The sequence below is a fragment of the Alistipes sp. AF48-12 genome, from assembly GCF_003477565.1.
Taxonomy (GTDB): domain Bacteria; phylum Bacteroidota; class Bacteroidia; order Bacteroidales; family Rikenellaceae; genus Alistipes_A; species Alistipes_A hominis.
This window is the reverse complement of the sequence record NZ_QUDJ01000016.1, coordinates 1-57,341: the sequence shown is the minus strand read 5'-3', so window position 1 is coordinate 57,341 and position 57,341 is coordinate 1. Positions and strand designations below refer to the sequence as shown.

The 57,341-nt window shown below is 53.8% G+C and carries 52 protein-coding genes, 1 tRNA gene, 3 pseudogenes and 1 riboswitch (1 of these 57 running past the window's edge); of the genes and pseudogenes, 26 read left to right on the top strand and 30 right to left on the bottom strand.

Annotated features, from left to right (window positions below; all coding sequences use genetic code 11):
- The 7 genes from lon to DW082_RS14325 all read left to right on the top strand — a co-directional run.
- Positions 1-513 carry the 3' end of an endopeptidase La gene (lon, locus tag DW082_RS10785; RefSeq protein WP_055203245.1) on the top strand. The gene continues 1,911 nt to the left of window position 1, outside the view, so 513 of the gene's 2,424 nt are visible here — the last part of the coding sequence; its start codon lies beyond the left edge, outside the window; it ends in the stop codon at positions 511-513.
- Complete coding sequence (mnmA, locus tag DW082_RS10780) at positions 513-1,685, top strand: tRNA 2-thiouridine(34) synthase MnmA (RefSeq protein ID WP_153498204.1); 1,173 nt, start codon at positions 513-515, stop codon at positions 1,683-1,685. Before lon ends, mnmA begins: the two co-directional genes overlap by 1 nt.
- Positions 1,686-1,972: 287 nt before the next feature.
- On the top strand, positions 1,973-3,370 hold the full coding sequence (gene asnS / locus DW082_RS10775; protein ID WP_118458579.1) for an asparagine--tRNA ligase: 1,398 nt from the start codon (positions 1,973-1,975) through the stop codon (positions 3,368-3,370).
- Between the two features lie 171 nt (positions 3,371-3,541).
- Positions 3,542-4,966, top strand: coding sequence for an RNA polymerase factor sigma-54 (gene rpoN / locus DW082_RS10770; protein WP_055203250.1), 1,425 nt, complete (start codon positions 3,542-3,544; stop codon positions 4,964-4,966).
- A 99-nt stretch (positions 4,967-5,065) separates the two neighbouring features.
- Positions 5,066-5,686 (top strand): hypothetical protein, encoded by a 621-nt coding sequence (locus DW082_RS10765; protein WP_147387018.1) that lies wholly within the window; start codon positions 5,066-5,068, stop codon positions 5,684-5,686.
- A 99-nt stretch (positions 5,687-5,785) separates the two neighbouring features.
- Positions 5,786-7,600, top strand: coding sequence for a glycoside hydrolase family 2 protein (locus tag DW082_RS10760; protein ID WP_118458575.1), 1,815 nt, complete (start codon positions 5,786-5,788; stop codon positions 7,598-7,600).
- 106 nt (positions 7,601-7,706) lie between these two features.
- Positions 7,707-7,997: a hypothetical protein gene (locus DW082_RS14325; protein WP_147387016.1), complete on the top strand. Its 291-nt coding sequence runs from the start codon at positions 7,707-7,709 to the stop codon at positions 7,995-7,997.
- A 264-nt stretch (positions 7,998-8,261) separates the two neighbouring features.
- On the opposite strand, the gene DW082_RS10755 is transcribed toward DW082_RS14325, so the two are convergent.
- From DW082_RS10755 to DW082_RS10745, 3 genes are all read right to left on the bottom strand, one after another.
- Entirely contained in the window at positions 8,262-10,880 is a 2,619-nt protein-coding gene (locus DW082_RS10755; RefSeq protein ID WP_118458573.1) for a fibronectin type III domain-containing protein, read from the bottom strand.
- A gap of 239 nt (positions 10,881-11,119) precedes the next feature.
- A complete protein-coding gene (locus DW082_RS10750; RefSeq protein ID WP_101573722.1) occupies positions 11,120-12,754 on the bottom strand; it encodes an AarF/ABC1/UbiB kinase family protein in 1,635 nt (544 codons plus the stop codon).
- Positions 12,751-13,068: a hypothetical protein gene (locus DW082_RS10745; protein WP_055203261.1), complete on the bottom strand. Its 318-nt coding sequence runs from the start codon at positions 13,066-13,068 to the stop codon at positions 12,751-12,753. The genes DW082_RS10750 and DW082_RS10745 overlap by 4 nt, the downstream gene beginning before the upstream one ends.
- Positions 13,069-13,332: 264 nt before the next feature.
- Between DW082_RS10745 and DW082_RS10740 the strand changes: the two genes are divergently transcribed.
- Positions 13,333-13,884, top strand: coding sequence for a DUF4251 domain-containing protein (locus DW082_RS10740; protein WP_118458571.1), 552 nt, complete (start codon positions 13,333-13,335; stop codon positions 13,882-13,884).
- Between the two features lie 82 nt (positions 13,885-13,966).
- Here DW082_RS10740 and DW082_RS10735 read toward each other — a convergent pair whose 3' ends face one another.
- From DW082_RS10735 to ruvX, 5 genes are all read right to left on the bottom strand, one after another.
- Positions 13,967-14,599 carry an anaerobic ribonucleoside-triphosphate reductase activating protein gene (locus tag DW082_RS10735; protein ID WP_118458569.1) on the bottom strand — a complete coding sequence of 211 codons (633 nt, stop codon included), beginning with the start codon at positions 14,597-14,599 and terminating at the stop codon, positions 13,967-13,969.
- A 1-nt stretch (position 14,600) separates the two neighbouring features.
- Positions 14,601-16,733, bottom strand: a complete 2,133-nt coding sequence (locus DW082_RS10730) for a ribonucleoside triphosphate reductase (RefSeq protein WP_118458567.1) — start codon at positions 16,731-16,733, stop codon at positions 14,601-14,603.
- A gap of 114 nt (positions 16,734-16,847) precedes the next feature.
- Positions 16,848-17,055, bottom strand: a riboswitch (cobalamin riboswitch).
- Between the two features lie 177 nt (positions 17,056-17,232).
- Complete coding sequence (gene def, locus DW082_RS10725; RefSeq protein ID WP_055203269.1) at positions 17,233-17,790, bottom strand: peptide deformylase; 558 nt, start codon at positions 17,788-17,790, stop codon at positions 17,233-17,235.
- Between the two features lie 27 nt (positions 17,791-17,817).
- Positions 17,818-18,714 carry a diaminopimelate dehydrogenase gene (locus tag DW082_RS10720; RefSeq protein WP_055203271.1) on the bottom strand — a complete coding sequence of 299 codons (897 nt, stop codon included), beginning with the start codon at positions 18,712-18,714 and terminating at the stop codon, positions 17,818-17,820.
- Between the two features lie 15 nt (positions 18,715-18,729).
- A complete protein-coding gene (ruvX, locus tag DW082_RS10715) occupies positions 18,730-19,164 on the bottom strand; it encodes a Holliday junction resolvase RuvX (RefSeq protein WP_055203273.1) in 435 nt (144 codons plus the stop codon).
- A gap of 334 nt (positions 19,165-19,498) precedes the next feature.
- Between ruvX and DW082_RS10710 the strand changes: the two genes are divergently transcribed.
- From DW082_RS10710 to DW082_RS10660, 11 genes and pseudogenes are all read left to right on the top strand, one after another.
- The gene (locus tag DW082_RS10710; protein WP_101573732.1) at positions 19,499-19,855 is read left to right on the top strand and encodes a hypothetical protein; all 357 of its coding nucleotides are present in this window, start codon (positions 19,499-19,501) and stop codon (positions 19,853-19,855) included.
- A gap of 201 nt (positions 19,856-20,056) precedes the next feature.
- On the top strand, positions 20,057-21,010 hold the full coding sequence (locus DW082_RS10705) for a glycoside hydrolase family 43 protein (RefSeq protein WP_118458565.1): 954 nt from the start codon (positions 20,057-20,059) through the stop codon (positions 21,008-21,010).
- A 29-nt stretch (positions 21,011-21,039) separates the two neighbouring features.
- Positions 21,040-22,752, top strand: coding sequence for a glycine--tRNA ligase (locus DW082_RS10700; protein ID WP_259335600.1), 1,713 nt, complete (start codon positions 21,040-21,042; stop codon positions 22,750-22,752).
- Entirely contained in the window at positions 22,697-23,167 is a 471-nt protein-coding gene (coaD, locus tag DW082_RS10695) for a pantetheine-phosphate adenylyltransferase (RefSeq protein ID WP_055203279.1), read from the top strand. The genes DW082_RS10700 and coaD overlap by 56 nt, the downstream gene beginning before the upstream one ends.
- A 29-nt stretch (positions 23,168-23,196) precedes the next feature.
- A pseudogene (gene lpxD / locus DW082_RS10690) lies at positions 23,197-24,244 on the top strand (UDP-3-O-(3-hydroxymyristoyl)glucosamine N-acyltransferase).
- 35 nt (positions 24,245-24,279) lie between these two features.
- Positions 24,280-24,849 (top strand): crossover junction endodeoxyribonuclease RuvC, encoded by a 570-nt coding sequence (ruvC, locus tag DW082_RS10685; protein ID WP_055203606.1) that lies wholly within the window; start codon positions 24,280-24,282, stop codon positions 24,847-24,849.
- 28 nt (positions 24,850-24,877) lie between these two features.
- The gene (locus DW082_RS10680) at positions 24,878-25,456 is read left to right on the top strand and encodes a DUF4369 domain-containing protein (RefSeq protein ID WP_118458562.1); all 579 of its coding nucleotides are present in this window, start codon (positions 24,878-24,880) and stop codon (positions 25,454-25,456) included.
- On the top strand, positions 25,417-25,998 hold the full coding sequence (locus DW082_RS10675) for a TlpA disulfide reductase family protein (RefSeq protein ID WP_118458560.1): 582 nt from the start codon (positions 25,417-25,419) through the stop codon (positions 25,996-25,998). Before DW082_RS10680 ends, DW082_RS10675 begins: the two co-directional genes overlap by 40 nt.
- A 123-nt stretch (positions 25,999-26,121) precedes the next feature.
- Positions 26,122-26,195, top strand: a tRNA-Arg gene (locus DW082_RS10670).
- 241 nt (positions 26,196-26,436) lie between these two features.
- A complete protein-coding gene (locus DW082_RS10665; protein ID WP_259335599.1) occupies positions 26,437-27,288 on the top strand; it encodes a tyrosine-type recombinase/integrase in 852 nt (283 codons plus the stop codon).
- Positions 27,289-27,311: 23 nt separating this feature from the next.
- Positions 27,312-27,812 (top strand): DUF6642 family protein, encoded by a 501-nt coding sequence (locus DW082_RS10660; RefSeq protein WP_118458556.1) that lies wholly within the window; start codon positions 27,312-27,314, stop codon positions 27,810-27,812.
- A gap of 201 nt (positions 27,813-28,013) precedes the next feature.
- On the opposite strand, the gene DW082_RS10655 is transcribed toward DW082_RS10660, so the two are convergent.
- The 8 genes and pseudogenes from DW082_RS10655 to DW082_RS15500 form a co-directional block, all read right to left on the bottom strand.
- Entirely contained in the window at positions 28,014-29,039 is a 1,026-nt protein-coding gene (locus DW082_RS10655) for a hypothetical protein (protein WP_147387014.1), read from the bottom strand.
- Positions 29,040-29,295: 256 nt separating this feature from the next.
- Positions 29,296-30,885 (bottom strand): IPT/TIG domain-containing protein, encoded by a 1,590-nt coding sequence (locus DW082_RS10650; protein WP_118458552.1) that lies wholly within the window; start codon positions 30,883-30,885, stop codon positions 29,296-29,298.
- 25 nt (positions 30,886-30,910) lie between these two features.
- Positions 30,911-31,498, bottom strand: coding sequence for a hypothetical protein (locus tag DW082_RS10645; protein ID WP_118458550.1), 588 nt, complete (start codon positions 31,496-31,498; stop codon positions 30,911-30,913).
- Complete coding sequence (locus DW082_RS10640; RefSeq protein ID WP_118458548.1) at positions 31,491-32,339, bottom strand: PD-(D/E)XK nuclease family protein; 849 nt, start codon at positions 32,337-32,339, stop codon at positions 31,491-31,493. Before DW082_RS10640 ends, DW082_RS10645 begins: the two co-directional genes overlap by 8 nt.
- Before the next feature lie 962 nt (positions 32,340-33,301).
- Entirely contained in the window at positions 33,302-33,589 is a 288-nt protein-coding gene (locus DW082_RS10635) for a helix-turn-helix domain-containing protein (RefSeq protein ID WP_118458546.1), read from the bottom strand.
- Complete coding sequence (locus DW082_RS10630) at positions 33,565-34,215, bottom strand: site-specific integrase (protein ID WP_182424152.1); 651 nt, start codon at positions 34,213-34,215, stop codon at positions 33,565-33,567. Before DW082_RS10630 ends, DW082_RS10635 begins: the two co-directional genes overlap by 25 nt.
- 60 nt (positions 34,216-34,275) lie before the next feature.
- A pseudogene (locus DW082_RS15340) lies at positions 34,276-34,473 on the bottom strand (phage integrase SAM-like domain-containing protein); the annotation flags it as partial.
- Positions 34,424-34,831, bottom strand: a complete 408-nt coding sequence (locus tag DW082_RS15500; protein ID WP_118458543.1) for an Arm DNA-binding domain-containing protein — start codon at positions 34,829-34,831, stop codon at positions 34,424-34,426. The pseudogene DW082_RS15340 and the gene DW082_RS15500, both read right to left, overlap by 50 nt.
- A 319-nt stretch (positions 34,832-35,150) precedes the next feature.
- Between DW082_RS15500 and DW082_RS15495 the strand changes: the two genes are divergently transcribed.
- Positions 35,151-35,258, top strand: a complete 108-nt coding sequence (locus DW082_RS15495; protein WP_366465293.1) for an Arm DNA-binding domain-containing protein — start codon at positions 35,151-35,153, stop codon at positions 35,256-35,258.
- A 165-nt stretch (positions 35,259-35,423) separates the two neighbouring features.
- On the opposite strand, the gene DW082_RS10610 is transcribed toward DW082_RS15495, so the two are convergent.
- Both DW082_RS10610 and DW082_RS10605 read right to left on the bottom strand, forming a co-directional pair.
- A complete protein-coding gene (locus DW082_RS10610; RefSeq protein WP_147387012.1) occupies positions 35,424-36,656 on the bottom strand; it encodes a hypothetical protein in 1,233 nt (410 codons plus the stop codon).
- Between the two features lie 349 nt (positions 36,657-37,005).
- A complete protein-coding gene (locus tag DW082_RS10605; protein ID WP_118458537.1) occupies positions 37,006-38,127 on the bottom strand; it encodes a metallophosphoesterase in 1,122 nt (373 codons plus the stop codon).
- Between the two features lie 276 nt (positions 38,128-38,403).
- On the opposite strand from DW082_RS10605, the gene DW082_RS10600 reads away from it, so the two are divergent.
- The 3 genes from DW082_RS10600 (at position 38,404) to DW082_RS10595 (ending at position 40,208) form a co-directional block, all read left to right on the top strand.
- Positions 38,404-38,973 carry a zeta toxin family protein gene (locus DW082_RS10600; RefSeq protein WP_055203288.1) on the top strand — a complete coding sequence of 190 codons (570 nt, stop codon included), beginning with the start codon at positions 38,404-38,406 and terminating at the stop codon, positions 38,971-38,973.
- Complete coding sequence (locus DW082_RS14560) at positions 38,966-39,127, top strand: hypothetical protein (RefSeq protein ID WP_172970774.1); 162 nt, start codon at positions 38,966-38,968, stop codon at positions 39,125-39,127. Before DW082_RS10600 ends, DW082_RS14560 begins: the two co-directional genes overlap by 8 nt.
- A 130-nt stretch (positions 39,128-39,257) precedes the next feature.
- Positions 39,258-40,208, top strand: coding sequence for a DMT family transporter (locus DW082_RS10595; protein WP_118458535.1), 951 nt, complete (start codon positions 39,258-39,260; stop codon positions 40,206-40,208).
- An 89-nt stretch (positions 40,209-40,297) separates the two neighbouring features.
- Here DW082_RS10595 and DW082_RS10590 read toward each other — a convergent pair whose 3' ends face one another.
- From DW082_RS10590 to DW082_RS10570, 4 genes and pseudogenes are all read right to left on the bottom strand, one after another.
- A complete protein-coding gene (locus DW082_RS10590; RefSeq protein WP_055203293.1) occupies positions 40,298-41,569 on the bottom strand; it encodes a hypothetical protein in 1,272 nt (423 codons plus the stop codon).
- A gap of 454 nt (positions 41,570-42,023) precedes the next feature.
- Positions 42,024-42,943, bottom strand: a pseudogene (locus DW082_RS10580) (linear amide C-N hydrolase).
- Between the two features lie 222 nt (positions 42,944-43,165).
- Entirely contained in the window at positions 43,166-43,732 is a 567-nt protein-coding gene (locus DW082_RS10575) for an ORF6N domain-containing protein (protein WP_118458531.1), read from the bottom strand.
- Positions 43,733-44,096: 364 nt separating this feature from the next.
- Positions 44,097-44,342, bottom strand: a complete 246-nt coding sequence (locus DW082_RS10570) for a helix-turn-helix transcriptional regulator (RefSeq protein ID WP_118458529.1) — start codon at positions 44,340-44,342, stop codon at positions 44,097-44,099.
- 1,125 nt (positions 44,343-45,467) lie between these two features.
- Between DW082_RS10570 and DW082_RS10560 the strand changes: the two genes are divergently transcribed.
- Positions 45,468-46,103, top strand: coding sequence for a hypothetical protein (locus DW082_RS10560; protein ID WP_147387010.1), 636 nt, complete (start codon positions 45,468-45,470; stop codon positions 46,101-46,103).
- Positions 46,104-46,628: 525 nt separating this feature from the next.
- A complete protein-coding gene (locus DW082_RS10555) occupies positions 46,629-47,090 on the top strand; it encodes a hypothetical protein (RefSeq protein ID WP_147387008.1) in 462 nt (153 codons plus the stop codon).
- Here the strand turns inward: DW082_RS10555 and DW082_RS10550 are convergent.
- From DW082_RS10550 to DW082_RS10515, 8 genes are all read right to left on the bottom strand, one after another.
- Positions 47,035-47,904 (bottom strand): aldo/keto reductase, encoded by an 870-nt coding sequence (locus DW082_RS10550; RefSeq protein WP_101573763.1) that lies wholly within the window; start codon positions 47,902-47,904, stop codon positions 47,035-47,037. The genes DW082_RS10555 and DW082_RS10550 overlap by 56 nt on opposite strands.
- 211 nt (positions 47,905-48,115) lie before the next feature.
- Positions 48,116-49,828, bottom strand: coding sequence for an ATP-binding protein (locus DW082_RS10545; RefSeq protein ID WP_118458521.1), 1,713 nt, complete (start codon positions 49,826-49,828; stop codon positions 48,116-48,118).
- A 1-nt stretch (position 49,829) separates the two neighbouring features.
- Entirely contained in the window at positions 49,830-50,951 is a 1,122-nt protein-coding gene (locus DW082_RS10540) for a sensor protein KdpD (RefSeq protein ID WP_118458519.1), read from the bottom strand.
- Between the two features lie 3 nt (positions 50,952-50,954).
- Positions 50,955-51,689, bottom strand: coding sequence for a hypothetical protein (locus tag DW082_RS10535; protein ID WP_081032515.1), 735 nt, complete (start codon positions 51,687-51,689; stop codon positions 50,955-50,957).
- Between the two features lie 67 nt (positions 51,690-51,756).
- On the bottom strand, positions 51,757-52,350 hold the full coding sequence (locus DW082_RS10530; RefSeq protein ID WP_101573765.1) for a K(+)-transporting ATPase subunit C: 594 nt from the start codon (positions 52,348-52,350) through the stop codon (positions 51,757-51,759).
- 18 nt (positions 52,351-52,368) lie between these two features.
- A complete protein-coding gene (gene kdpB, locus DW082_RS10525; protein ID WP_055203323.1) occupies positions 52,369-54,402 on the bottom strand; it encodes a potassium-transporting ATPase subunit KdpB in 2,034 nt (677 codons plus the stop codon).
- Positions 54,403-54,415: 13 nt separating this feature from the next.
- Complete coding sequence (kdpA, locus tag DW082_RS10520; protein WP_118458517.1) at positions 54,416-56,113, bottom strand: potassium-transporting ATPase subunit KdpA; 1,698 nt, start codon at positions 56,111-56,113, stop codon at positions 54,416-54,418.
- Positions 56,114-56,135: 22 nt separating this feature from the next.
- A complete protein-coding gene (locus DW082_RS10515; protein ID WP_055203327.1) occupies positions 56,136-56,216 on the bottom strand; it encodes a potassium-transporting ATPase subunit F in 81 nt (26 codons plus the stop codon).
- Between the two features lie 531 nt (positions 56,217-56,747).
- On the opposite strand from DW082_RS10515, the gene DW082_RS10510 reads away from it, so the two are divergent.
- Positions 56,748-57,245 carry a Dps family protein gene (locus DW082_RS10510; RefSeq protein ID WP_118458515.1) on the top strand — a complete coding sequence of 166 codons (498 nt, stop codon included), beginning with the start codon at positions 56,748-56,750 and terminating at the stop codon, positions 57,243-57,245.
- The last annotated feature ends 96 nt before the right edge of the window (positions 57,246-57,341 follow it).

Below are 57,341 nucleotides of genomic sequence, written 5' to 3'. Positions count from 1 at the left end.
TGGACGGAGGTCGGCGGCGATATCCTGTATATCGAGTCGATCCTGACGCCGGGCAAGGGCGCCCTGACGATGACGGGCAACCTCGGCGACGTGATGAAGGAGTCGGCCACGATCGCGCTGCAATGGGTCAAGGCCCACAGCCGGGAGCTGGGGATCGATCCGGAGATGTTCAGCAAGTACGACGTGCACATCCACGTGCCGGAGGGAGCGATCCCGAAGGACGGGCCGAGCGCCGGTATCACGATGGTGACTTCGCTCGTATCGACCTTCACCGGCCACAAGGTCAAGGAACGCGTCGCGATGACGGGCGAGACGACCCTCCGGGGCCGCGTGATGCCCGTCGGCGGGATCAAGGAGAAAATCCTCGCCGCCAAGCGCGCCGGTATCCACGAGATCATCCTCAGCGAGGATAACCGCAAAGATATTTCGGAGATCAAACCCGAGTACCTCGGCGGCCTGAAGTTCAATTATGTGAAGACCAACAGCGACGTGCTGAAATTGGCGGTGATGTGATGCGGGTAGTGGTGGGCCTCTCCGGAGGCGTCGATTCGAGCGTGGCGGCCTACCTGCTCAAGGAGCAGGGATACGATGTGGTGGGGCTTTTCATGCGCAACTGGAAGGATACGACCGGGACGCTCGAAGGCGATTGCCCGTGGTACGACGACCACATGTTCGCCGAACTGGTGGCCAAGCGGCTCGACATCCCGTTTCATCTGATCGACCTGAGCGATGAATACCGCCGCCGCGTCGTGGACTATATGTTTGCCGAGTACGGCCGGGGACGGACGCCGAACCCGGACGTGCTTTGCAACCGCGAAATCAAGTTCGACGCCTTCCTGAAAGCGGCGCTTGACCTGGGGGCCGATTACGTGGCTACGGGTCACTACTGTCGCCGCGAGGACGTCGAGATCGACGGGCGCACGGTACACCGTCTGCTGGCGGGCAGCGACCCGAACAAAGACCAGAGTTATTTCTTGTGTCAGTTGACCCAGCGGCAGCTTTCGCGCGCGCTGTTTCCGATCGGACACCTGCTGAAGCCGGAGGTTCGGCGGATCGCCGCCGAACAGCACCTGGCTACGGCGGCCCGCAAGGATTCGCAGGGCATCTGTTTCGTCGGCAAGGTCGATCTGCCGGTGTTCCTGCAACAGTGGTTGGAGGCCCGCGAGGGCGATATCGTCGAGGTGCCGGCCTCGTGGGACGGCTACCGTCCGCTGGCCGACGGCGCGACGCTCGATGAGTTGGCTGCGCCGTACGCGTACCGCGAGACGGACGGAACGTGCGTCGGACGGCATCGCGGGGCGCATTTCTTCACGATCGGGCAGCGCAAGGGCCTGAACGTCGGAGGCAAGCCGGAGCCGTTGTTCGTGATTGCGACGGACGTGGAGCGCAACGTGCTGTACGTCGGCCAGGGACAGCGACATCCGGGACTTTACCGGCGCGGGTTGCGCATTCTGCCGGACGAGATGCACTGGGTACGTCCCGACCGGGCGTTGCAGCCGGGCGCGAGCGCGCGGTTCCGGATGCGGATACGCTACCGGCAGCCGTTGCAGGACGGCGTGCTGCATGTGACGCCCGAGGGCGGGTATATCGTGTTCGACGAGCCGCAGCGCGGCGTTACGGCCGGGCAGTTCGCCTCGTGGTACGACGGCGAGGAATTGATCGGATCGGGGGTGATTCATTGTTAAGGCAAGTGCGGCCTGCGGATGCGGGCCGGGTAAAACGGAGCGGGGAGCGTCCCAAAACGCTCCCCGCTCCGTTTTGTTATTCGGCTTTAAGCTCGTCTTTTTCGGCTCTCCGGGCGTCGTACAGGGCGTTCAGCAGGCCCAGCCTTTTTTGACGCCGGATTGCAGGACGCTGAGCAGGTCGGCGTCCGGACGAGCGTTTCCGACCCCTAAAAATTACCCGAAAACTTCATCTTTCGAATAAAAAATGCGATATTTGTCATTCGGTTTAATTCTATAAATAAGAGATTATGTTAAGCGGAGGTAGAACGAAAATTGCAGAGCTGTTGAAATCAACGGCGTTCGGTACGGAAGTAGTCGTCAAAGGCTGGGTCAGAACCAAACGCGGAAATAAAAACGTAGCTTTCATCGCCGTCAACGACGGCTCGATCATCCATAATATCCAGGTCGTAGCCGACGTAGCCAAATTCGACGAAAACCTCCTCAAGGAGATCACCACCGGCAGTTGCGTCAAAGTCGCCGGCACGCTGGTCGAATCGCTCGGCTCCGGCCAGCCCGTCGAAATACAGGCTTCGTCGATCGAGATCTACGGCACCGCCGATCCCGAAACGTACCCGTTGCAGAAGAAAGGCCATTCGCTCGAATTCTTGCGCGAAATAGCCTATTTGCGCCCGCGTACCAACACTTTCGGCGCCGTGCTCCGTATCCGCCATGCGATGGCTTACGCGATCCACAAATATTTCAACGACCACGGATTTTTCTACTTGCATACGCCGCTGATCACCGGCAGCGACGCCGAAGGCGCCGGAGCGATGTTCGGCGTCACTACGCTCGACCTGAACGATGTGCCCAAAACCCCGGAAGGCGCGGTCGATTACAGCCAGGATTTCTTCGGGAAACCCTGCAACCTGACCGTCTCCGGCCAGCTCGAAGGCGAACTCGGCGCGCTGGCCCTGTCGCAGATCTATACGTTCGGCCCGACGTTCCGAGCCGAAAACTCGAACACCCCGCGCCACCTGGCCGAGTTCTGGATGATCGAGCCGGAAGTCGCTTTCTTCGAGTTGGAAGACAATATGGAACTGGCCGAGGACTTTTTGAAGTACCTGATCCGCTATGCCCTCGATAACTGTCAGGACGACCTGCAGTTCCTCGCCAAGATGTACGACGCGGAGCTGATCGACCGCCTGAAGTTCGTCGTCGAAAACGATTTCGTCCGCCTCGACTATACCGAGGGGATCGATATCCTGGTCAAAAGCGGCGTGAAGTTCGAATTCCCGGTCAGTTGGGGACTCGACCTGCAGAGCGAGCACGAACGTTACCTGGTCGAACGGCATTTCAAGAAACCGGTCATCTTGATTAACTACCCGAAGGAGATCAAAGCGTTCTACATGAAGCAGAACGACGACGGCAAGACCGTTCGCGCGATGGACGTGCTGTTCCCGAAGATCGGCGAGATCATCGGCGGGTCGCAGCGCGAGGAGAACCTCGACAAACTGCGCCGGCGCATCGAAGAGGTCGGCGTACCCGAGAAAGATATCTGGTGGTACCTCGATACCCGCCGATGGGGAAGCGCTCCGCACAGCGGTTTCGGCCTCGGCTTCGAGCGGCTGCTGCTGTTCGTGACCGGAATGGGTAACATCCGCGATGTGATTCCGTTCCCCCGGACGCCGAAGAACGCGGAGTTTTAGTCCGGGTTAAATTCTTGCACACGGGACGGCGGTTTCAGGATATAAGATAAGTCTTATCCTGTTATAAAGTCCCCTTTCTGCGGGCTGCCTTTCAATAGATTTATAATTATCTTTGTAATTATACAGAAGATACGTAAATCTATTGAATCAGTTATTGAAAATTGAAAAGCTATGTCCAATCTTAATCAACGCCAAGTTCAAAAATTGCTCCAAAAGCTGTCGCCGCAGCAGATCCAGATGATCAAACTGCTGGAGCTTCCGGCCCTGCAACTCGAGCAGCGCATCAAGCAGGAAATCGAGGAGAATCCCGTACTCGAAGAAGAACCGTCCGAAGATCAGGAAGAGGAGCAGCCCAAGGAGGTATCCGTCGAAGAATATTTCGCCGAAGACGATACTCCACGCTACAAGTATCACGCCAACAACTACTCTCCCGACGACCAGAAACGTCCCGTTTACCTGACCGAAGGTATGTCGCTGCACGAGTACCTGATCGAACAGCTCGGATTCAAAAATCTGTCCGAACGCGAGATGACGTTGGCCAAATACATGGTCGGCAGCATCGACGACGACGGATATTTGCGTCGAAACCTGTCATCCATTTCGGACGACATCGCCTTTAGTCTCGGCATCGAAACTTCCGAGGAGGAGCTCGAACGCATCCTGCGGGTGATCCACCAGTTGGAGCCGGTGGGGATCGGTTCGCGCAACCTGCAGGAGTGCCTGTTGCTGCAAATGAACGCGCGCGAGGAGCTGTCGGAATCCGAAAAGCTGGCCCGGAAAATCCTGACCAACTACTTCGACGAATTTACGAAAAAACACTACGAAAAGCTGATGACGCGGCTGTCGGTCGGCGAAGACGAGTTCCGCGACGCGATCGAGGAGATCGTGCACCTGTCGCCGAAGCCGGGTAATCTGTACAGCGACGGCAAAAGTTCGGCCCAGCCCTATATTATGCCCGATTTTACGCTCGACTACCAGAACGGTATTTTCGAGCTGAGCCTGAATTCGTCGAACATTCCCGATCTGAAAGTGAATCGCCGTTACATGGAGATGATCCGCAGCATGAGCGCCGGCAGCGGCCAAAGCGCCGAGCAGAACAAGGAGGCGATCCAGTTCGTCAAGAATAAGATCGATTCGGCGAAGTGGTTCATCTCGGCGATCAAGCAGCGGCACGACACGCTGATGCGGACGATGCAGGCGATTCTCGACTACCAACGCGAATTTTTCGTCGACGGCGACCAGTCGAAGCTGCGGCCGATGATCCTCAAGGACATCGCCGACGCTACCGGGCTCGACGTTTCGACCATTTCGCGCGTGGTGAACAGCAAATACGTGCAGACGCAGTTCGGTATCCTGTCGCTCAAACAGTTGTTTTCCGAAGCGATGCAGACCGACAGCGGCGAGGAAGTGTCGTCGTACGAGATCAAGAACATCCTCTCTGAGTGCATCGACAAGGAGAACAAGCGCAAGCCGTTGACCGACGAGACGCTGATGGATATCCTGAACGACAAGGGATACCGCATCGCGCGCCGCACGGTGGCCAAATACCGCGAGATGCTGGGGATTCCGGTCGCCCGGTTGCGCAGGCAGTTGTAGGCGGACGCCGTACCGCCGCGCCGGCTGCGGAATTCTGCCCTCCGGGAGCACCGTTCCCCGATATTTGTGCTATCTTTGTTTCCGAAAACCGGGAAAGTCATGGAATATTCCGTATGGAACCGTTTGAGCCGCGGTATTTCGGCGCTGATGCATCCTTTCGTCATTCCGACGTGGGCGGTACTACTGATGCTGTACGGGCCGACGGTGATGGTCAACATGCCGCCGCGGGTGAAGTTTTTCCTGCTGGGCATCGTGGCGCTCAATACGCTGCTGCTGCCGGCTTTTTCCATCGGGGTGCTGCGGTGGTTCCGTGTGATTCCCGACTGGTCGTTGCAGGATCAGAAAACGCGGATGCTGCCGATGGGAATCGTCGCCGTTTGTTACCTGATGTGCATCGTGGCGATGTCCAACATGCTGTTCGCATTCCTGATCACCCGTTTTCTGATCGCCGCGCTGTGTTGCGTCGCCTTCGCGTTTTTCGTGAACCTGTATTGGAAAATCAGCCTGCATATGACTGCCGCGGGCGGTCTGCTCGGTATGCTCGCCGTGGTGTGTTACGCCGGGTTGGCCAATCTCCAGCAGGCGCTCGTCGGATGCCTGCTGCTGTCCGGCTTGCTCGGGAGCGCCCGTCTGCGGCTGGGCAGCCACAATTTGGCCCAGGTCGCCGCCGGAGCCGGCGGCGGAGCGGTTATCTCGGTGGTCGTTATTCTTTTTTTCTGATTTCGAAAAAAATGCGGATCGCTTGTCGGCGTTTTGTATGTTTGGTTTTCGAAAAAAACTTATCTTTGTTAACAATACGATTAACCTAACAAGATAAGTATGAGAAAATCAATTTTACTCGCTGCTGCACTGCTATTCGGAACCGCCGGTTTTGCCCAATGGCAGCCGGTCGGGGACAAGATCAAAACTCCGTGGGCCGACCAAGTCGATCCGCAGAATCCGCTGCCGGAATACCCGCGTCCGCTGATGGAGCGTGACCGGTGGCAGAACCTGAACGGGCTGTGGGATTACGCCATCGTTCCGGTCGGCGCGCAGCCGGAAAAGTACGACGGAAAAATTCTGGTGCCGTTCGCCGTCGAATCGAGTCTTTCGGGCGTTCAGAAGCGTCTCGGCGGAGAGAATGAACTATGGTATTCGCGCGAGTTCGCCGTGCCTGCTAAATGGGCCGGGGAGCGGGTGCTGTTGCATTTCGGGGCCGTGGACTGGAAAACGGACGTATGGGTCAACGACGTCCTGGTCGGTCGGCATACGGGCGGTTATACCCCGTTTACGTTCGATATTACCGCCGCGCTGAATAAGAAAGGAACCAATACGCTGAAGGTAAAAGTTTGGGATCCGACCGACGTCGGTTACCAACCGCGCGGTAAGCAGGTGAATAATCCCAGCGGGATCTGGTATACGCCCGTCAGCGGGATATGGCAGACCGTATGGCTCGAACCGGTGCCTGTGAAGTACATCGCCGGGATTCGCACCACGCCCGATATCGACCGGAAGACCCTGCGCGTGGAGGTCGACGCCGCTGCCGCGCAGGTTTCCGATATGGTAGAGGTGACCGTGCTGGACGGAGGAAAAGAGATTGCCCGGGCGAAGGCGGTGAACGGCGTTCCGGTGGAGGTCGCGATGCCGGCGGACATGAAACTGTGGAGCCCCGACTCCCCGTTCCTGTACGACCTGAAGGTCGCGCTCGTTTCAGACGGCAAGGAGGTCGATCGAGTGGACAGCTATACCGCGATGCGTAAGTATTCGACCGCCCGCGATGCCGACGGAATCATGCGGCTGCAACTCAATAACAAGGATATTTTCCATTTCGGCCCGCTCGACCAGGGCTGGTGGCCCGACGGCCTGTATACGGCCGCGACCGACGAAGCGCTCGAATACGATGTGATCAAGACGAAAGACTTCGGATTCAACATGATCCGCAAGCACGTCAAGGTGGAGCCGGCTCGTTGGTATACTTTCTGCGACCGTCACGGGATTATGGTATGGCAGGACATGCCCAGCGGCGACGGCGGTCCGCAGTGGCAGATGAAGCAGTATTTCGACGGGGCCGAATGGAAACGCGGCGCGGAATCGGAGGCCAACTACCGCAAGGAGTGGAAAGAGATCATGGACTACCTCTATTCGAATCCCTGTATTGCCGTGTGGGTTCCGTTCAACGAAGCGTGGGGACAGTTCAAAACGCACGAGATCGCCGAATGGACCAAAACCTACGATCCGACCCGGTCGGTGAATTCGGCCAGCGGCGGAAACCACTACACCTCCTGCGGCGATATCCTCGACCTGCATAATTATCCGCAGCCCGAGCTGTACCTGTACGACACGAAGCGCGTGACGGCGCTCGGCGAGTACGGCGGTATCGGGTATGCCGTCGACGGGCATCTGTGGGTGCCCGACCGCAATTGGGGATACGTGCAGTTCAAGAGCCCGGAAGAGGTGACCGACGCCTACCTCAAATATACCGGTATGCTGAAGGATATGATAAAACGCGGATTTTCGGCCGGCGTTTATACGCAGACCAGCGACGTCGAGATCGAGGTGAACGGGCTGATGACCTACGACCGGAAGCTGATCAAGGTGGACGAGGCGAAAATCAGCGCGCTGAACAAAGCGATCTGTAAATCGTTGGACAAGTAAACAAAAAAGGAAACGGAGTGCACAATAAACGGTGCGTCCTTTTCGTTCTACTACCGAGTTTTAGATAGTAAAAACAAGGTGGTCTTATTCAGAAAATGCGGCGGGTATGGGATCCTGCCGCATTTTTTATCCGGGAGGCCGGGAAAGAGATGCCGTTCCGCCGACCGGACGTTTTGTCCGGATATGCGTGCCGAAACGACAGTTTGGCGAGAAACCGGAAATTGTGGCACGTATTTTGGTAATTCATAAATACGGCAGAGGGATTCTAAAAAGGGTTTATAAACCCGAAACGATCCGGATGCAAAGATTGGCACAGAGTTTGAAGTATAATACATCGAAGGAAAGAAGTAAAGTGGACAAGCAACAAGGTTTCTTCATTTATTTAAGTTTGGGTTAGTAGTTTAGGGATAATTCCCCGGAAAAGAGGCAACCGCGACGGTTCCCTCTTTTTTGTTTTTGCGATTCCTTACAAACGCTACGGGGGAGCGAACGATCGTTTGCTCCCCCGTAGGTTCGACCGGTATGATTCGGGCTTTTGTCTATATTATATCATTTTATCGGTCGGTCGAAAAAATAGTCTGTTCCGTAGGTGGTTTTTTAACGGCAAGACGCCGTGTGTTTCACACGGCGTCTTGTTCGGTATCGGAAAATGTTTCCCGTCCTATTTCTTGTGGAGACGGATCGCGCGGATGTACAGCGGGGTTCCGTTGATGTTGTTGATATCGAAACGCAGCCGGTCTCCCTTTTTGCCCGCATTCGGGAAGTTCTGCAATACCTGGGCCTTGCCTGCGGTCAGGTCGAACGTGATGGACTTCCAGTCATTTGAGGCCGGAATCGACAGGTTGGGGATCGATCCGCCCGCTGCGATCTGCAGGAACAATTCGAGACTGGCGCTCTTCGCGCATTTGTATTCGAACGATAGGTAATTCTCGTCGGCTGCGATATCGCGGGTCAGCGACGCCGTGAAGATATACGGGTCGTCCGGTTTCCCTGCTTCGGGTTCGGACGGTTCGTACAGGTAGCTGTAACCGGTTTCGTAGCTGAAATAATCCGTAAGGTCTTCGAAACGCCCCAGTTGGTTGGCGGATTCGGTCTGCAGTCCCAGGAAGAGGGCTGCGGCCAGCGTGGATTCTTCGGCGTTGCGCGCCCGGATATGCAGGTTCCGGAGTTCGAGCTCGGTTCCGGCCCCGTCGCCGATCACGAGCCGGAAACGGGAGCCTATCCCGCCCCATGCGGCCTCGGCGATCTGCTGGCCGAGGTCGAACGAATAGGTCGTCCATTGCGATGCCGCGGAGAGCGGTTTGATCTTATAAACGGTCTGCGTTATATCGTCCAGGACGATTGCCAGCGAAATCGCCTTGCCGCTCTTGTATTCGAACGTGAGCACCTTGTCCGATATGCCGTCGGCGACCCGCTGGGTCGTGAACGATGCGTCGGCGCCCGTGGCGGTCAGTTTGTAGGTATAGCCGGTCGTAGGCGACGAGGCTTCCTCCTCTACGGTCAGGTTGTTGCTGTCCTTGATATAAAAATATCCTTTCGGGAAGTTCGGATCGTCGTCTACGTCTTCGCCGTTCATCCGGATCTGAGCGAAACGGGAACGGATTTCGTCGACCGTGCCGATCTTCAGGTAGACGTCGTATTCGAAGACGAGTCCTTTGGTGATGGCGAAAGTCCGCAGCGGCGCGAAATAGGAGCAACTGCCGCCGGTCGGACCGGACGAACCGCCGTTGAAACGGTAGTTGGTCGATAACGACGATCCGGGCGAGTAAACGCCGATGCCCCATTGCGAGTCGTCCACGTAAGCGGCCCAGTGTTCGTCGCGGGTATGCTTTTCGTTCGGCCAGCCCGGAACGACCGTGGTCAGCGCGGCATTGGTCCACGGACTGTCGCCCTTGTAATATACCAGGTTCTTCAGGGCATAGTCTACGAAGACGGCCGGAACTTCCTGTTCGGTAGCCGGATGGTCGGTCGCGTCCGCCCCTGTGTTGCGGAACGTATAGTGAATGTGGGCCACGTCGCCGTCGAGTGTGATTTTTTCTTCCATCTGACATTCGGTCAGCAGCTTGCCGGAAGCCCAGTGCACCGGAACCGAAACGATTTCCAAGCTGGAGCTGGTGATATTCTGCGACAGGATTTCCGGTTTCTGACCGCGCCATCCGCCGCCCTGAATCGGGTTCCACCCCCAATCCTTACCGTCCCATTTGCTGCCGTCCGCTTCTCCGTAATAGGATTGCTGGACGAAACGTCCTTCGTCGGCATGGTTCAGTAGGTTGCGCTTGGTATTTACTTCCGAGAAGTGGAAGATCGATCCGCCGTGGGTCAGGTCTATACCCAGTTGGACGACTCCGTTGTTGAGGTAGGTCGCGTTCTGCATACCCGCTTCCGGCCACGCTTCCACCGGTGTGGCGGTGCCGGTTACGGCTTCCGATTGCTTGCCGTTGTCGTATACGGCCGCTACCGAGAACGTATATTCGGTTCCGTTGGTCAGTCCGGTCGCCTCGTATCCGGTCGTGTCGGCCTTGACGGTGGCGCTTCCGTTTCCGGGCGTCCAGCTTACGGCGTATTCTTTCAATCCTTCGACGTTCTTGGGAGCTTTCCACGAAAGGTTCGCTTTTTTATCGGGCGCCGTGATTACCAGTCCGGTCGGAGCAGCCGAGAACGGCGTGCCCTGTTCGACGAGGGCGTTCGACTTTTTGCCGTCGTCGTATGCGGCCGCTACCGAGAACGTATACTGGGTTCCGTTGGTCAGTCCGGTCGCCGTATAGGTGGTCGTGCCGGCCGCTACGGTAGCGCTTCCGTTTCCGGGCGTCCAGCTTACGGCGTATTCTTTCAGTCCCTCGCCGTTTTCGGGAGCCTGCCAAGAAAGGGTGATTTCTTTATCCCACGGGGTTACGACCAGGTCGGTCGGTTCCGGTTTGACCGATGCGGCCGGAGTGCCCTGCTTGGTCACCACTTCCGATTTTTGCCCGTTGTTGTACACGGCGGCGATGGAGAAGGTATAGGCGGTTCCGTTGGTCAGTCCGGTGGCGGTGTACAGCGTCGTTCCCGCCTGGACGGTCGCCTGCCCGTCTCCCGGTGTCCAGGTAATGGAGTACTCCTTGAGATTCTCGCTTTCCGGCGCGGTCCAGCTCAGCGTGACGCTACCGTCGCCCGCCTGTACGGCCGCATTGGTCGGCGCCGGCGTCGGATACGACGCGTCGGCATTGTCTTTCTTGCACGACATAAACATCAACGCCGGCAATAACAGTAGCAAAGTACTGACTTTGAAAAATTTTTTCATAGATGGAAAAATTTAGTTTAAAAATCAAATAAAATTGCGTTGTGGTTTGTCGGGGTCGGACCATTCCACAGGAACAGCTCCAACGGTTAAGTTGTAAACAAATGTAGAATAAATTTCCGAATTTCGCCTTATCCGGAGTCGAATTTCGTACGAATCGGGACAGGATTCTTCCTGCGACCTTGACCGGGTGCGGGAAAATCGCGGCGGGCGGAACGGATTGTCGTATGGTCGGAGAGGGGTTACCGTCTCGAAAACAGCCACTTCAGCATTTGCAGCAGGATCAGGATCGAGGTGGCGATCAGGATGAAGTGTCCGTAACCGTTGTCGCGGTCGAACACGATCAGGACGATCGATCCGATGAAGAGTCCGATCAGCATGATGACGTAGGCGATCCGGCGGCTGACCATTCGGATGGTTTTGATAAACAGCGTGTTGTCGTCGAGGATGACGTCGTGTTTGATTTTGCCTTCTTTCAGTTTGTAGAGGATCTCGCTGACGTCGTTCGGGAAATCCCGGATGAAACTGACGTAATTGTTCAGCGTGTCGTAGATTTCGGAGGCGATGCGGCGCGGCGAATATTTTCCCTTGACGACTTCTTTGGCGTAGGGGACGATGACCGGCGCCAGCGCCAGCGACGGATCGAGCGACGTGGCGAATTTTTCGAGCGTGGCCAACGCCTTGATCAGCATAAAGATGCCCGACGGAATTTGCAATTTGTACTTGACGATGATGTCGACGCAGTTCTGGATCGCTCCGGCGAAGTTGATCGTTTCTATCGGGATGCCGGTATACTGCATCATCATCTGGTGGATTTCGAATTTCAGTTCTTCGCGGTGTTCGAAGAATTTTTTACCGCACAGCGTGACCAGCGCATGTGAAATCGTGTCGCTGTTGCGCGAGACGAAGCCGATGGCGAAATCGGCCAGGAAGTCGAGGTCGCGGGGCGTGAGCGCCCCGACCATCCCGAAGTCGATGAAGCCGATGACGTTGCCTTCCATCACGAAGATATTGCCCGGATGCGGGTCGGCGTGGAAGAATCCGTGCTTCAGGATCATCGTGAGCAGGGCGTCGGCGCCGTTGCGGGCGATTTGCGACAGGTCGAGTCCCGCCGCCTGCAACGCCCCGAGGTCGTCGGGCGGAATGCCGTGGATCTTCTCCATCACGAGCAGCTTTTTCGTGCAGTGCTGCGTATGGACGACGGGAATGTGCACCGACGGGTTGTCCTTGAACATGATCCGGAAGCGGTTGATATTCGACGCTTCGATCGTGTAGTCCAATTCTTTGAGGATCGTGGCCGAAAATTCGTCGATCAGGCCGGTGATGTTCATCGCGGCCAGTTCCGGGTACTGCTTCGCGAAGCGTTTGGACAGGTATTTCAGCAGGTAAATGTCCAGTTTGATCTTGTTCTCGACGAAGGGACGTTGGATTTTGACGACCACCTCGTCGCCGGACAACAGGCGTCCCTGATAGACCTGCCCGATCGAGGCGGCGGCCAGCGGCAGCCGGTCGAATTCGCTGAAAACCTGTTCGAGCGGAGCGTTCAGCTCTTTTTCGATCAGCGCGATGGCGTATTCGCTGTCGAACGGGACGGCGCGGGACTGCAGTTTTTTGAGTTCGATCCGGAATTTCTCCGAAACCATATCCGGGCGATCGGCCAGGATCTGCCCGAATTTGACGAACGTGGGGCCGAGATCTTCGATGGTCATCCGGATCCGTTCCGGAGTCGTGTGGACGATTTTGTGGACTTTGCGGCGCCGTTTTCCGAAACGGGTGTGCGCGAACAACTCCCCGAACGAATGCTTGATCAGGATTCCCATGATCTGGAAAGCCCGGTTCATCTGCAGGAACGATATGTAGATGCTGACGATTTTCATAACGTTTTATTGTTGAGCGTCCTGTTTAGTTCTTCGAGCGTGCGGTTCAGTCGATCCATCTTCTCGATCAGCTCGCGGTTGTCCGCCGCGGGCGGTTCCGCGTCGCGGGTCTGCGCGAACAACTGCCGCAGCAGCAGTTCGTCCTTCAGCGATTCGGCCATCCGCAGCAGGCTCTCCGCGATGTGCTCGCTGCGCTGCGGGTCGGCGTCCATCTTTTCCGAAATGATTTTCGAAACTTTGTCGACGAAAAGATCCCTTTCCGACAGTCCGATCGTGAGGATCAGTCGCATGATGTTGCTGTACAGTGCTTTCATCGTATCGTAATCACAGTGCAATATTACGTATAATTTGCCGGAAAATGCAAGATGTTTGCCAATTCCGCCGTAAATTTGTCATAACGAAGACCGCCGGCCGCACTTCGCGGCGCGAATCTCCTCCGCCGGGCGCAACGGGAACCGCCCCGGCATGACAATTGCTGGATAAGATGCAGATTGCGTATATTTTATACGGTCCGTATACGGAGATCGGATCGCGCGGCGTTTTTTTAACAGAGGCATACCGAAATAATAATGCGTGTTATGAAAAAGATTGTTTTGATCGTTTTGTTGACGTTGCTGGGCGGCGGATTGTCCGCGCAGACGAATTCCCGCAAAGCGGCCCGACAGGTCGAGAAAGCGCGCCGGGCCGCGATGGACAGCGTGTTGCACCTCGGTGCGGTGCAGGTTTTGGAAAGCGGCGCTTTCGTAGTCGAAGTCGACCGGCTTATTTTCAAACGGGGGCGTACGGCCAGCGTCAGTTCGAATACGAATTTCGTTTCCCGCGACGGCGACGAGGCGTTCGTGCAGATAGCCTTCAATACGGTGCTGGCCGGGCCGAACGGCGTGGGCGGCATTACGGTGCGCGGAAACGTGTCGGATGTCACCGTCCGGACGGACAAAAAAGGATATCTCTACTACGGGATGAACGTTCAGGGGATCGGGATCTCCGCGCGGGTCGATATCATGCTGATTCCGGGCGCCGACCGCGCCAGCGTGACCGTCGATCCGAATTACAGCAGCAACCGGATTACGATGGAAGGAAGGGTGCTTCCCTCTGTCGATTCGAGGGTCTTTAAGGGACGTTTTCACTAATAAAGGCGTTTCCGGAAAATCCGCCGCCCCGCGCCAGTCAGAAATCCTGATTGGCGCGGGGCGGCGTGCATGGTGCGGAATGTTACCGTTCCGGCGGGTAGTCCGACAGGATGCCGCTCGTATGGCGGAATTGCTGGAAAACGAGCGGGTCGCCGGCGAATCGGGCCGAAAGTTCTTCCCGGACGGCGTCGTCGTGGACGCCCGGAATCAGCGTCGTGCGGAACCGGTAGTCGATCCCGCTGTTGCGCAGCAGGTCGATCGACCGTTGCACGTTGTCCATCTGGCGGTCGGTGACGGCCGGATAGATTTTCGCGTAGTGTTCGCGGTCGGGGATCGTTTTGATATCCATGGCCACGCAGTCGACCAGTCCCATGTCGATCAGGGCGGACAATAGTTCCGTATTCGTCCCGTTGGTATCGAGCTTGATCCGGTATCCGTGCCTTTTGACTCTCTCCAGAAAGCCGGTCAGTCCGGGGTGCAGGGTCGGCTCGCCGCCGGTTACGACGACTCCTTCGATCCACTCCCTGCGCCGCCGCAGGTAGTCGAGAATGACCGTTTCGGACAGATCGGGTAGGTGATCGGTCAGCGAGGGGAGTACCAGCGACGGGTTGTGGCAGTAGTCGCACCGGAAATTGCATCCTTTGGTGAATACGACGGCCGAAAGTACTCCCTCCCAATCGATTAGACTCTGTTTGACAAAACCTCCGATTCGCATGTCAGATCGCTGTTTCGTGGACGATCCGGTGGTCGAACAGCTTGCGGTCGGCGAACTCCTCCCGTTTCCCGTCGTTCCACTGGCTTACCGGGCGCATGTATCCGACGATACGGCTGTATACTTCCGCCTTGCCGCCGCATTTGGGACAGACGAAATGTTCGCCGGACAGGTAGCCGTGCGAAGGACAGATGCTGAACGACGGCGACAGCGTGATGTAGGGCAGCCGGAACCGGCCGGTCACGCGGCGCACCATGTCTCGGGCGGCTGCGGGCGATACGGCGCTTTCGCCGGTGAAGACGTGGAACACCGTTCCCCCGGTGTACAACGCTTGTAGCGGATCCTGCATTTCGAGCGCTTCGTACAGGTCGTCGGTAAAGTTTACCGGCAGGTGGGTCGAATTGGTGTAGTAAGGCTTGGCGCCTTTCAGCAGTCGGTCGGCTTGGTTCGCCGTGATGATATCCGGATAACGCTTGGTATCGAGCATCGCGAACCGGTAGGCGGTGCTTTCGGCCGGAGTGGCTTCGAGGTTGTAGATATTGCCGGTTTCCTCCTGGAATACGGCCAGCACGTCCCGCATGAAGCGCATCGTTTTTTGGGCGAATGCCGCGCCCTCTTCGGTGGCGATTCCGACGCCGAGGAAGTTCAGACAGCATTCGTTCATCCCGTTGATGCCGATCGTCGAGAAGTGGTTTTTCCAATAGCAGCCGAAACGGTCGTGGATGTGGCGCAGGTAGAATTTCGAATAGGGATAGAGTCCCTTTTCGGTGTAGCGCTCGATGACCTTGCGTTTGGTTTCGAGGCTTTCGCGGGCCAGCTCCATCAGGTGGCGCAGCCGTTCGAAAAACGACTTCTCGGACCCCGATTCGTAGCCGAGTCGCGGCAGGTTGATCGTCACGACGCCGACCGACCCGGTCAGCGGGTTCGACGCGAACAGTCCGCCGCCGCGCTTGATTAGTTCCCGTTTGTCGAGCCGCAGCCGGCAGCACATGCTGCGCACGTCGTCGGGTTTCATGTCCGAGTTGACGAAGTTCGAGAAGTAGGGGATGCCGTACTTGGCGGTCATCTGCCAGATGCCGTCGTAATCGGGATTTTCCCAATCGAAATCGGGCGTGATGTTGTAGGTCGGGATCGGGAACGAGAACAGGCTGCCCGCCGCGTCCCCTTCGTACATCACCTCGGCGAAGGCCTTGTTGAGCAGCGTCATTTCGGGCTGAAAATCGCCGTAGGTCTCCTCTTTTATTTCGCCGCCGCAAACCACCGGCTCGTTTTTCAGGAAGTCGGGGACGGTCAGATCCATCGTGATGTTCGTGAACGGAGTCTGGAAACCGACCCGCGTCGGAACGTTCAGGTTGAACAGGAATTCCTGCAAGCACTGTTTGACCTGCGCGTAGTCGAGCCCGTCGTAGCGGACGTAGGGCGCGAGGAAGGTGTCGAAATTCGAGAAGGCCTGCGCGCCGGCCGCTTCGCCCTGCATCGTGTAGAAGAAGTTGACGATCTGTCCGAGCGCTGTCCGCAGGTGCCGGGCCGGCGCGCTCTGCGCTTTGCCTTCGACTCCTTTGAACCCGGTCGTCAATAGGTCTTTCAGATCCCAGCCGACGCAGTAGACGCTCAGGAAGCCCAAGTCGTGGATGTGCATAGCTCCGCTTTTGTGCGCGTCGGCGACCTCTTCGGAATAGAGCCGGCCGAGCCAGTACTGCGAAGTAATCATCGTCGAAATGTGCTGGTTGAGGCCTTGCAGCGAGTAGGCCGAATTGGCGCTTTCCTTGACCCGCCAGTCGTCCTGCGACAGGTAGTCGTCCATCACGTCGAGGTTCGAAAACAGCTCTTTCGATTCGCGGAGCTGTTCGTGCTGCCGACGGTAGAGCATGTAGTTTTTCAGCAGCGCGAAATCGCCGCGACGGTACAGCGCCTGCTCGACGGCGTCCTGCACCTGTTCGACGTGCGGCGTCTGTTCGGCGCTGTTTTTTTCGAGCGAGGCCACCACTTCGCCGCACAGCCGGCGTGCTTCTTTGCGGTTCGGCGCACCGGAGGCCCGCATGGCCTTGAAGATCGCCTGTTCGATTTTCTCCGGACTGAATTGGGCGATCTCGCCCGTCCGTTTTACGATTTGCCGTAAATGAGTCTGTCCATTCATCTTGTTTGAATTTTAAACAGTTAAACAATAAGATAAAATGGTAACTCCGGGAGGATAAAAGATATCGGGCCGCGTACGGAGGGCCCCGACATTCGATCGCTCTTCACCCGAAAGCTACAATGCAATTCATCCGGCAGGTCTTCTGACTTGTTCCGGGTCGCGCGCCTTCCCATCGGGTAAACCGACAGTGGCATTCGGGTTTGCGCGGCCTTTGGCAGGAACTTACAGCTACGGGGATAGTTCCCGACTTTCACGGGATTCCCTTTTGATCTCCCGCCGGGCGAGAAGCCCGGCATCGAGAACCGAATGTTTTCACAAACATAGCGAATCGTTTCGACGGAAAACATTTTCGGCGGAATACTTATTAACAACTTATAAACCTATTCGATTAAACGGTTGGCTGTCATCGCCGAAAGCGACGGGGAAAGACGGTATGCAAAAAGGCCGCTCGCCCGAAACGGCGAACGGCCCTGAAAGAGATCCCGGAAACGGGCGGAAACTATTTTTTCACCAGTTTGCAGGGATAGTGCGCTTTGTATTTCCCTTTGGTCATCGCGGCCAGTTTGCTTTTCAGCAGAGTTCGGCGCAGCGGCGACACGTGGTCGATGAACAGTTTGCCGTCCAGGTGGTCGTACTCGTGCTGGATGACCCGCGCCGCGAAACCTTCGAACTCCTCGTCGTGCTCGACGAAATTTTCGTCCGCGTAGCGGATCCTGATCCGCGACGGCCTTTCGACCCGTTCGTTGATTCCCGGCAGGCTCAAACATCCTTCGTCGAACGGAACGGCGTCGCCGGAGCGTTCGTAGATGTGCGCGTTGATAAAGGCTTTTTTAAAACCGGCCAGGCTCGGATCCTTGTCGGCGTTCACCGAAGCGTCGACCACGAAGATCCGGATGTTGCGGCCCACCTGCGGGGCGGCCAGTCCGACTCCGTCGGCTTCGTACATGGTTTCCCACAGGTTTTCGAGAAATTTGTCCAGTTCCGGATAATCTTTGGCGATGTCTTCGGATTCTTTGCGCAAAACCGCCGAACCGTAAATATAAATCGGAAGTAACATATCGTTCGTTTGCTGTTTTTAATCCTGTTATACCAGATGCCGGATCAGTTCCGTCCGGTCTCCGGGAAGCAGGTCGATCATCGGGATTTCGATCAGCGTGTAGCATCCCGGTTTCTGCAACATAGAAGCCCGCGCCGAGGAGACCAGTATCTGGGCCGTAAGCGCCGGATTGTTGATCTTCATATTGAATTCGAACAGTTGGTTCTGCGTTTTGCCCGAAACGCCCTTGCGCGTCAGGTTGACGCCATGTCCCATGTCCAGCAGCGCGTCCACGCTCTGCACCTGCATCACGTGCGTCTCGTCGTGTACGAAATAGGCGTCTTTTTTGATCGCGTCGGCCACCTTGTCGAAATCGTAGCCCTCTTTCAGCTCGATGTAAACCATCCTCCGGTGAATGCCCGTCCCGGTCGGAATCGTCATCGACAACGCGGCTTTAACCCCGTCGATCGCCTTGACGGCTACGGTGTGACCCATGCTCATGCCGGGGCCGAAGTTCGTGTAGGTAATCCCTTTCGGGGCGCAGGCTTCGAGCAGGGCGCGCACCACCGAGTCGCTGCCCGGGTCCCAGCCGGCCGACATGATCGAAACGGCGCCGTGCTGCGCGGCCGCCTTGCCGAGCGTCGCGTGCTGTTCGGCGACCTGCGTATGGATGTCGAAACTGTCCACCGTGTTGATCCCTTTTTCGAGCAGTTTCAGCGCGAAGCTCTGTACGCTGCGGCTCGGCGTGCAGAGAATCGCCACGTCCACCTTGCCGAGCGATCCGATTTCGGTGGCTACGGTGTAGCTTTTCAACTCTTCGGGCACGTTCGCGGCGTCGCGGCGGATGATGCCCGCTATTTCGAAGTCTTCGGCCGCCTGCAACGCTTCGAGTACGTATTTTCCGATGTTGCCATATCCGACGATGGCTGCTCTGATCTTTTTCATCTTCTTCTTAACGTTTTATGGATTCGATAAATTGTTGTCTCGCGAATCGAGGTATCCTTGCAGGATGATCGCCGCGCTGACGCGGTCGACCAGCCCCTTGTCCTCGCGGCGGCGTTTTTTCGGAACGCCTCCGTCGATCATCGCCCGCAGCGCCAGCTTCGAGGTGAACCGCTCGTCGAACAGTTCGATCCGCATCGCGGGCATCTCTTTACGTAGTTTCTCGACGAACGGACGGATGTAGGTATAGGACTCCGACGGCTGCCCGTCCATCTGCAGCGGCATACCGATTACGATCGCGTCCACCGCGTTGGCCGCGGCGTAGCTCTTGACGTAGTCCATCAGCGTATGGGTCGGAACGGTATCGAGGGCGTTGGCGATGATCTGCAACGGGTCGGTCACGGCAAGGCCCGTCCGTTTGCGTCCGTAATCGATAGCCAATATTCTCCCCATATGCGACGATAATCCGTTGAATGATCCGATTGCTGCGTCCGGCCGCCTTGCCCGCAGCGTTTCCATGGGACTCTCCCGGGGACGTTTGGTGATTCCCCGGTAGATATCCGGCTGGTTTATAGCTTGATCCGCAGACGGACTAGCGGGCGACAGACGGCATGAAACGCGCGTTATTCTGTGCAAAGTTAAGAAAAAAACTTATCTTTGTTTTGCATTCTGGAGATTATGTGTTTTCCGGACGATCCCGCTGCGATCGCAATACGGAAACCGCGAGGCGGACGAAAGACGAGTGAAAATGCAATTAGGGTATCGGTTTAAAAAAGAAGATGAGCGTATGATGACGTTACAGGAAGTTATAGTGGAGTCGCATGACGATTTTCCGATATGGTCGTCCGTCGTCGTCGGTTTCGATGACGACAAAAGTTTGGTCGTGTTGCTCGAACACGACGATTACGACGAGCCGGACTATGCTTACAAGGTTTATGCGACCGTCGATAAGCGCGACGCGATGGGAATGGCCCGGCGTCTGAACGTTTCGTTGACCGATTTGCCGGCAATCATTTTTAAACGGTACGGCGAAGCTTCGAACGTATTTGTACCTTCCGAGGTGGAAGCTACTTTTAAAGACATCCTGGATTTTATCCTCGATTGCGGCGTCCGCTATCGTTTGAAGAGAGAAGATAAATCGTGAAAGGCCGTTTGCAGCCCGGCGTTGCCGCACGGACGTTTCCGCTTTTCGCCGGCAGTTTCTTTTTTATTCGTATTTGTCCGTTAAATCTCTTATATATAGTTGGATGCAATATTTCTTGCGGAGAACTTCTTTTGGAAATCTCCGAATAAAAACATATACTTGCACTCCGTATGTTTAAATTTAACCGACTCTTTTTTTGATATGAAAAAACCAGGTTTTCCGGTATGGCTGTTCGCATTGCTGTCGTTCGGCAGTTTGTATGCGCAGGACGGGAACGTTTTGCCGGCGGGCATTCCGACCGACGGGGTGCATATCCGCGACCCGTTCGTGCTGGCCGATTCGTCGGACGGGACTTACTATATGTACGGGACGACCCGCGGAGACGGGTTCGACGTTTTTTCGAGCCGCGATCTGGAGACTTGGCAGGGGCCCCGCGCAATTTTTCAGCGGACTCCTGATTTTTGGGGCGATCAATGTTTCTGGGCGGCCGAGTGCCATGCTTATAAGGGCAAATATTATTTGTTCGCGACGGTGCGCGGTGCGGCAGACAGTCTGCTCGGAACGGCCGTTTTCGTTGCGGACAGTCCGAAAGGCCCTTTTCGCGAGCACAGCAAGGGACGCTTGACGCCGCGAACGTGGCAGGCGCTCGACGGGACGCTGTACGTCGATGGGAAGGGGAATCCGTGGATGGTTTTCTGCCACGAATGGACGCAATTGGGCGACGGAACGGTGGAAGCCGTCCGGTTGAGCCGCAACCTGAAAAAAGCCGTCGGAAAACCGGCGACGCTGTTCCGCGCGTCGTCCGCGCCGTGGGTCAGGCCGCATACGCCGGGCAATTACGTGACCGACGGACCGTTCCTGTACCGGAACCGGAAAGGCGAACTGCTGATGCTGTGGTCGTCGTTCGGCGACCGTGGGTACGCGATCGGGGTGGCCCGTTCGCAGAGCGGCGAGGTTGCCGGGCCGTGGTTGCAGATGCCCGAGGCGCTCTTCGCGCGCGACGGAGGGCACGGAATGTTGTTCCGTACGTTCGACGGAGAACTGTTGCTGAGCATCCACCGGCCGAACGTGCCGCCCGACGAGCGTCCGCGCTTTTTCCGGGTGGAAGAGAAGGCCGACGGATCGCTCTGCCTGGTCGAAAAGCAGGCGGAATAAACCGATGAAAAAATAATCCATTTACGATAATGACACAGGAAGAACTTTTTAAAAAGCTGGTTGCTCACAGCAAGGAGTACGGGTTTATTTTCCCGTCGAGCGAAATATACGACGGTCTGAGCGCCGTATACGATTACGGGCAGCAAGGCGTGGAGTTGAAAAACAACATCAAGCGTTACTGGTGGGAGTCGATGGTGCGGCTGCACGACAATATCGTCGGGATCGACTCGGCGATCTTCATGCACCCGAAGATATGGGAAGCGTCGGGACATGTCGGGGCGTTCAACGATCCGCTGATCGACAATCGCGATTCGAAGAAGCGTTACCGCGCCGACGTGCTGATCGAGGATTTCATCGCCAAACAGGACGAGAAGATCGCCAAAGAGGTCGAAAAGGCCCGTAAGCGTTTCGGCGAAGCGTTCGACGAGGCGAAATTTCTCGAGACGAACCCGCGCGTAATCGAACACAAGGCCAAACGCGACGCCGTGCACAGCCGGATGGTCGCCGCGCTGAACGACAACAACCTGGAAGAACTGCGCCAGATCATCGTCGATAGCGAGATCGTTTGTCCGATCTCCGGTACGCGCAATTGGACGGAAGTGCGCCAGTTCAACCTGATGTTCGAAACGAAGATGGGGTCGGTCAGCGAGGGCGCCAACACGATCTACCTGCGGCCCGAAACGGCACAGGGTATTTTCGTCAATTTCCTGAACGTGCAGAAGACCGGCCGGATGAAAATTCCGTTCGGGATCGCACAGATCGGTAAGGCGTTCCGCAACGAGATCGTCGCTCGGCAGTTCATTTTTCGTATGCGCGAGTTCGAACAGATGGAGATGCAGTTTTTCGTGCGTCCCGGCGAGGAACTCGAGTGGTTCAAAAAGTGGAAGGCGACGCGCATGAGTTGGCACCGCGCGCTCGGTTTCGGCGACGAGCACTACCGTTTCCACGACCACGACAAGCTGGCCCACTATGCCAATGCCGCGACCGACGTCGAATACGAATTTCCGTTCGGATTCAAAGAGGTGGAGGGAATCCATTCGCGCACCGATTTCGACCTTGGCAACCATCAGAAGTTCTCCGGCAAGAAGATTCAGTATTTCGATACCGAGACCGGCGAAAGTTATGTGCCTTACGTGGTCGAAACGTCGATCGGCGTCGACCGGATGGTGTTGCAGGTGCTGTCCGCTTCGTACGAGGAGCAGCAGCTCGAAGGCGGCGAGAGCCGTATCGTGATGCATATTCCGACGGCGCTGGCTCCGGTCAAGGCCGCCGTGCTGCCGCTGGTCAAAAAGGACGGTTTGCCCGAAGTGGCCCGCGATATACAACATGCGCTCAAATGCGATTTCAACGTACAGTACGACGAGAAAGACAGTATCGGCAAGCGTTACCGTCGTCAGGATGCGATCGGAACCCCGTTCTGCATTACGGTCGACCACCGGACGCTCGAAGACAAGACGGTGACCGTGCGGCACCGCGATTCGATGGAACAGCAACGCGTCGCGATTGCCGATCTGTCCGGCATGATCGCCGAGGAGACCGGTTTCCGGAACTTTTCGCCAAGCTGTGTTAATCGGGTAAATACCCGCAGGAACGAGAGGCTGCCCCGCGAGAGGCAGCCTTCGCTGTTTGCGGGTTTCGAAAAGATACGTATCTTGCATCGGAAAAGGATGCGCAAAAAAACGGTTTATGAAAGGAACTGCACTTTTCCCGGGGTCGTTCGATCCCTTTACGTTGGGACATAAATTCGTCGTAGATCAGGGGCTCGAACTTTTCGACCGCATCGTGATCGCCATCGGCGTCAACAGCGAGAAGGCGGGGTTGCTGACCCCCGACAACAGGGCGCGACTGATCCGCGACCTGTACCGCGGCGAACCGCGGATCGAGGTGCGGATCTACACCGAGCTGACCGGGCAGTTGTGCCGACAGTTGGGTGTCAAGACGATTCTCCGAGGGTTGCGCAATACGGTCGATTTCGAGTACGAGCGGAACATCATGCAGGTCAACCGGGCGCTGTTTCCGGAGATCAACACCGTGCTGCTGTTCACCCCGGCCGATTACGTGGCCATCTCGTCGAGCGTGATTCGCGAGCTGCTCGCTTTCGGCGGCGACCCGACCCCGCTGATGCCGGAAAACATCGATATTAAGAATTATATGTAATTGTTTGAACCGATAAAATACTGGAAAATATGGAATTTACTGCGGAACTCATCGCCGGTTTCCTCGGCGGGGAAATCGTTGGCGATCCGAAAGCCGTCGTCACCTCGCTGGCCAAGATCGAGGAGGGCAAACCCGGAACTCTCGCTTTTTTGTCGAACCCGAAGTACGAACACTATATCTACGATACCCAGGCGAGCATCGTGATTGTCAACAGATCGTTCGAGCCGACGGCTCCGGTAGCGGCGACGATGGTGAAGGTAGAGGATGCCTATTCGTGCTTTGCGAAGTTGCTCGAACTTTATGTCGCCAACAAACCTCAGAAGACGGGCGTCAGTCCGCTGGCGTCGGTCGATCCGTCCGCCGCGGTCGGAGAGGGGGGCTTACATCGGCGCCTATGCGGTGATCGAACAGGGCGTAAAGACCGGTAAGAATTGCAAAATATATCCGCAGGTATATCTCGGCGACGGGGTGCGGCTCGGCGACAACGTGACGCTGTATCCGGGCGTCAGGATTTACGAAGCCTGCGTTATCGGCAACAATGTGACGATCCACGCCGGATCGGTGATCGGCGCCGACGGTTTCGGTTTCGCCCCGGACGAAAAGGGCGAATTCCACAAAATTCCGCAAATCGGCAACGTGCGGATCGAGGACGATGTCGAGATCGGAGCCAATACTTGTATCGATCGCGCTACGATGGGTTCGACCGTGATTCATAAGGGCGTCAAACTCGACAACCTGATCCAGATCGGCCACAATGTGACGGTCGGGGCCAATACGGTGGCCGCGTCGCAGGTCGGCGTAGCGGGTTCGTCGAAAGTGGGCGCCGGGTGTATGCTGGGCGGACAGGTCGGCATCGCCGGACATCTGACCGTCGGCGACGGCGTGAAATTGGCTTCCAAGTCGGGGATTTCGAACAGCATTCCCGACGGGGAGACTTACATGGGGAATCCGGCGATGCCCGGTATCAAATACCACCGTTCGCACGCCGTGTTCCGCAACCTGCCCGATCTGAGTTATAAGGTGAGACAGCTCGAAAAAGAACTTGAAAAACTGAAAGCGCAGCTTTCGGCAGAATAATTGCGGAGGATCGTTCGGTGGACGGCAGGGTGATTATGGGCATCGACCCCGGAACCAACACGACCGGTTACGGCGTGATCCGTACCGAGGGCAATGCGCTCTCGTGCATCGTGCTGGGCGATATCGACCTGCACCGGATCGGCGATCCGTACCAAAAGCTGAAGTATATTTTCGAGCGGGTCGGGGCGCTGATCGACCAGTACCGTCCGGACGAAGTGGCGCTCGAATCGCCGTTTTTCGGCGAAAACGTACAGAGTATGCTGAAGCTGGGACGGGCGCAGGGAGTGGCGATGGCCGCCGCGCTGAGCCGTGGCGTGACGGTGTCGGAATACGCCCCGCGCCGGATCAAGCAGGCGATTACCGGTCAGGGCGCCGCGTCGAAGGAACAGGTCGCGATAATTCTCAAAAAACTGCTGCGATTGGAGGAGCTGCCGCGGCGTCTCGACGCGACCGACGGACTCGCCGTCGCCGTTTGCCACTTTTTCCAGTCCGCTCCGGTGCCGACGCTCGAAAGTCGCTGTCGGAAAAAGGCGCTCGGCGGCGGTCCCGCTTCCGTAAGTTGGGAGCGTTTTATTTCCGATCATCCGGAACGGGTCAAAAAGTGATTGTAGAACGGAATAATTCCGAAAGCATATGAAAAAATATTTGATTTCATCGATCGTAGCTGCGGCCGTGTTGTGTTCGTGCGCGCAGCCGAAACAGCAGACCGGTTATCGGATCGCCGGCGAGATCGCCGGCGTTGCCGGAAAAGTATACCTGACCGTATTCGAAGGCAAGCTGCCGCGGGTGATCGACTCGGCCGAAGTAAAAAACGGGGCGTTCGAATTTTCGGGCGACTGCGCGGTGCCGATTTTTGCCGCCGTCGAAACTCCGGACGTTCCGTTGGTGCGGTTTTTCCTCGAAAACAGCCCGATGATCCGGATCGTCGGCGCGGCCGACCGGCCGCAGGATATCCGGGTGACGGGTTCGGCGACGGAAGATCTTTACCGGCAGTTCCTCGGGCAGGCCGATTCCGTCGCGAAATTGCTGGACAGCGATTCGGTGAAGCTGTCCAGTACGCGGATCGCCTCGATCTGGAGAAACAAAGGGATAGTCTCGGCCGGGTATTCGTCCGGAAGCATTCCGGCAGCGTGGCGGCGGCTTATGTGCTGTTTCGCGGCCTTTCGTACGAGATGTCTGCGAAGGAGATCCGTCAGGCGCTGGACGGGCTGACCCCGCCGGCCAGCGCTTCGGCTTATGCGGAGCTGCTCGAAAAGATGGCCGCTGCGCTGGCGAGAACCGAACCGGGGCAAAAATATGTCGATATTTCGGTTCCGGATACGGCCGGGATGGAGTTGCCGTTGTCGCGGTTTGTCGGCGAGGGAAAATACGTGTTGCTCGATTTCTGGGCTTCGTGGTGTCCGCCTTGCCGTGCGGAGATTCCCAACCTCGTGACGGCTTATAAAGAATTTCATTCGAAAGGTTTCGAGATTTACGCGGTATCGCTCGACAAAAACAGAAAGGCGTGGCTGGACGGCATCAAAATGTTTAAAATGGATTGGCCGCAGGTTGGCACCCTGAAATTCTGGGAGAGCGCCGCAGCCGAAACCTACGGGGTTCGTTCGATTCCGTCGAACGTGTTGATTGGCCCGGATGGGACGATCCTGGCCCGTAACCTGATGGGAAGCGCGCTTTTGCAGAAGTTGGGGGAATTGCTGGTGCCGCAGCCTTCAAAAAGCGCTGCCGCTTCCGAAAACTCCGCCCCTGCGAATTAATGCGGGAGTCCGTTCCCCCGTATTGAAATGAATGTTCCCGATTTCCGGGGTTTTCATAAGTTCTTGAGGAAAAAATTTGTAAGGAATAATTTTTTGCTTATCTTTGCACTCGCAAAAGGGAAAGGCTCCGTAGCTTAACTGAATAGAGCACTTGACTACGGATCAAGAGGTTACAGGTTTGAATCCTGTCGGAGTCACAAAAACGATTTGCGTAAACGGTGTAGCTGAATAAGTTACACCGTTTTTTATTGTTCTTAGGTAAAACATAGGTAAAACTTTTGAGAATTTCACAGCACAATCTATTTATCTGTATATCAATCGAATACACTTGCAAATATAGAATTAATTTCGTAACTTCGGGATACGATTTTCAGCAACGGAGTTATGAATCATGTTGAGTTATTGCCGTCGAATCGGCGGGATGTTGTTATTAAACAGGTGTTTGATACGTTGGACATGTCGGAAACCACCCGCCGGGAATATGCGGTACGAATACGGCACTTTTTACGGTTTACCGATACGCACGGACTGAATCGTAACAGTTATTTGGAATACAAGCGTTATTTGCAAGGTTGCGAGACGTTCAGCGTATCGACCAAAAACAAATACCTGATTTCGGCAAAGGTATTCCTCGACGGGTTGTACCGGGTACAACTGATCCCGCAGAAGATCACCGACGGCGTAAAAGGATTTTCCCAAAACAGGCTACACAAGAAAGACGGCCTGACCGATGAAGATATAGGAAAGTTACAGTCGTACTGTTCCGCATTGGAACCGACAAAAGCTAATCTAAGACTGAGAGCGATAATCGCTCTCTTTTTGTTTCAGGGCCTCCGGCAAATCGAAGTTGTCCGATTGAATGTCGAAGATATTTCGTTCCGGGATAAAGTCGCTTTGATTCGCGGCAAAGGCCGGGACGATAAAGAACCCGTGTATTTGCATCCTTCGACGGTGAAAGTCTTACGGGAATACCTGCGGTTATATCGTTTCCGCGAGGGCGCATTATTCCGGAGCGACAGCAACCATTGCCGGGGCGGACGGCTCACGACGAAATCCGTCCGGGAGATTATCAAACGAACGTTCCATACCTTACAAATCGACGGAAGCGCGCACGGCTTCCGTCACTATTTTATCACGAAGCTGATAAAGTCCTACAAGGGCGAATTATTAACCGTATCGAAATACAGCCGCCACCGGAGTATTCAGATGCTCGAAGTGTATAACGACGAAGTGATCCGGCAGGAAGATTTGCCGAGGTATTACAGCGTATTCAAAGATATACGGATTTGAGAAAGCCGCGATACATATATTGCTTGGAAGGGAACTGGAACACCAACCCGCGAAGCAAGCAAAATATCCGTTCGATCCTCGATATTCTCTACTACTCCGCCGGGATTAGATACGTCTACCGCAAGTGCAACACGAAAGACGAGTTTTTCGAATACCTCCGGCAATTCACCTTCAAGCGGTACAAGAACTACCGGATTCTGTACATTGCCTTTCATGGCCGACCGAACGGCATACAGATCGGGCGCGACTTCGTGACGTTATCGGAGATTGCGGACGTTTTGGAGGGCGAATTAGCCGATTGTGCGGTTCACTTCGGGAGTTGCAGCACCATGCGGACGAAACGCGCAAATATCGACGATTTCCTGCACCGCACAAAAGCAGACCTTCTTTCGGGTTATCGGAAGCAAGTGGATTTTATTGAGTCTACGGCAGAAGAATTACAATACTTACAAATAAATAATCGTTTTACATATAGACAAAAGCAGAACTTTGTTTCAAAATTAAGTATTGCAATTTTTAGGTAAAATTGTATATTTGTTTATGCGTAAGAAGATTCGAAATGCAATTTCGTACATAGGAGCATTCCTATTTATTTTTGGGATACTCCAGCTTCTTGTGAGTTTATTTTGTGATCCTTGGCATATTGCCATAGTTTTTATTTCTTCTTTGCTCACTGTTATTGTGATTCGCAACCACTTTACGCCTCCATGTCCAAGTGAGAAATATTAATATTTTTCTCGCGGATTTTTCATTTCAACAAGAATTTTACACAAATCTTCAGGATTCTCTATTTTAAGGGTTTCTATTTTCTTTATCAATGCCTTCTGTCTTTGCCTATCTTTCCGTTTGTCAAGAAATTCACTTATATGTTGAATTATTCCTTTGGTCGATATATCTAATCCCCATTTTTCAATAGAAAATTTTCCGCCATTGAGAAGAAGAATTAATAATCCCAATATGCTTATTCCTGCGGGAGACAAAGCATACATGATAATATCCCCGGGAGATTGAACGCACACTTTCATATTGATTTCATCCACATCAATACCCAAGCTATTTTCGTCGGAATATTCCTTAACAAGAGATAATAAATCGCCAACAAAAAGAAAGTCTGTTACAGCAATCTCTTTCTTAGTCTGAACATTTAAAACTAAGAATGTCATCTTGCCCTTTCGGTAGAAGTTTCCGGTTGTACTATCTATAAATTGGGAATAATTATTGGCACTAGAAACAATGTGCCGAGAATTAAATAATAATTGAAGTTGAGGATTGAGTTGTTTCCTATTATATTGTTTGATCCAAGAAATTTTTATCCTTTTAACAAACGGACAATTTTGCAAAAGATTAGAATCTTTTTCTTCATATACTTTGCCATCTACAATACCTATTGCAATAACTTTTTCATTAGATTTCCCCGGAACAATTACCAAATCACCCTCTTTTATTTCACAACAAAATTTTAAAAGTTGAGCTGCGGCATAACTTGCATTTAGTTTATCATCGTTGTTTGTTTCTTTCTTTGGGTGTTTAGAGGCGAAAATCTCTTTGAGTTTAGGAGAGGCATCGACTCCAAAACTATGAGCGAATTTGACTTCTTTCAATGAAATTTCATCATATCCAATTGCCACATATCTATTCTGATAGAAGTCATCATAATAATCACCACCCATTGATCTCACTAGCCAATAGTTTCTATTTTCAGGAATATTCGATGTATTATCTAATAAATTAGATAGATTTAATTCATTCATTGCAAACGTTCATTTAAAGTATTGATTGTAAATCTAGCGATTTTTATTCGAATAACAATGACTAGGTCTCATACTTTGAATGCGTTAGATAATAATAATCCCAAATTTAGATTTATACATGCGTTCACGTGATGTAATAAGAATATCGATCCTTTTTATGTAATTTAACGTTTGATAACTGTAATTACAGAACATTGGAATTTCAAACAAAAACGGAGGCTTTTCGGCCTCCGTTCGTGTGAGTATCAGATTCGGACTATTCCACTAAAACAATGCTTTGGACTTGTACGTTCTCGGACAGTTTGTTGAAACTTCCGGCCTTCCAGTCGTAAACGCCGACCGAATAGGTTTTGGTTTCCCAATCTTCCTCGCTGAGACCGTACATGCGTTCGGTCGCCGCGTCGTAATTCCAGCCGAACCAACTGTCGGCAATGTCGCCGCCGATTTTATTCCCTAACGTCATAGCAGTCGGATCGACGGTATAAAGATCGGTTACGGCGCTTTCGTTTGCCGTTCCGTAATTCGCGACACGCTCGTATACGGCGCAAATGTCGTTGCCTTTTCGGAACAGGTAATCGACGTTATCCGTAGCCAACCGCTCGCCGAGTACCGCTTTCTGCGTCGCCATATCAAACGCCAACAGGTGAAAATCTTCATTCTCTCCGTCGTAAATACGAGGAGTAGTCAGCATTCGGTCGCTTTGCGGATCGTATACCAACGTTCCGTAATCGCTCCAACCTATATCCTGTGTGGTCGTAGGTAGGAATTTTCCGAACGTTACCTTGTCGATCGCTCCGGTCTGCGGGTCGATTTCCGACAGCGAAATTTCGGTATCGGCGGCAACGGCGGATGTGCCGACGCAAAGCGCGTAAAGTTTATCTTCCGTAACGCCGAGCATTTCAATATCGGGAATCGTTTCCGTCAACACCTCGTAGGTTTTCGTCTCGGGATCGAAACGACAGACCGCTCCGGTTCCCCACGCTTCCTCGCGGGCGACGCCGAAGATCATGCCGCTGCCGGGGATCGTCACCGCGCCGCTGAGGTATTCCCCATCCTGAAGCGCCGCGATTTCGGTCACCGCGCCGTTCTCCGCGTCGATTCGATAAACTACGGTATGATTGTCTTTGATCCCGAAACCGTACAGGATAGCCGTTTGCGGTTCTGGCCCAGGTTCTTTTTCTTTCACGCTGATATTGCCCAGATTCATTTCCTTTTCGGCACGTTTCAGGATAACGGCATTTTCTCCGACAGATAAACCTTCCGGTAGTGTAAACGTCAATTTCGATGCCGTCACTTCGATAACAGTCGCTTCTATGGCGGATGAAGTGTTATTATCCGGAGTTAAAACCCGAAACAAAATGTGATCCTCCTGTACAAAACCCTTTCCTTCAATTGTAACGGCATCACCCGCGACAAACTGAGTCGTTGCCGGAGGTAAAACCACATCAGTAACGAGTGGATCGGGTTCAGGTTCTTTTTCCTTAACAGAGATTTTACCCAGCGTCATTTCGGAGGCGCCTCGTTTGAGGATCACCGAATTTTCTCCGGCGGACAGTCCTTCGGGCACTTCAAACGTCAGTTCGGTTGCCGTCACTTTGATAATCGTAGCGCGGATGTCTGTCGTCGGGGCGGTCGCTTTGGTCGGCACCCGGAACAGGATCGCGTCGGACGCGGTGAATCCGTTACCCGTGATCGTGACGGTTTCGCCCGAAGCGAACGAAGTGCCCGCGGCGGGAAGCGTTACATTCGTTACCAGCGGGTCGCCGCCCTCGTTCCCGCCGTCATCCTTACTGCAACCTACCAGCACCACGGCGCCGACAAGCATCGCTAAAAATAGTTTTTTCATAGATTTTTAAGTTAAAAAATAAGGTTTATTGCAATTGTTCCAATAAAGGTTTCAGGATACGGTTTATGAAATCTTCTCCGCAACGGGCGATCTTTTCGTCCGTCAATTGATCGTCGGGCGTTATCTGAAATTCGATATAGCCGTCTTCCGTATAAATCTCCCAATCGCCCGCGGATTCGATTTTGATCTTTTCGATCCATTCGTCGGTCAGGTATTGCGCGGAGTTCATTTCGCCCAATCCGAAATAGACCACATTCTGGGTTTCATCGGCGGTATAGCCGAACTGCACAGAAAACGATACGCCGTTTCGAACGTTTTTCCCGAAAGGGATGCAATAATACAATTCCAACACTGTGGTCAGATCGCGCAATGCTCCTTTTTTGTATTGTGTGAAACGATCTGTAAAAATGTATTTGCTCTGAAATTCTCTACCATTTTCAAAATCGAATTTCAGTCTTTTATGTTTGTCGAAAAACTCCGTTAAGCATTCTTCGATACGGTCGTACTGCGGATTCAGGATTTCCGACAGCGTGTCGATGGTCGTTGCGATGGCTTCCAGCACGACGGGCATATTGGCCAGACATTTGGTTTCGAGCGGTGTGATCTTATTCATAGGATTGTAGTTTTAAAATGTTTTTGCGGTAAAATCGTTTCAGGGAGGATAGCATCCGGCCCTGCTGCGAATCGGGTGTTTCCCAGTCGGGAGACAGAAGCCGGAAAAGCGTTGCCAAATAATTCTCGATTATCGGATCGGTCGGCGAGGCGATCAGGGAATTGAATACATGCGAATAGTCGGCATAGCGCCAGCAATCGCCGCAGTAGGCGCTGTTGTCGCGGTGGCTCAACAGGATAAAGAGCGTCCGGTCGTAATCGTCCGGCATCGTCTTTTCGACATACCGGCGGTAATTATCTAACTGGGTATGCCGCTTGATCGTTGCGACCTCCGAATAAATTTTGTTTTCGATGACGATCTGCCAGCCGTTCCCGCGAATCAGCAAGTCGATCCGCTTGTCATGGAAAGCATCTTTGTTCCATCTACGGCAGACATGCTCCGTTTCGACCTCGTAGCGGTCGCGGGCAATGTTCGCAAGGAATCGTTCGCGGTCGGGAATATCCGGCAGCGATCCGATAAAACGGGCCAGTCGCATACGGCCTTCGGGCGTGCATGCCCATGCGTGTTCCAGTAATTTGGAGTGATAGGTTTCGTGGCAGGCTTTCCCGATCACGTCCAGTATTCCGGCGTTGTTCAGGTACGGATGTTTTTCGACAAACCCGGCGATGCGGGTTTTGTAGAACTCGTCCCGGTGGGCTTCATAGAGCGGAACCAGTTCGTCGATAAAGGCGTTGAACGCCCGGAGCCGTCGATGGCGCTCGGCCTGTTCGGTTCGTTTGCGTTGTTCTTGCAGCCGGATCGTATCGTCGATCCATCGGCTGAATGTTTCGTGTACAGGCATAAAAAACGTGGACTAAACTTGTTTGTTTTTCGAGGTCGTAGGATAACCTTTACACCCAAACAGTAAAGCCCACGTCGTTGGACGTGAGCGTTTACGCTTTACTCTTGGGTGTTTTTGAAATTTCCTACGTTTCGAAAAACAAGAATAAAAGCTAACGCTTTGAATATGTATTATAAAACTTTTCTCTGTTTATTTCATTCGGTAACGGTTTCGATTACGCCTTAAAGATATAAAAACTTTTCGATCCGATTATTATGGCCGCAATAACAGTGACTTGTATGTCCGGATTTTCCGGGCCGGGGCTGATAGGTAGCGACTACCCGCAGGAATCCGTTCGGCTTATCTCATTTAAGGGTACCCCCTCGGAACCGATACGCCGTTATGAAAAGTTACGGCGGGAAATTCGCCCTTGTCCGATTCGTGTTCCGAATACTGCCGATTTTCTCCCTTACCCGGAGACGGGATTGCATGGAATAAGGATCGGAACGATCCGAGACCGAACGAATACGGTGATAGGATATTTATATACTGTGTTACGGGAATGGGTAAGGATTCGAGCCGCGAAAATTTTTCCGAACGAAGCAATGTTTCCGCGATTTCGGTAACTATATGGAAGGCATTTATACAACCGTCCGAAAAATCCCCTTTTTCTTCGGGTTGCACGTCTAACGTATTTTGCTTCGATCTGTCGAGACTCCGGTATTTATTGGGGAATCATAGGATAATTATCCGTAAATTCTCAAAGCGATTTACGAACGAAAAATTACAAGCTGAAAAAATAAAAAAACAGCTTTGCACGGTTTTTATAAAGAATAATTTTTCATTCAATTTGAAGATATACAGAATATTATGTGCCTAAATGGGCTATTCCCGCGTTAAAGTGTGTAAAAAAATGTCGCTTTACACGCTTTACACGGTTTTAATTAAAGTGTTCCTTCGTATTTGTATTGCTGAAAGAAAAATCAATAATCACTCTGTTTACTTCCTTTTAATAGCTTCTCCACATCTTTACGGTGATATAGTGTAATTTTTCCCGGCTTAAAATAAGGCAATTTGCCTGTACTTCGATAGTTTTGTAATGTCCGGGAACTAATGTGGAGTATTCGCATGACTTCCTCCGAAGATAAATATTCTTTTTCTTCGTTTGCCTGCCGATTTAATAATTTCTCAATTCGACTTAGACGTGTTTCTAGTTCTTCTATTCTAGTTTCCAGAACTTCAATGGTTACTTTTTTTCTAACAGGTCCCATACTAATTCTTCAATTGAATCCAATGCTGAAATTTTTTTATCATCGACGATCTTTGCATATATCTGGGTCGTTTTGATATTCGTATGTCCCATCAACGCTGAAATTACATATAGATCGACTCCTGCTGTAACGGCTAAGGTTCCGAATGTATGACGCGCGACATGTGTTGAAAGCGTTTTTTGTAACCCTACTGAACGGCCGAGTTCTTTGAGATATTTGTTGATGCGTGTTATTTCAGAATTGATTTTATTGTATTGCTGAATCTCTGACAGTTGGTCGAACTGATCTCCGAGCCAAGTAAATATACGGGTCTGAGGATTAACTTCCGGAAGTCGTTTGTTTCGTTCGTGCGCTTGTTTACGCATAATCATAAAGGCTATATGATTTAATGGAATCGCTATTTTGCGCCCGGTTTTCCGCATAGTCGTATTGATGAATCTTTTTTGCCCATTTCTCGTATATGTGCTCCATTTTAGTGTAAGAATGTCGGAAATACGTAATCCTGTAAAACATTCAAATAAAAATATATCCCGTACACGATCCAATATATTTTGCTGCGATATTTCCGCAGATTTAATCGTGGCAATTTCTTTTTCCGTTAAGAAAATCCGTTCCGTGACTTCCACTTTGATCGAAAAATTATTAAACGGATTGTTGACCCAATCTAAATTATATTCTCTATAAAGTCTATTCACCACTGAACGAATAACTTTCAGGTTGGTAGCTACCGTATTAATGGAATTTCCTAACTCATATAGCAGGTAGTCCCGATAGTCTTCAAGAAAGGTGGTAGTTACTCTCCCTATCGGCAAAAGGGAACTACCAACATATTTGCTAAGTTTGGTAAACGCCGATTTGTCTCGTTTTGCCGTACCGATCTTTCCGTGATCGACACGTTTTTTTTATAGTTGATTCGGCGAATTGAAACAAATCAAGGACTAAAGAACTATGTAATTTTTCCCGTAGTGCATTAACCCCGAAATTATCCGAGGTACATTCGAGCATTAATAGCGTCTGTTCGAATTCAGCTTTGCGCTTACTGAGTAATGCATTGATTATTTTAGCTTGAGGATGTGACTTCTTAACGATTTGCTTTTGATCGTCCCATGTCATCGGAGGTATTTTTGTAACTGTTTTGTAAAGCGTCTCTTTGTTTTTTATGGCACGAATACGAAGAGGTGCTTCTCCTGTCCGAGAGTTCAATTTCTCGGTACGAAGTACGAATCTTATTGAGTAGGACATTTTTCTTTAAAGTTAATGACTTTTATTTTTAGGGAAAACATAGGGAAAACTTTTTCTGCTTTTGCGTGCATTTATCTGCTTGTATCGTTTTTGAAGCATTTTTACATATCACTCATTATTAGGTTTATGTATGAAGGATGGACGCACACAGAAGCAACTTCTTATAAACTGTCGGAGTCACTGATTGCAAACGGCTTGTCGGAAACGACAGGTCGTTTTTTATTGTTGTTTCGGGTGGATTTCGGGGTATTTTGAAAGGATTTTGTAAACGAAAGTGTAAACCGAAAATCGGTATGAATACAACGGTCGAGGTCGTGTTATACACCTCACACTCGCTAACGGGAAGCATCCTCTGATGCTGAGATTAACCAAAGCAGGGAAACGGAAGTATATCAGCCTGCATTTATCGTTCGCCCCGCAATTTTGAACCGCGGCCAAGAGTCGTCCGCGCCGTCACTATCCCGGTCGGGAAAAGATCGTCGCATTGATCGAGCGGAAGATCAGGGAATACGAGAAACAAATCGTCGACTTCAAAACCAACGAGCGGAGCGATACGCTGCACATGTGTCGCATGTCGACAATCCGTGCCCTTTTATTCTCCTTTCAAATCGTCTTCGTCGAGGCGTACCGTGATTTTCATCGGCTTCCCGTCTCTGACGATATCCAGTTTTCTCGTAAGACTTTCCTTGATTTTAACTGCATTATCGAACGATAAGTCTTTTAGGGTAAATCCGTTTATCGCAACAATTTCATCTCCCTTTTGCAAGCCGGCCTCCTTGTAATGATTGTTCTTGACATAATCGGGCATCATCGTGACGATTCGTCTCCCGTCCAAGGTCGTGTCTACTGAAAAATAGAATCTTCCGGAAAAATTATTGAAAATTCGGCTGAAGTTCCTGATCGGCTGCAATCCGACCTGCCGTGAATCGAAGTCAAAAAATACATTAAACCTTTTCAGGAAATTCAAACCGATGATCCCTCGTGCATAAGCGCTTAATTGCGTAGCGAATTCATCCGTATAGATGCGCATTGAATCGATCTTAAAACCATCGAAAGCGATTGCATTGACGTCATAACGACTCCGATAGTCACCTCCATGACCGCGATTTATCAGAACGGCATCCTCTCTTTTCCTGAAAAACTCGATCTCTTTCGCAGACGGGAGCAATACGAAGTCCTGCGCCATGCCGGTATCGATCAAATAAGGATAGTCGATTGTCACCGTATCTCCGGTCGCGCTTTTAACGGTCAACGGAAACTGTATATGGACCGTGTTCATGCTTCCTCGCTCGTTGACAAAAGGGAGCCAGTAACAGTCGGCGGGTCTCCGGAACTTTTCGGCTTCGTGTATCTCCAGATAATTATGCTCGAAATTAAGCTCCCAGACATGGGTCGAATCGTTATCGGGAAAGCCGACCGTTCCCTGTAGATCTTCGGCTGAACCGTATTTTTGATTCCGGATATGAAGATAATTATAAACCAGATCGACATTCGAAATAGCCGCTCTCGTCGGCTTCTTATGAATCGCCTGCCGGAATGAGGGGCTTTCCGAAGTTGCCCATCCCGTATGAGGTGAAAAATACACGTGATCGGGTTTGTCGCTCCATGCCGGCAAAGGATGAGTCGCGCAAAATGAGGAATCCAGGATCAGATAGCCGTTGGTAGCGCCGGTATCGAACAAGAAACGTCCCGTAATCGTGTCGTTGAACGCAACGGGAATGATGATTACTCTTTTTTCTTTTTCAAAGAAATAGGTTCTTCGGGATCGGGGCCCGACTTCACAGCCCGACAGCAACAGTACCGCGGCAGAAACCAGTAGTTCCAAGCAAAGGGAATTTCTCATATTAGAAAATATTGAACGAACAATTGCCTCTTCTGTGTTTCAGAAGGGGGGTGTTCTGCCGTTTGCCCCGACTTATCGAGCCGGACATTTGCTTTAAAGTTAGCGATTTTATTTTAGGAAAAACGTTGAGAAAAACTTTTTCCGCTTTTGCGCGCGTTTATTTGTTTGCCTTATTATTTGACTATCGGTGTGTAATACGCATTGTCAGTCAGATAGATGTAGGATGCGCTCGTCGGCAAGGCATCCGGCTCGGAGCCGTACGGGAAACCGCTTTGCCGAAACCGGTTTTTCTTCTCCGTTTACCTTAAGTTAACAAAAGGCAAGTCGAATTTCAATCGATTTTTATTTCGAATTGATCGTAATCCGCGACGCGCCAAGCGTATTTGGCCGTACGTTTCGATAATGCGAATAAAGGAGAGAATGTCCGCACGTAAATGGTTTTACCGTCCGGCATGAACTCGAGGATGCGCAACCAACAGTCCCCGCCATTCCCATTCCAGTCGCCGTCCCCGTTCTGCGAATTGAACATCATTTGAGGGATATTGCGACCGTCCGCGGCCTTGTCTACGCGATAAGCGGCCGTACTTCGGTAATCGATGCTGTCGGAGGAATCGATCTTAGGCGGCGTTCCTGTATGTCCGCACAGTACCAGCGAGATGTTTTTCGAGGGGTAAATCAGTTTGTCCCACACTTCCTGCGCCCAGTTTCGCGGCGTCAATTTATAACTTTCCTGCTTGATACGTTCTCCCGAGGTGCCCAGGAACGAATGCGTGAGAACGATGACTTTGTGATTGCGGAATTTTTCGGATTCGATCAGTTGACGGGCCCAATCCAACGCTTCGTCGCGGGGAGCGAATTCAAAAGCTATTACCAGGATATCGCCCCATGTTTTGTTATGAAATTCAAATGCCGCGTTTTCCATGGTGTTTATCCCCTGATAATTGCAGCCCGTGGCGACGAGCGAATTGGCGAAACACGAATTGCGTTCGGGATAGACGTACTCGGGCATGGATGAATAGCGGTTTTCCGCCGCGACGTACCCTACGTCGTGATTGCCCTGGGCGATGATATAAGGTATTTTGCCGTCCAGACGGGCCAGTCCTCTCGATACGGATTCCCATTGTTGACGTGAGGTCTGATCCCCATTGTAGGGATTGGGAACTCCTCCGCTCGTGAGCAGGTTGTTTTGCTCCACCATATCCCCCGTAAACAGGGCGGCTGCGATGCGTAAGCGTTCTGCATTTTGGGCGATCCATGCGGTCTGCAATTCGAACAAGGGCTGATTGGCGGCGAATTTGGTGTAACTCTGAGGATCCGGAACCATAATCATGGTAAAAGAACCGCTGTCTTTCAGAGTAGGGTACACAGGGATTTGCGGTTCACCCAACGGCCCTTGTGCGGACAGTCGTGCGGCAAAAAGCAATGCGAGAATGATATAAACCGATCGTTTCATGGGATAAACATTTTATACAAATATACGGTTAAATTATTTGCCGCACGTTAATAGCAGATGAAAAAACGGAAAAATCGAGCGCCGTAAAAGCCGGAGCCCGGTGTTGAGTCTGCCGATCCGATGAAATCGTTCCGCTGTTCGGGCGAAGGAGGTGGAGAATATTCATTTGCCCGGGAGGTTTTGGAAGGCATTGGGGGCGTCTCGAAAATAAAATTGCATTCCGATGTGGCGGCATTATCGCCAAATCGTTTATATTTGTGATGTCAATCAGAGAATATGCCGAACCTTTACGTCATAGCGGGGTGCAACGGGGCGGGGAAAACGACTGCTTCTTACGCCGTTCTGCCCGAAATGCTGGAGTGTAAGGAATTCGTCAACGCGGACGAAATTGCGAAAGGGCTGTCCCCTTTCAATCCGGGTAGCGTTGCGATCGAGGCGGGACGGCTGATGCTCCGGAGAATCCATGAGCTGATCGACCACGGCGTCGATTTTGCGTTCGAAACGACTTTGGCTACGCGTTCGTATGCGAGTCTGATCCGAACCGCTCAAAGCAAGGGATATTATGTGTCGCTGGTCTATTTTTGGCTGAATTCGCCGGAACTGGCCGTCGGCAGGGTACAGATGCGGGTGGAAGCGGGAGGGCATAACATCGATCAGAAAGTCGTTCGGAGGCGGTATCGCAGCGGAATTAAGAATCTGTTCGATATTTATATTCCCGTTTGCGACTACTGGATCTTGCTGGACAATTCCCGCCCGCCTTCTAAAGTGATCGCCAAAGGCAATCGGGATAAAACAAAATCGATCGTTGAAACGTTAATATATAAAACGCTGAAGAATTATGAGTGACATAGAAGTCCAGCAAATGGAAGAAAACATACTGAGGGGCGTAGCCCTTGCGTATGAACGGCTCGTAGAGCAGAAGAAAAAAGAGGACGGAGAACTCGTTTTCGCGCGTGAAGACGGCAAGATCGTGAAAGTCAAAGCGAAGGATTTACAATAGAGGCTAATCTCCAATGTGCCCCGGCCGGAACAGGCCGGGGTTTCTTTTTTGCGGCGTGACGGCGGTACGGATCGCTTTACGGTTAACCGTACGTCGGAATAAATGCTATTTTTGCAGCAAAATCTGAGGTATGAATGCAAAAGCCAAAGGTTATCTGCTGGGAACCGTCGCCGCGGCGACGTACGGTATGAACCCGCTGTTCGCCCTCCCGCTTTATAAAGCCGGTATGGATCCCGATTCGGTGCTGTTTTTCAGGTATCTTTTCGCGATCCCGATTCTGGGCGTTATGCTTAAGGCCCGCGGGCGCGATTTCGGGCTGCGCCGCCGGGAGGTGTTGCCGCTGATCGTCCTGGGCCTGCTGGTGGCCCTCTCTTCGCTGACCCTGTTCCTGAGCTATAACTACATGGACGCAGGCATAGCCTCTACGCTGCTGTTCGTCTATCCGATTTTCGTGGCGCTGATTATGGCCTTCTGGTTTCGGGAGAAGCTTTCCATGCAGACGGCGTTGTGTATCCTGCTGGCATTGGGCGGCATCGCGCTGCTTTACGAAAGCGGCGACGGCGCGACGCTCGATCTTACGGGGACGATCCTGGTGATGGTTTCGGCACTCTCTTATGCGATCTATATCGTCGGGGTGAACCGCCCGGCGCTGAAATCCGTCGCGACGCTCAAAGTGACCTTTTACGTCTTGCTGTTCGGGCTGTCGCTGTTCTTCGTCCGGCTGGACTTCGGCAGCGCCGTCAGCGTTCCGGATCGCTGGTATTTATGGGGGAATCTTGTCGCCCTGGCCGTTTTCCCGACAGCGATATCGTTTCTTTGTACGACCCGCGCCATCCAATACATCGGTTCGACTCCCACGGCTATTCTGGGAGCTCTCGAACCCGTGACGGCCGTATTTTTCGGCGTGGCGGTTTTCGGGGAGTCCCTGACTCTGCGGATCGGGTGCGGAATTTTACTGATTATCGTGGCCGTGAGTCTTATCGTCGCGGGGAACAGGATCGCGTCTTACCTCGTGCGTTTCCGCAAGTTGTTCCCGCGGCTGCCTCTGAATCGGAAAGGTTGCCGTAATGCCGGGAAATAACCGTTTGTCCGGATGGCGCGCGACGGGATGCAGATTCGCAGACGACGAATCCGGCCGGCTGTCCGGGCATCTCGTTCGCAAAAGGAATCCTAAATACCTCCGATTACGGAGACGGCTCCGTATTTGATGATTTCGAACAGGGCGGAACTGGCGCAACCCTCTAATATCGAACGGTATCTTTTCGAAAATTGTTTGAACTTCAGTTTGCTGCGGCTGTGTACGACCTCTTCGAGCGGAGCCCTGATCGCCTCGGGGATTTCGTCTTCGTCTTCGTTGATCTGGCAATAGTAAGCCTCGCACAGGGCGTCGAAGTCGATTTGGGCGAATATGCAATCGAAGTCTTCGATGATATACCGGTTATTCAGATCCAGCACCGCCTGGCGCAGTCTGCGGTAATCGTCCTGTGAAAAGCTGTCGTCCGCTTCGAAGGCGATGTTTACGATATCGCTCTGTTTCAGGTCGAAACGCCGGTCTTTTTGCAGTTTGACCAGGGTGTTTTTAATGAAGTGGGTCGCTTTTCTGATATCGACCGCTTCGTTGTCCTTGTTGATGGAAAGGAATTCGAGGGCCTTGATGACGCTTTGTTTTTCGGCATGGATCCGGAGCAAAAGGGTTTTCAGGTTCCGGCACATCTTTTTGGCTTCGGGAGCGTTGGAAAGAATCTCGATGATCCAGCAGGGGATTCCGTCGTACGTGTAGCGATACAGCCTGAGGTACTGCGCGCTCCATTGGTCTTTCAGCAGGACTTCCGTCGCGCCGGCCGGCAGGCGCCGGAAGTCGGACGCGCGTTTGGCATGTTCTTCGACGATTACGATGGATTGACCGGACTGCACCCAGTATTTTCGAATCTCATGCAGGGAACCGCAGGCCGTAGAGCCGTATAGATAGAGTTTGGCCAGGGCGGGACCCGCGTCGGAAAACGAAGCGCGTACGTTTCCCCCTTTGGCGTCGTTTATCCGCACCTCGTGCCCGAAATGGAAATCGAGCAACTGCCGGTACGCGCTTCCGTTCTCCGGGTTCAGCCGATCGGGTTGAATCCGGTAAGCGCTTTTCACCTCGAATTTTCCCAGAATGCCGCCGTCCGAATAAAAACGGTTCGCGCACCGTTTCAGGCAGGCGATCTGGTCTTTGTAAAAAGACGGGGGCCGGCTGAACCGCAGGGCATGTCTGGCGTTGCAGAACGTATTTTCGCCTACGCAGTAATAATACTCCTGGAAATGCCTGCCCTGCATGGCTCCGAAATGCCGGATGTATTCCCTGCCTTCCGTATCGGGGGACACGAAGTACGGCTTGCGCAATTTGCCGGACTTATGCAGAAAAAGCCTGCAATCGGTAATCGGATACTGGACGGTAATATTCATAGCCTTTCATCGGTTCATAGAAAAAAAGAGGATAAAATCCTCTTTTTGCAGGGCAAAACAAAATAGTTTTGATCTTTTTTAATTTTAATTGCACTCATTCTTTGAAGAATGAAAACGGACATCCTTTCGTATCATGTAAACTCCACGCGCCGTATTTAAATTTCCGACCGCCCCGACAACTTATGCTTTCATAAGCTGGAATTTTCATTCATTTAAATCAAAAACGCCGTACGGTCCGCTTCGACATTTACACTTCGGTCGATACAAAACAACGCCTTGACAAATATAGTTTTTTTATTTGAAAAAAATAATATCGGGAATAAAATATTTCGGGCGCTGCGATCCGGGAGTTCGGCGGTCGTCGCGTTTACGGGCAATGTCTTCTGCCGAGTGGCGTACTGTCGGCGGGAACGCTTGTCCGCAGCGGCGGGGATTGCCGCCGTTGCGGGCGTTTTCAACCGATTCCCTGAAATTCGAACGGGGCCGCGTCGCGGAACCGTTCCGCGGCGTTTCCCGCATAGGTTTTCCCGGAGACCAGATCCAGCATTTTGACCGGCGCTCCCGGCGCGAAATCGACGTCCCTGAAATCGACCCAGAACACGTTCGGATAGAGGGTCGATTCGAAGAAGTACGTCAGGTTCTTTTGATCCGAGACGGTTCTCCAGCGGGTAGACGAGATGTTCGGCTCGTTCGGCGTGCTGATCCCCAGCGGGACGGACGTATTGCGGATCACGCTGAATACGGAGGCCAGGGCCGTGCGCGTGTCTTCGGTTTTCGGGATGGCGCCGATGTAGAACGAGGCGCGCACGAAACGGTCGGCCGCCCGGTTGGTTCCGGGCAGGAAGACGGTGCCGCCGATGGTTTTCCAGTAGTCGTCGAGGGCCAACTGCTGTTCGAAGACCGGCGAGTTCGTCATCACCTGGTACGACTTGCTGTGGTGGACGACCAGTTTCCCGCCGATGTATTCGAAGATCGCGTTGTCCCCGCCGGCGTCCGAGACGGAGAGGTGCAGCGTAGCCATCCGGGAGCCGTCCGGCATCAGGTCGGACGCCACGTCGAAGTCGTCCTTCGCCAGCGCTTCGACCGCTTCGTCCACGGTGGCGAAGTTGTCCAGCACGTACTGCGTCCAGGCGGCGACCGAGAGCCCCGGTTTCCGGCCGTCGCGGGCCGGGTATTCCGACTCGGCGAGCACAGCAGGTTGGCTACGAGTCCTTTTTCATTCATGCCGTCGGTGGTACAGATGTCGTAGGCCGACGTGATCACGCTGCCGTATTTGGAGACCCATTTCAGCGAATTGCTTCCGGCCTGGCCGTTTCGCTCCATGCCGCGCGGGAAGATCCACAGGTTGCTGCGGGGGTCTTCCTTCCAGTCCATCGTGCGTCCGGTCACTACCGTCCGGTTCGTTCCTTCGTAAACGACGCGGGTGCATGCGTCCGCGTATTCGGGCCCGCCGGCTGCCAGGAGCAGCCCCGTGCCGAGTAAGATTGTGTATGCTTTCATAAATTTTCGGTTCGATTCGGGGCGTACGTGCGGTACGCCCGTCGTAACCGAAGCAAGAAACGAGCCAGCGCCGGCGCCGCGCGGCGCCGGGAGAAATTATTTTTTGTCCGTTTTGCGGAATCCGGCGATGCGTCGGGTTTGCAGTTCGCAATTCTTGCGGGCGAGTTGCGACAGGGCGAAATAGATTTCGTCTGTTTCGCGGCGGCAGTCTTCGCTCAGGTCGTTGATCGCTTCGAGCGTTTCGTCCGACGTTCTCTCCAGTTTTTTTACCCGGCAGTGCAACTGGTTGAGTTCGGCGGCGATGTTTCCGTTCAGCAGGAAGGCCCGCATCGAGACGAATGCCCGCATGACCCTGATGTTCATGTCGATGGCTGTGTCGCTGTTCAGCACTCCCGAGAGCATGGCCAGTCCCTGTTCGGTGAATGCGTTCGGTAATTTGCGCGTGCCTCCCCAACTTGATGTCACAATTTGTGATTTCAAGCTGTCGAACTCTTCTTGGGTTATCTGGAACATGAAATCGGGCGGGAACCGTTTGGCGTTCCGTTTTACCGATTGGTTCAGTGCGCTGGTGCTGACCTGGTACAGTTCGGCCAGATCGAAATCGAGCATGACTTGTTGTCCTCGGATTTCGTAGATTTTGTTTTTGATAGTTTCTAATTCCATAAGCTTGGGTATTATGCTTCTACAAAGTTAGCGGTCGTGGTTGGTTTTCAATGGGGAAAAGAATCGTTTTTGCAGAAATAGTAGCGTAAATCGGCGTTATTATAACAAATAAGGAATAAAAAAGATGCCGGACCGTTTCGAATCGCAGTTTTTTTCGTAAATTTATGAAACTGCCTAAGCCGGACGTGGACCGAAATGCGAAGATTTTTCGTACTTATCCAATTCTCGTACTCTGCCGGGTTTGCCAGAATTCGCGGGCAGAGTGGGCAACCGATCATTCCGGCGGATTGTTGCCTTGGCGCGGATCGTCCTGATCCGCGCCTTTTTGCTGTATTGTATTATAAATAATAAGGTGTGGCTGCGTTTATTCTTTCGGCGGATAGTTCATCGGGGCGAAAAACTCGTCGAGGGTGAGGTTGTAGAATTTACAAAGAATAGAGATTGACGTTATGGAAGGAAAATTTTCGCCGGCTTCAAGATTTGCTATATCTAAACCGGTGTTTTCTTTTAATTGCTCTTGGGAATGACCATGTATACCACGTAGTTCTTTTACTCGCAGAATGATCTTGTCAAAAAGTAACGTATCGCGCCTTTGTTTTCTTCTTCCCATTTTCTACAAATGAAAAGCAGATATCTCTTTTTCGCACTTGTACTTGTACAACTTTCGAAGAAATAGATTATATTTGTAGATATTAACTACTATATTCTAAATGCAGAAATTATGCTAACTTTGTGTTATCAGAATACGACTTAAGTCGTAACAATCAATAAAGGTTAAGACACCTTTATGCCTCTTGAAAACTTGCAGACTGTTATAGAAATGTAACAGGTTTTTACTTTCGGCGTAAATCTTGTCTGAAACCTGAGTCATGCCCCGGTACGAGTTACCGGGGCCGGGCTTGGGCGTAGGGATGATTTCCGAAAGTAAGGTACTGCAAGACCTATCAAGAGGAAGCGCCTTGCGTCCTTGCCTTTTTTTTTGCCCTGATCGAACGGGCATTCTCTCTCAAAATACATTTACAAAGCTGCCGCTTTGTCCGCCGCGCGGACTTTCTCCCTGCGGTCGAAAGTCCTTATTGAGCGGTGCGGCGGGGGCCTTCGGCGTCCGGACTGCCGTTTTTGTAAAAACGGCGCAAAAACCTTCCGGAGAAACTGCGTTTCTCATGGAGCGCGCCGGGCGGCGGTCTTTCTTCCGGTCGAATATCCTGTTACCCTCTTTCAAATCTTATAAACCGAAAAACGATGAATCCCCTCAATCTGGAAACTTGCTGCGAATTTATCGGGCGGCACTTCAACGTCCGTTCCGAAGACGTTCCGCGCCGGATACTCCGCATACTCCGCGTCCGGCACGGCGACCGCCCCGACCTGAGCCGGCCCCGTTTCGCCCCGGTGCGCGAACTGATGGACCGCTTGCTCGCGCGTTACGGCCGTCGCTTCGGCGTGACCGTCGAGGTGCTCGGCCCCGACGACTACTGCCGTTTGCTGCGGTCGGAGGAGTGCGCGTTCTGCGCGTATCGCTTCACCGAGTACCTGTTCGACGGCCGCCGCCGGATCGTCTACCTGCAGGAGTGCGACTACCTCGGCATGATCGTTACCTTCCTCGACTATGTCGATGCCGTTCTGCGCTCGCGCCGGCCTTTCCGCCGGCCTGTCCGCAACATCCGGCTGTTCGCCTTCCACGCCTATCCGCCGCGCTTCACGGTGCTCGAAAACCGTTACCGGGACGGCAGTCCGTTTGTCCGGATCGGCGACAGCTACGCGATGCACTATCCCGGCGAACTGGTGCTGTTCCGCACGATCCTCGGCAGTCATCTCCCCGACCTGCCGTCCCAAAACGCCCGGAGTCGGGGCCTGCGCCATGCGTAGCTGGGAGACGGCCCTCGGGGCTACGATCCGGTTCTTCGAGCGGTACGCCGGGATCGACCGGGCCGGTAAGACCCATAGACCAAGCGGGCCGGGCCTGCCGGACGGCGGGGTGGGGGTCTTGCCGGACGCGGTTCCCGACCGCCTGCTCGGGGCGTGGATCGCGGATGACGTGTGCGCCTGCGAAGCCTTTTTCATCGAAGGCAAGACGAAGTCGGAACCGTGCGGGCTGCCGGAGCGGGGCGCGCTGCCCGTGTTCGCATTCGCATGCGCCTGCGGGCTCTATTTCGCCCGGGGCGGGAGGCTGGCGGACGTTCCCGAACCGGGCAGGCCGGAGGTGTGGCTGCTGTTCCTGCAATTCCAGACGGTGCTGCGCCTGGTGCGCGCCGCCCGGATTCGCGGGGTGTCTCTGCCGCCGGTGGACGTGTTCGGTTTCGAGCGGTATCCCGAGACGGTGCGGCGGCTGAAAGCCTGTGTCGAGGGGGCTGCGACGGACGCGCGCGGCTGAAGGGCCGGCGCAGCTCGGCGCGTCGTCCGGGCCGGAATCGATCTCCGGACCGAGTCAGAGCGTCCTGTGAGCCGGATTCTGAAAAACGCGATTTCTGTCCGGGGATGCAGGACGGTACTGTTTTTGATGTCGTTCGGGATAAGTCGCTGAAATTGTCTGAAACGGACAAAAAACAACGATTATAACAAAAATTTGTCTATTTTTGGACACGGTAAGAACTCAAAACCAACCAGGAGAAGATGAAATAGACATACATTGAGGTGACTCGATTGCTGTATCTGGTACTGAAAATCGCCAAATTCATTCTACGCACAGATAACAGGAGAGACTCGTGCATACGTGAGTATAGCACGGATTCTGCTTGTTTTTGTGTAGGGCGTTTGGCGATGCCTCAGTACGGAGCTTGCGGGTTCCGTGCTTTTTTTTGTTTTTAGCCCAAGGGGTGTGTCCGGGGGGCGGTTTCGGGTTATAAGTGGACGATATAGAATTAGTTATAATAGTTGTTTAACAAATAATCAGTGAGTTATGGTTGTGCTGAAACATGGTGAGTTGTATCTATTCTCTTCCACGGAGGAACCCTATGAGGATGCTTTCGGCGTTTTCGAGTGTATCGACGGCGGATATATCCTGCTTCGGGTGATGTTCAACGGCCGGGGAATGTCGCGGAACTGCTGGCTGCCGGACGCATACCGGATCGTCCGGCAGGCGACTCCGAAAGAAACGGGTTTGTTTCAGGAGATTGTCGTTCGTATCTCTCGCGGCCTGGATTTCTTGAAGATCATGAGTCCCGAGACCTACCAGTTGCAATTGATCGTCAGCGAATTGTTTTCTCGGCAGGATGCGAGGGAGGAGGACGGGCCGTACAGTAAAAAAACGTATGCGGACGCCGGCGATCCGGTATCCGCATACGGGCGCGCCCGGTGCGACGGGGTTACATCCGGAACGTGTCCGGGTCGAGTCCCGAACTTTCGCATTTTATGTGCGTGATGAAATTCATCTCCTGCGAGCTGAGTTCGAAGTCGAACAGTTGCGCGTTCTCGACGATTCGCGACGGCGTGATGGACTTCGGCAGCGGCAGGATGCCCCGTTGTAGGTGCCATCTGAGGACGATCTGCGACACGCTCTTGCGGTGCTTGGCCGCGAGCACGTCCAGTTCGACGCTTTCGAACAGTCGTCCCTGGGCCAACGGGCCCCACGCCTCGACGAGAATGTCCCGCGCCCGACAGTACTCGACCGTTTCGTCCTGGGGCATACCCGGGTGCAGTTCGATCTGATCGACCATCGGCGCGATGTCGGCCTTCTCGAGCAGCGCGTCCAGGTGGCGCGGCTTGAAGTTGCTGACGCCGATGGCGCGCACGCGCCCTTCCCTGTATAGTTTTTCCATCGCCCGCCACGTTTCGCGGTTCAGTTGCTGCCAGTCGTCGTCGTGCTTTCTCGGGATCGGCCAGTGGATCAGGTACAGGTCGAGGTAGTCCAGTTCCAGGTCGGACAGGGTTTTGTCGAATGCGTGCAGCGTCGTTTCGTAGCCCTGCGCGCTGTTCCACACCTTGCTGGTTATGAACAGCTCTTTGCGGTCGGTGCCGCACTTGCAGATGGCTTTGCCGACGCTCTTTTCGTTGCCGTAGACGGCAGCCGTGTCGATATGCCGGTAACCCGCATGGACGGCCTCGATGACCGAACTGACGGCCGTTTCGCCGTCCGGCGTCAGGTAGGTGCCGAAACCGACGCAGGGTATTTGCACGCCGTTGCTCAGCGTAAACGTGTCTTTCAGCGATTTGAACGATTCTTTCGGTGATTTCATAATGCGTTGTATTTAGTCTGTTCCCCGTTTTTTCTGCATAACCCGTGCCGTTCCGGACGGTCGCGCCCGATTTCCGCCGGACGGCTTTTCCCTTCGTGTTTCCGGCCGGGCTTTCGCCTGCGTTTCTTCTTCGCGCCGGCGTCCGGCGGTTCTGCGCTTTACCGGGCGGTTTTAGTCGTTTGCGCGTCCGGCGGTCGCTTTTCCGCGGCGGTCAGACGGGCAGCGTGATCGTGAACCGGCTGCCGTGCCCGATCTGGCTCTCGACGCCGATCGTGCCGCCGTGCGCCTCGACGAACTCTTTCGAGATAGCCAGTCCGAGGCCGCTGCCCTGCACTTTCGTGCCCGGCACGCGGAAGTAACGGTCGAAGATGCTCTTGTGGTAGCGCGGGTCGATGCCGCGTCCGAAGTCCTGCACGAAAATATCGACCTTATTGTCGCGCTGCGCCGCCCCGACGATGATCCGCGCCCCTTCGGGCGAGTGGTGGATCGCGTTCGACAGCAGGTTCGTGACCACCCAGGCGATTTTTTCGCTGTCGATGAACAGCTTCGCGATCTTTTCGGGGTATTCGACTTCGACGAAACAGCCGAAACGTTCGGCCAGCACTCGCGTCGCCGCCACCGCGTAGTCGATCAGTTCGATCGGTTTGGTGACCTTCGGCATCAGTTGCAGCTTGCCCGTCTCGATCTGGGTCAGGTTCAGCAGCTCGCCGGTGATGCCGAGCAGCCGGTCGCTGTTTTCGCGGATGCTCTGCGCGAGGGCTTTCTGCTCGTCGTTCAGCGGCCCGAGCCGGCTGTCTTCGAGCAGGTGCAGGCTCATCATGATCGACGCGATCGGGGTTTTCATCTCGTGCGAGACGGTCGAGATGAAATTCGTTTTGGCGGAATCGATCTCCTTGTATTTGGTGATGTTGTTCAGGATAATCATATTGCCGATGAAACTTTTCTTCTTCTCGCCGACCGGCGTGACGTACAGCGGGATGTTTTCCATCTGGAAATAGCTCTCCTTGTTGTCGGCGTAGATTTTCAGCGGCTCCTTATTCGGGTCGTCCGAGTAGAGTTCGCGGATCAGCCGCCGCAGCAGGTCGTTGTTGAGCGCCACTTCCGTCGCGTTGCGGCCGACGGCCTCTTCGGGCTTCAGATTCAGGATCGTGAACGCTTCGTCGTTCATGAACAGGATCTTTTTATCCGGGTCGAGACCGATAATCGGTTCGTGCAGGCTGTTGACGACCGCTTCGATTCGCTTTTTGGCCATCATCAGGTCGTCCAGCGTACTGCGCTGGTATTCCGACAGTTTTTCGGCCATGTTGTTGAACGATTCGGCTACGGCGCGGAACTCCTTGTTGCGGCTGAAGTCGAGACGTTTGTCGTAGTGGAAATTCGCGATTTCCATAATCCCTTTTTTGAGTTCGCGGATCGGCCGGACGACGGCTTGCGGGAAGCGGATCAGCAGCACGAAGGCGATCAGCGCGCACAGGATCGCGCTGATGGCGATCCGCAACATAGCGTCTTCGGCGGTCGTCCCGGCCAGGCGGCTCTTTTCGCGGATGGCCGTCATGTTCAGATCCATGATCTTGTACAGGTCGCTGCGGATCTCCAGGATCTTGTCCAGCGTGACCGAATCCGACAGTTTGTCGATCTTCGAGCTCAGGTTGTCCGTCACGCGGAATTCGTCCGATTCGGTGATATTCCTGCGTTGCAACGCGAGGTTATCCAGCAGTTCGGTCATCGACGTCGAGTCGAAGGTCAGGCTGTCGAGCGCCGTCATCATGCTGCGGGCGTAGTGCAGCGAGTTGTAATTGTCGGTCAGGATGTTCCCGGAGGCCCGCGACAGGTCGAGAATATAGCCTACGGACTGGATGCCCAGCAGCAGGATCATGGCGAACAGCGCGCCGATGCCCAGCGTCAGTCTTCGTTGAATCAGCATATCAGGATAAAATTACGAGGTCGATACTCAGTCGGTACAGTTTGTTGAGCAGACGCCGGAAAAAGAAAGCCGTCCTTACCAGCGAAAGTAGCGTAAATTTCGGTTGGGCGATGCACACCGTACTGATTTTTTGTTTGGAGCACACGTCCATGATGCTTTCGATCACGCGGTCGGAATGCACCTGCAACACTTCGCCGCCCAGTTCCGACGCCAGTTTGAAGTTGTTGATCAGGTAACGCTGGTTGGCCAGCGGGATGCGGTCGGCGCTTTCGCGCGGAGTTTGCACGTAGAGTACGGCGAATCTGGCGTTGTAACGCGTGGCCAGCCGGGCGGTCTTGCGGATCACGCGGCGCGGCCCTTTGTCGCCGCTGTCGATCACCGCGAGGAATTTTTCGTGGCGCACGCCGATGTTTTCGGATACCTCGTTCTCGACTTTCTTTTCGACGCGCAGCGCGACTTCTTTCAGCGCCAGTTCGCGCAGTTGCAGGATGTTCTCCTCTTTGAAAAAGTTGTCCAGCGCGACCTGCACTTTCTCCGGCTTGTAGATTTTGCCGTCTTTCAGCCGTTTGATCAGCTCTTCGGCCGTCAGGTCGATGTTCACTACTTCGTCGGCCATCGCCAGCACGCTGTCCGGGATGCGTTCGCGGATTTCGATGCCCGAGACGCGCTGCACCTCTTCGTTGAGGCTTTCGATGTGCTGGATGTTCACGGCGCTGATGACGCTGATCCCGGCTTCGAGGATTTGCAGCACGTCCTGCCACCGTTTGGCGTGCTCGCTGCCCTCGATGTTCGTGTGGGCCAGTTCGTCGACGATGACGATCTCCGGATGGGTGTTCAGGATGCCCTGCAGATCCATCTCTTCGAGTTCTTTGCCTTTGTAGAACAGTTTGCGACGCGCAATGACGGGAAGCCCCGACACCAGGGCTTCGGTGTCGGGACGTCCGTGCGTTTCGATATAGCCGATCTTCACATCCACGCCCACTTCGAGCAGTTGGTGTGCCTCTTGCAGCATCCGGTAAGACTTGCCTACGCCGGCGATCATACCGATGTAGATTTTGAATTTGCCCCGGTGCGAACGCTTGATCAGATCGAGGAAGTGCTGTACGCTCTGTTTTTGATCCATAAATTAATCCAGCATAATTGAGAATCCGCCTACAAAGTTAACATCATCTTTGGCCGGATTCCATATCAGCCGCGTAAAAATCGGCAGAGAGAACGAGTCCGAGAAACGGATCGCCTTGGTCGCTCCGACCGTGACGTTGCAAACTGCGAATCCGGAAGTGCCGTACATATTCTCGGTGGCCCACGGCGTAAATCCTACCGCTGCGATCATGTCCACGCTTTTGACTGCGAACGGATACGAAATTTCCGCATAGGTCGAGTAGTTCTGCCGTCCTTCGTCGTCGCGGTCGGCGCCGAACAGCATCGTGTTCCAGGCCAGCGTCAGCGGGAAACGTTCGCCGAAACAGTAAGCTCCTCCCACTTCGATCATGTGCGGCGAGTCGGCGCCGAAACGGAAGTATTTTTCGGTGTAACGTTCCGATGAGGGCGTCCAGTAATAGTCGGTCAGCGAGAGGGTCAGTCCGCCCAATGTGTAGGCGGCCGTCAGGTCGGCTTCCTTGTAGTCCCCGGTAAAGTCGGCCGATCCCCATGCGGTCAGCGAGAAATCGCCCGCCGTCATGCCGAGCGTCGGTTGTATGCTGGCGTTGGCGTTGTACGAGCCGCGCCAGATGTAGCTGCTGACGAAATCGGCTCCGACTTTGACCCGTACGCCTTTTTCCTGAGCCATTGCGCAGTCTGCGAGCAGCATTCCGGTCAGTACGGCAAATAAAACGATTGCGGTTTTAAATTTGTTTTTCATGGTCGATTTGTTTTAAAAGTCGGGTTGTTTTTAAATTGTTTTTAATTCGAATGGTTTGCCGGAAGTCTCACAGCGTGCCCGTTTCAGATGCGGCCGCCGGTTTCAGCCGGTCGAGGGCTACGTTCAGTTGCAGTACGTTTACCTTCTCGGTTCCGAAAAGACCCAGCCAGGGTTTTTGGATCGTCTGCCGGATCAGTTCCCTGACGGTCTGCTCGGAAAGTCCGCGGGCTTCGGCCACGCGCCGCGCCTGTACGTAGGCTCCGGCCGGGGAGATGTCCGGATCGAGTCCGCTGCCGCTGGCGGTGACCATCTCGGAAGGCACGTCCTGCCGCAGCAGGTACGGGTGAAAGGTCAGGAAGGTGTCGATGCGGGCTTTTACTTCATCGAGGTATTCGGGGTTGGTCGTAGCCTTGTTGCTGCCGCCCGAACCGCTCCCGTTGTACTCGACCGCCGAAGGACGGCCCCAGAAATAGGTCGCTTTTGTAAACGATTGTCCGACGTTTGCCGCTCCGACGATTCGGCCGTTTTCGGTAACGACGGCCGCCCGGCCGCCGTTCGGCCCGGCTATGCTGCCGACTCCCCACAGGATCAGGACGTAACCCACGCCCAGCAGCGCGCAGAACGCGAGCGTTATTTTGATGGATTTCCAGAATGTTTTCATGATTTTCTTTTTTACGGGTTAGAAAAATACGCTGATCAGCAGGTCGATCAGTTTGATTCCGACGAACGGGACGAGCACGCCGCCCAGGCCGTAGATGAACAGGTTGCGCCGCAGCAGCGCCGATGCGCCGATCGGTTTGTACCGCACGCCGCGCAGGGCCAGCGGAATCAGCAGCGGGATGATGACCGCGTTGAAGATTACGGCCGACAGGATCGCGCTTTGCGGCGAGTGCAGGTGCATGACGTTCAGCGCTTCGAGCGATGGGATCGAGGCGATGAACAGCGCCGGGACGATTGCGAAGTATTTGGCTACGTCGTTGGCGATGCTGAATGTCGTCAGCGTGCCGCGCGTCATCAGCAGTTGTTTGCCGATCTCGACGATCTCGATCAGTTTGGTCGGGTCGTTGTCCAGATCGACCATGTTGCCGGCTTCTTTGGCAGCCTGCGTGCCGCTGTTCATCGCTACGCCCACGTCGGCTTGCGCCAGCGCCGGCGCGTCGTTCGTGCCGTCGCCCATCATGGCGACCAGCTTGCCGCTCTGCTGCTCGCGGCGGATGTACTCCATTTTGTCTTCGGGTTTGGCTTCGGCGATGAAGTCGTCCACGCCGGCCTTTTCGGCGATGTATTTTGCCGTCAGCGGGTTGTCGCCGGTAACCATGACGGTCTTGACGCCCATCTTGCGCAGGCGTTCGAACCGTTCGCGGATGCCCGTCTTGATGATGTCCTGCAGTTCGATGACGCCGATCACCCGTTCGTTCTCCGATACGACCAGCGGCGTTCCGCCGTTTTCCGAGATCAGCGTGACGAGTTTCATGATTTCGTCGTCGAACCGATTTCCGGCCCCCTCGACGATCCGGCGGATCGATTCGAAAGCGCCTTTGCGGATTCGCCGGCCGTCGGCCAGGTCTACGCCGGAGCATTTCGTCTCGGCGGAGAAACGGATCATCCGCGCGCCGATCGTGCTCAGTTCGTGCACGCGGCGGCCCTGTTCGCGCCCCAGTTCGATGATCGATTTCCCCTCGGGCGTTTCGTCGGACAGCGACGAGTACATGCAGGCTTCGACGAACCGACCCATATCCATCTCCGGTGCCGGGTAGAATTTGGTCGCCTTGCGGTTGCCGATGGTGATGGTTCCCGTTTTGTCGAGCAGCAGCGTGTCGATGTCGCCGGCCGTTTCGACGGCCTTGCCCGATTTGGTGATGACGTTCGCACGCAGCGCCCGGTCCATTCCGGCGATCCCGATCGCCGACAGCAGTCCCCCGATCGTGGTCGGGATCAGGCAGACGAACAGCGAAATGAACGCGGCGATCGTGATGTTGGCCCCCACGTAGTCGGCGAAGGGTTTCAGCGTGGCGCAAACGATCACGAATACCAACGTGAACCCGGCCAGCAGGATCGTCAGCGCGATTTCGTTCGGCGTTTTCTGCCGCGAAGCGCCTTCGACGAGCGAAATCATTTTGTCCAGGAAACTTTCGCCCGGCATGGCGGTCACCCGGACGCGGATGCGGTCGGACAGCACTTTCGTACCGCCCGTGACGGAGCTTTTGTCGCCGCCGGCCTCGCGGATCACCGGCGCGCTTTCGCCGGTAATGGCGCTTTCGTCGATCGAGGCGAGCCCCTCGATGATCTCGCCGTCGGCCGGGACGATGTCGCCCGCCTCACATTCGAAGATATCGTTTTTTTTCAGCGCGTTGCTGCTGACGATACGAACGGTATTGCCGTTGACCAGTTTGGCCGGGGTCTCCTCGCGCGTTTTGCGCAGCGAATCGGCCTGCGCTTTGCCGCGCGCTTCGGCGATCGCCTCTGCGAAATTGGCGAACAGCAGCGTAATGAACAGCACGACGAAAACGACGAGGTTGTATCCGAACGACCCCTGGGTCGTATCCCCCGAAATGAGGATGTAGAACAGCAGGACGAACATGACGGCCGTGACGATCTCGACGGTGAACATGATCGGGTTTTTAATCATCGTCCTCGGATCGAGTTTGCGTACCGATGCACCGAGACTCTCTTTGATGAGCTGTTTATCGAACAGCGAATTGGACTTATTCATGGTTTTCAATCGTTTATTTGCTTAAATAATCGGCGATCGGACCCAGCGCCTGCGCCGGGAAAAATGCCAGGGCGGCCACGATGACGATCACGGCGAAGGTCATCAGCGCGAAGGTTGCCGTATCGGTTTTCAGTGTTCCGGCGCTTTCGGGTATGTATTTTTTCGAAGCCAGCAGTCCGGCGATCGCCACTTGTCCGACGATCGGGAAGTAGCGGCCGAGGATCAATACGATCCCGCAGGTGATGTTCCAGAACGGCGTGTTGTCGCTGAGTCCCTCGAAACCGGAGCCGTTATTGGCTGCGCAAGAGGTATACTCGTAGAGCATTTCGCTGAATCCGTGAAACGACGGATTGTTGAGCCAAGCGCCGGCCAGTTCCGGATTTTGCGCCGCCAGGTGGGAGGCCAGCGCCGTGCCGACCAGGATAATCAATGGATGCATCAGTACGACCATCGTCGCGATCTTCATCTCCCGCGCTTCGATCTTCTTACCGAGGAATTCCGGCGTGCGGCCGACCATCAGCCCGCTGATAAAGACGGCGATGATGATGAAGGCGTAATAGTTCATAAAGCCGACGCCCACGCCGCCGAACCAGCAGTTGATCTGCATGTTCAGCATTTGCAGCATGCCGCTCAGCGGGGTCTGGCTGTCGTGCATGCTGTTGACCGAGCCGTTCGACGTGACCGTCGTGGTCATGCCCCACATCGCCGATGCGGCCGACCCGATCCGGATCTCCTTGCCCTCCATGCTGCCCATATCCTGCCGGATCTCCATAGCTGCGATTTGTTTGCTGCCGCCCATCTCCTGGTCGACCGACACGGCGATCCCGACCACGTAGGCGAACAGCATCACGCCGAAGATGCTCCAGGCCAGCTTACGGCGTTTCAGGTAGAAGCCCAGCGCGAAGACCATTGCCATCGGAATGATCAGGATCGACCAACATTCCAGAATATTCGTGAAAGCGTTCGGGTTTTCGAGCGGATGGGCCGAATTGACGCCGAAGTAGCCGCCGCCGTTCGTGCCGAGTTGTTTGATCGGGACGATCGCGGCGGTCGGGCCCTGAGAGATCGTCTGTTCGGTTCCTTCGAGGGTCGTCAGCGTTTGTTTGCCGTCGAAGGTCATCGGCGTGCCGTTCAGGATCAGCAGGATGCCGACCAGCAGCGACAGCGGCATCAGGATACGGGTCGTGCTTTTGACGAGGTAGACCCAGAAGTTTCCGATCGTCCGGGTCGTTTTCGCGGCCATCGCCCGGAAAACGCCGGCCAGCGCCGCCATGCCGCAGGCGGCTGTGATGAACTGGAACAGCATGATGACGAACAGTTGCGTGAAATAGGTCAGTCCGGTTTCGCCGCTGTAATGCTGCAGGTTGCAGTTCACCAGGAAGCTGATGCAGGTATTGAACGCCTGGTCGGGCGTTTGGCCCGGGTTGCCGTCCGGGTTCAGCGGCAGGACGCCTTGGGCCACGAGCAGAATCATGCCCCACAGGAACCAGAACAGATTGACGGTCAGCAGGGCCCGGAGGAACTGTTTCCAGTTCATCTCCTCGTGGGGATTGATGCCGGAAAAACGGTAAATCCACCGTTCGACCGGAGCCATGAAGTCGAGCGGCGTTTTTTCTCCCTTATATACTTTTGCGATGTAGCGTCCGAGCGGGTAACTGAGCGCGATCAGCAGCGCCAGTTGCAAGACGACGCCTGAAATTTCCGTATTCATTTACTTTTAAGGATTGGTTTCGTTAAAATTGTTCGGGTCTGACCAAGACATACATCAGGTAGCCGAAGATCAGGATGCTGAGGATAAACAGTACTGTAAACATGGTCGTCGTTTTTAGATTTTGTCGAACAGGCCGATACATTTGAAGAAAAAGCAGAAGCAGAGACCGCCTGCCGCACACAGTAACAGAAACATCAAAATTTCATTCATACTCGATTGATTTTAGTAATTCGTATTCGTGCCGTTTTAAAGCGAACCGGATGCCGTTTCTTTGAGCGTTGTATGTATTGTTTTGATATGTAGTTGTTTATGGTTAGGAGTCGTCCGGATGCGTATTAGAGAACCCTACCGAAATGAAAGGGTGCGCTTTCCAAAACGGAAGGATTTTCAGGGAGCTGCGCACGTTCGCCGCCGTTCCCGGATGCGGAAAACGGTGTTTCGGCAGCAGGATTGCACCGTATTTGCAGGTCTTTCCGGAAACGGGCGTTCCGGCGTACCGGGCAGGTGCCGGGAAACGATAGTATTTGATTAAATTATAATTATATAAAAATTATTGATTTGATTTATATTTGAATGCGTATTATCTTTGTCTCAAGAAAAAAGAAAACGAATAACCATCTAAAAAATAAAAATTATGAAAACGTTGGATTATCTTCATCTCGAAGCCGGGGCTGCCGGTAAAGTAGTTGTATCGCTTCAACAGTTGCTGGCCGATTTTCAGGTTCATTACATGAATCTCAGGGGTTTTCACTGGAACATCAAAGGACACGGATTTTTCGTGCTGCATACGAAGTTCGAGGAGCTGTACGACGATGCGGCCGAAAAAGTGGACCAGATCGCCGAACGTATCCTTCAGCTCGGCGGAGTGCCTTCGAATAAGTTCAGCGAGTATCTTAAAGTGGCGAAGATCGCCGAAGTGGATCATGTTTCCTGCGGCGGGGAGGCTCTCGAACACATACTCGACACTTACGGGTATCTGATCGGGGAGGAGCGCAAGGCGTTGTCGGTTGCTTCGCAGGCCGGAGACGAAGTGACGGTTTCCATGCTGACCGATTACCTGGCCGAACAGGAGAAAATGGTCTGGATGCTCACCGCATACGCTGCCGGCAAGTCTTCCTGCTCCGGGAAATAGTTTCCGGATCGACGAAATAAACAGCGGGACGGGAAATTCAGATTTCCGTCCCGCTGTTTTTGGAAAGCCTCCGCCGTTCGATCCGGATCGAACGGC

Excerpts from the sequence above, each read along its gene's own strand:
- mnmA (WP_153498204.1), top strand. The coding sequence starts at position 513 with ATGCGGGTAGTGGTGGGCCTCTCCGGAGGCGTCGATTCGAGCGTGGCG.
- asnS (WP_118458579.1), top strand. The coding sequence starts at position 1,973 with ATGTTAAGCGGAGGTAGAACGAAAATTGCAGAGCTGTTGAAATCAACG.
- rpoN (WP_055203250.1), top strand. The coding sequence starts at position 3,542 with ATGTCCAATCTTAATCAACGCCAAGTTCAAAAATTGCTCCAAAAGCTG.
- DW082_RS10765 (WP_147387018.1), top strand. The coding sequence starts at position 5,066 with ATGGAATATTCCGTATGGAACCGTTTGAGCCGCGGTATTTCGGCGCTG.
- DW082_RS10760 (WP_118458575.1), top strand. The coding sequence starts at position 5,786 with ATGAGAAAATCAATTTTACTCGCTGCTGCACTGCTATTCGGAACCGCC.
- DW082_RS14325 (WP_147387016.1), top strand. The coding sequence starts at position 7,707 with ATGGGATCCTGCCGCATTTTTTATCCGGGAGGCCGGGAAAGAGATGCC.
- DW082_RS10755 (WP_118458573.1), bottom strand. The coding sequence starts at position 10,880 with ATGAAAAAATTTTTCAAAGTCAGTACTTTGCTACTGTTATTGCCGGCG.
- DW082_RS10750 (WP_101573722.1), bottom strand. The coding sequence starts at position 12,754 with ATGAAAATCGTCAGCATCTACATATCGTTCCTGCAGATGAACCGGGCT.
- DW082_RS10745 (WP_055203261.1), bottom strand. The coding sequence starts at position 13,068 with ATGAAAGCACTGTACAGCAACATCATGCGACTGATCCTCACGATCGGA.
- DW082_RS10740 (WP_118458571.1), top strand. The coding sequence starts at position 13,333 with ATGAAAAAGATTGTTTTGATCGTTTTGTTGACGTTGCTGGGCGGCGGA.
- DW082_RS10735 (WP_118458569.1), bottom strand. The coding sequence starts at position 14,599 with ATGCGAATCGGAGGTTTTGTCAAACAGAGTCTAATCGATTGGGAGGGA.
- DW082_RS10730 (WP_118458567.1), bottom strand. The coding sequence starts at position 16,733 with ATGAATGGACAGACTCATTTACGGCAAATCGTAAAACGGACGGGCGAG.
- def (WP_055203269.1), bottom strand. The coding sequence starts at position 17,790 with ATGTTACTTCCGATTTATATTTACGGTTCGGCGGTTTTGCGCAAAGAA.
- DW082_RS10720 (WP_055203271.1), bottom strand. The coding sequence starts at position 18,714 with ATGAAAAAGATCAGAGCAGCCATCGTCGGATATGGCAACATCGGAAAA.
- ruvX (WP_055203273.1), bottom strand. The coding sequence starts at position 19,164 with ATGGGGAGAATATTGGCTATCGATTACGGACGCAAACGGACGGGCCTT.
- DW082_RS10710 (WP_101573732.1), top strand. The coding sequence starts at position 19,499 with ATGATGACGTTACAGGAAGTTATAGTGGAGTCGCATGACGATTTTCCG.
- DW082_RS10705 (WP_118458565.1), top strand. The coding sequence starts at position 20,057 with ATGAAAAAACCAGGTTTTCCGGTATGGCTGTTCGCATTGCTGTCGTTC.
- DW082_RS10700 (WP_259335600.1), top strand. The coding sequence starts at position 21,040 with ATGACACAGGAAGAACTTTTTAAAAAGCTGGTTGCTCACAGCAAGGAG.
- coaD (WP_055203279.1), top strand. The coding sequence starts at position 22,697 with ATGAAAGGAACTGCACTTTTCCCGGGGTCGTTCGATCCCTTTACGTTG.
- ruvC (WP_055203606.1), top strand. The coding sequence starts at position 24,280 with ATGGGCATCGACCCCGGAACCAACACGACCGGTTACGGCGTGATCCGT.
- DW082_RS10680 (WP_118458562.1), top strand. The coding sequence starts at position 24,878 with ATGAAAAAATATTTGATTTCATCGATCGTAGCTGCGGCCGTGTTGTGT.
- DW082_RS10675 (WP_118458560.1), top strand. The coding sequence starts at position 25,417 with ATGTCTGCGAAGGAGATCCGTCAGGCGCTGGACGGGCTGACCCCGCCG.
- DW082_RS10655 (WP_147387014.1), bottom strand. The coding sequence starts at position 29,039 with ATGAATGAATTAAATCTATCTAATTTATTAGATAATACATCGAATATT.
- DW082_RS10650 (WP_118458552.1), bottom strand. The coding sequence starts at position 30,885 with ATGAAAAAACTATTTTTAGCGATGCTTGTCGGCGCCGTGGTGCTGGTA.
- DW082_RS10645 (WP_118458550.1), bottom strand. The coding sequence starts at position 31,498 with ATGAATAAGATCACACCGCTCGAAACCAAATGTCTGGCCAATATGCCC.
- DW082_RS10640 (WP_118458548.1), bottom strand. The coding sequence starts at position 32,339 with ATGCCTGTACACGAAACATTCAGCCGATGGATCGACGATACGATCCGG.
- DW082_RS10635 (WP_118458546.1), bottom strand. The coding sequence starts at position 33,589 with ATGGGACCTGTTAGAAAAAAAGTAACCATTGAAGTTCTGGAAACTAGA.
- DW082_RS15500 (WP_118458543.1), bottom strand. The coding sequence starts at position 34,831 with ATGTCCTACTCAATAAGATTCGTACTTCGTACCGAGAAATTGAACTCT.
- DW082_RS10605 (WP_118458537.1), bottom strand. The coding sequence starts at position 38,127 with ATGAAACGATCGGTTTATATCATTCTCGCATTGCTTTTTGCCGCACGA.
- DW082_RS10600 (WP_055203288.1), top strand. The coding sequence starts at position 38,404 with ATGCCGAACCTTTACGTCATAGCGGGGTGCAACGGGGCGGGGAAAACG.
- DW082_RS14560 (WP_172970774.1), top strand. The coding sequence starts at position 38,966 with ATGAGTGACATAGAAGTCCAGCAAATGGAAGAAAACATACTGAGGGGC.
- DW082_RS10595 (WP_118458535.1), top strand. The coding sequence starts at position 39,258 with ATGAATGCAAAAGCCAAAGGTTATCTGCTGGGAACCGTCGCCGCGGCG.
- DW082_RS10590 (WP_055203293.1), bottom strand. The coding sequence starts at position 41,569 with ATGAATATTACCGTCCAGTATCCGATTACCGATTGCAGGCTTTTTCTG.
- DW082_RS10575 (WP_118458531.1), bottom strand. The coding sequence starts at position 43,732 with ATGGAATTAGAAACTATCAAAAACAAAATCTACGAAATCCGAGGACAA.
- DW082_RS10570 (WP_118458529.1), bottom strand. The coding sequence starts at position 44,342 with ATGGGAAGAAGAAAACAAAGGCGCGATACGTTACTTTTTGACAAGATC.
- DW082_RS10555 (WP_147387008.1), top strand. The coding sequence starts at position 46,629 with ATGGTTGTGCTGAAACATGGTGAGTTGTATCTATTCTCTTCCACGGAG.
- DW082_RS10550 (WP_101573763.1), bottom strand. The coding sequence starts at position 47,904 with ATGAAATCACCGAAAGAATCGTTCAAATCGCTGAAAGACACGTTTACG.
- DW082_RS10545 (WP_118458521.1), bottom strand. The coding sequence starts at position 49,828 with ATGCTGATTCAACGAAGACTGACGCTGGGCATCGGCGCGCTGTTCGCC.
- DW082_RS10540 (WP_118458519.1), bottom strand. The coding sequence starts at position 50,951 with ATGGATCAAAAACAGAGCGTACAGCACTTCCTCGATCTGATCAAGCGT.
- DW082_RS10535 (WP_081032515.1), bottom strand. The coding sequence starts at position 51,689 with ATGAAAAACAAATTTAAAACCGCAATCGTTTTATTTGCCGTACTGACC.
- DW082_RS10530 (WP_101573765.1), bottom strand. The coding sequence starts at position 52,350 with ATGAAAACATTCTGGAAATCCATCAAAATAACGCTCGCGTTCTGCGCG.
- kdpB (WP_055203323.1), bottom strand. The coding sequence starts at position 54,402 with ATGAATAAGTCCAATTCGCTGTTCGATAAACAGCTCATCAAAGAGAGT.
- kdpA (WP_118458517.1), bottom strand. The coding sequence starts at position 56,113 with ATGAATACGGAAATTTCAGGCGTCGTCTTGCAACTGGCGCTGCTGATC.
- DW082_RS10515 (WP_055203327.1), bottom strand. The coding sequence starts at position 56,216 with ATGTTTACAGTACTGTTTATCCTCAGCATCCTGATCTTCGGCTACCTG.
- DW082_RS10510 (WP_118458515.1), top strand. The coding sequence starts at position 56,748 with ATGAAAACGTTGGATTATCTTCATCTCGAAGCCGGGGCTGCCGGTAAA.